The following is a 40,766-nucleotide window of genomic DNA, read 5'->3' on the forward strand; positions in this document are numbered from 1 at the left end:
GCAGATGGTGTCGGCAACGAGGTTTCCAGTAGGCACTTCACAGTGCGGGTCCCTGGTGTGTTCAGATGGTTGATTAGGAACTTTCATTTTCACACCAGGGGCCCTATATGCTGTGGTGACCCGCTGAACCCGTCGTGGCCAACTTCACCTCGCTACGCACTCTGAAACCGGAAGAGCCATTAAACTCAGGAGAGCGCTCTATTCAGACTCGGTTGGCGCGCAGGCTGCGGCGATGATGCCAAGCGCAGCCAGTAGACCAATGCCACCGGCAGCGTACTGAGCCTCACGCGGGAAATCGCGAGTGAGCGACTCAATCTGCTTCTTCACTGGCTCAAGGCCTGGGATGTTGAGCTTTGCGCCGAAGCTTCCGAGGAAAGCCAACGGAATGGCGAGTGCTGCTGGGATGGTGAGGCCGAGGACCGTCGGCAAGCAGCGCTCACTCACAGAGGAACCACCTGCCGGGGCGGCTGGCTTGTCGCCGGACTTGACGGTTTCTGAGGTGCCGTCGGTGTAGGTGATGACGAGGTTACCGTCGGCATCCGTGGTCACGGACTTAATGCCGCGGCCGTCCTTGCCATCTTTACCGTTTGCGCCATCGCGGCCGGGTGCGCCATCGAAGCCATCGCGGCCCGGCGTGCCCTGGTCGCCCTTCGCGTCGGCGAGGGTACCGAGAATCTCAGAGGTGCCGTCGGTGTAGGTGACGACCACCTCGCCCTTGTCGTTGGTCGTCACGGACTTGATGCCGCGGCCATCTTTACCGTCGGCGCCGTCCTTACCGTCCTGGCCGGCGTCGCCCTTGTCGCCCTTAGGGCCCTTGTCGCCGTCCTTACCGTCCTTGCCATCGGCGCCGACGACCTTGCCAGCATCCTCGGTGGTGCCGTCGGTGTAGGTGATGATGAGGTGGCCCTCGTCGTCAATGGTGACGGACTTGATGCCGCGGGCGTCGTCAGTCGGCGCTGGGTCCTCGGTCTTGTCACAGTCCTTAAGATCGTCAGCAGAGCGGGAAACCTGGGCAAGGTTGAAGCCCACCTTGACCGGATCGTGGTCGGAGGAGCGGTACGGGTTATCGGACTCAAAGACGTCCCCGCCGGTGTAGTTGCGGCGAGAGTACTCCATGGCAATCGGCTCATCGGAGTTGATGTTCCAGGTCTGTGCCGCCTTGGCGCCGACGTGCTCGTTGGCCAGGATGTGGTCGAGGGAGCCGAGGCGGCCGGAGAACTGGTAGGAGGCCACGTCCTGCCAGTCCTCTTGTGCGTTGAGCTCCTCAACCGGGATGGTGTAGCCGGCGTTGCGGAAGACGGAGATGGCATCTTCCTTGGAGTAAGCGTTCAAGTCACCCATGACGAAAGTGGCCTTCTCCTGCCACTGTGGCTGCTTGGACAAACCATCCAGGACTGCCTGGGCGTGGGCATTGCGCACGTTGGGGTTGTTGCCCTGGCCGTCGCCGGTGTCCTCGTCGCCCTTAGCCACCGAACCCTTGGACTTGAAATGGTTGGTGACCACCACGAAGGAATCCGGGCCCTCAGCAGTGCATTTGTCGGAGACGGGCTGGAACTCGGCGGCGAGCGGGGTGCGGGCGGTGCCCTTGAAACGCTCGTCCTCTAGCAAGGTGGCCTCACCTACTGGCTGGACGCGGTCCTTCTTGTAGATAATCGCGGTGCGGATGACATCCGTGTCCGCCGCGGAGTTCGCTGGGGCCTTGACGTAATCCCACTTCTCAGAACCCGCGCGGGAGTTGAGTTCATCTACGAGGTACTTCACGGCATCGTCATAGGTGCCCCCCACGGTGTTCGCGGCGTTTTCGATCTCCGACAAGCCAATGACATCGGCATCGAGGCCCTCCAGCGCGGTGAGGATCTTGCCCTTCTGGTCATTGAACGCGGACTCGGACCACGCCCCGCGGAAGGTGGGGCTGTCGGAGCCGACGCCGTTGCCAAAGCGGTTCTTGTACGCCTTCGCGCCGTTGTCCTCACCCAAGTTGATGAAGAAGTTCAGCACGTTAAACGCCGCCACGGTGTAATCGCCAGCCACCTGCGGGGCCTCCGGGCGGGCCGGGTCCCACGTAATCGGTAGGTCTGCGGTTACGGAGTCACCCGTAATCATCGTGGTGGGCTGGAAGCGCCACTGCTCGTGGCCGTAGCCCAGGATGACGCCAGAGTCGGCAAACTCCACCTGGTTGGTGGTGCGGATGGTCTTCACATCCGAGCCGTTCTGCATGATGTACGGCAGCTTCGTCGACGCGCCATCGCGGGTGAAGTCACGGGTGGAGCCGTCATCCAAGATGACGTACTTCGCCGCGTTAGACGCTTCCATGTCCTTTTGTTCCTGAGTACCCGGGGAGACGATATCGGTAGGTTGGCGCAGCGCCTCCGTACCCGGGGCCAGGCCCAACTCGCCGTAGCGGTTGAGGCCGTAGTTATCAGTCACTGTGTGCACGCCGGGCTTGAGCAGCATGGATTCGAGCTTCTCTCGGGCCTCGTCGCCTTCCGGCAGGGCGTCGAGGGACAGCGGGGTGACGGGATCGAGTGCGGTGTTGAGGACGGAGCCCTGAGCCAGGGCGATTTGGGTCTGCCCAAAGTACTCATCAACGGTGCCGGTGACCTCCACAGAATCCCCGATGGCCGGGTAGAAGCCGGTGCCGCCGGAGTAGACGAAGACCGCCTCGGAGGCCTCGGTCGGCGCGGTCTTTCCCGTGCCCGGGGTCTGGATGGTGAAGCCGTTGAGGGACTTCTCACCCTTCCACACCGCGGTGACGACGCCCTGCGTGGTGACGTTCTGGCCCTTGAGTGGGGACTCCGCGCCGGTGCCTTGAATCCCCGGGATGGTGACGGTCGCGCCTGGCTCGGTCGGGGTGGGGTCCGGTTGCGGGGCTGCACCGCCGGCCGACTTCGGCGTTGGCGCAGCCGCAGAGAAGTCCGCGGAGTTGTCGTCGGTATCGGTCCCCTCGGTGTCGCGCTGGGCGGAGGTGGAGTTGTTCAAGGCTTTGGTGGGGGAGCCCTCGCTGAGCGACGCCGCCCCGTACCCCACGAGGTCCACCTCGGCCCCGGAGGCGTCGTAAAGCTTCACCGAGCCCTTGGAGCCGGACATGGACAGCTTGCCCTCGTGATCCGGGGTGGGCAGCGGATCGCCTGCGCCGCCGCCACCTTCCTGGATGAGGAAGTAACCCCCGGCCGGGATGGAACCGGACAGGTCGTGCTTGCCGCCCGAGTTGCCGGAGGAGGAAAAATATTCGACGGACCAGCCGGAGAGGTCAATGGCGCTATCCGTCGGGTTGTAGAGCTCGATGAAGTCATGGGTAAAAGCGGCACCCTTGTTGCCGCCGCCACCATAGACCTCCGAGATGACGGCAGTGGAGCCATCCACCGCGGCGCCGGCCTGGGGGACAACGACGCAGGTAGACACTAATGCAGCGATGGCGAGAGAGCCGATGCGTGTGAGGCGCATGAGAGGTTCCTTTAATCAGCGAGAAAATGACAACGCATCTGGTTCTACCTGCCTTCGCCGCCACGGGATACCGGAGGACAACGCGCGAGCTGGGGGTTAAGCCGGGATTCCCCAAGAATTCTTCAGCCGTTTGGTTTGAATTCACCACCCCCAAAGATTCCGAATCTTTCCCGCTGGCGGGATAGACTGGCGGGGCACCTATACTCACGCACAGTAAGGCAGAATTTTCATGGCTCGTGTAGTTGTCAATGTCATGCCCAAGGCCGAGATTTTGGACCCGCAAGGTCAGGCCGTCGTCCGCGCGCTGGGCCGCCTGGGGGTTGCTGGTGTCAGCGACGTGCGCCAGGGCAAGCGCTTTGAAATTGAAGTCGATGATTCGGTCAGCGCCGAGGAACTCGAGAAGGTTGCGTCCACCCTTCTGGCGAACACCGTGATCGAGGACTACGAGGTTATCCAGTAATGAAGATCGGCGTTATTACCTTCCCCGGCACGCTTGACGACGTCGACGCGGCCCGCGCCGCCCGCACCGCCGGCGCCGACGTCGTGTCCCTGTGGCATGCGGATGAGGACCTGCGAGGAGTGGACGCCGTCGTTGTTCCCGGCGGCTTTTCCTACGGTGACTACCTGCGCTCCGGCGCCATCTCTGCGCTGGCCCCAGTCATGCGCGCGGTGGTGGAAGCAGCGAATAAGGGCATGCCGGTGCTCGGCATCTGCAACGGCTTCCAGATTTTGACGGAGGCCGGCCTGCTGCCCGGCGCCTTGACCCGCAACCAGGGGCTGCACTTCCACTGCGTGGATACCTACCTCGAGGTGGCGAACGCGCAGACCTCCTGGACCAGCGAGTTTGAGCAGGGCCAGCGAATCCTGATTCCGGCTAAGCACGGCGAGGGCCGCTTCCAGGCGGATGCGGAGACCGTGGAGCGCCTCGAAGGCGAAGGCCGCGTGGTCTTCCGCTACACGGATAACTTCAATGGCTCCATCAACGACATCGCCGGTATCACCAACGAGGCCGGCAACGTGGTGGGGCTCATGCCGCACCCGGAGCACGCCATCGATCTTCTCACCGGCCCGTCCACCGACGGTCTGGGTTTGTTTGTGTCCGCCCTCAAGGTCGTCGCTTAACCCGCGCCGACGGTTATAAGGAGAAACAATGACCGTACACAACGACACCGTCGAGCAGGCGGCCGCGCAGCCCGAGCTGGAGCAGCCCTACCGCGAGTTGGGCCTGAAGGATGACGAGTACGCGCACATCCGCGAGATCCTGGGCCGCCGCCCCACCGACGCCGAGCTGACCATGTACTCGGTGATGTGGTCGGAGCACTGTTCTTATAAGTCCTCCAAGACGCACCTGCGCTACTTCGGCGAGACCATGACCGAGGAGATGGGCTCCAAGATCCTCGCCGGCATCGGTGAGAACGCCGGCGTGGTGGACATCGGAGACGGCAACGCGGTGACCTTCCGCGTGGAGTCCCACAACCACCCGTCCTACGTGGAGCCGCACCAGGGTGCGGCCACCGGCGTGGGCGGCATCGTCCGCGACATCATGGCCATGGGGGCTCGCCCGATTGCCGTGATGGACCAGCTGCGCTTCGGCCCGGCTGATGCTCCCGACACCAAGCGCGTTTTGCCCGGTGTTGTCGGCGGTATTTCGCACTACGGCAACTGCTTGGGCCTGCCCAACATTGGCGGCGAAACTGTTTTTGATGAGTCCTATGCCGGTAACCCGCTGGTCAACGCGCTGTGCGTGGGCACGCTGAAGGTGGAGGACCTCAAGCTCGCTTTTGCCTCCGGTACTGGCAACAAGGTCATGCTCTTCGGTTCGCGCACCGGCCTCGATGGCATCGGTGGCGTGTCCGTGCTGGCTTCTGACACCTTCGAGGACGGCGCCGAGCGCAAGCTGCCGGCCGTGCAGGTGGGTGACCCGTTCGCGGAGAAGGTTCTCATCGAGTGCTGCCTGGAGTTGTACAAGTCCGGCATCGTCGTGGGCATCCAGGACTTGGGCGGTGCGGGCCTGGCCTGCGCCACCTCCGAGCTGGCCGCCGCCGGCGATGGTGGCATGGAGATCAACCTGGACAACGTCCCGCTGCGCGCAATGGATATGACCGCTGCAGAGATCCTCGCCTCCGAGTCCCAGGAGCGCATGTGTGCCGTGGTGACCCCGGAGAACGTGGAGAAGTTCAAGGAGATCTGCGCGCATTGGGATGTCACCTGCGCTGAGATCGGTGAGGTTACCACCGGCAAGCACCTCATTATCCGCCACCAGGGCGAGGTCGTCGTGGACGCCCCGGCCGGCACCATCGCGGACGAGGCCCCGGTCTACGACCGCCCCTATGCCCGCCCGGAGTGGCAGGATGCGCTGCAGGAGTTCCAGGGCGTCGAGAAGCAGGACCTCACCGTGGCGCTGAAGAAGCTCGTGGCCTCCCCGGCGCTGTGCTCGCGTGATTTCATCACCAACCAGTACGACCGCTACGTGCGCGGCAACACCGTGCAGTCCCACCACGCGAACGCTGGTGTGCTGCGCATCGACGAGGAGACCGGCCGCGGTATCGCGGTATCGGCCGATGCCTCTGGTCGCTACACCAAGCTGGACCCGAACATGGGCACCCGCCTGGCGCTGGCGGAGGCCTACCGCAACGTCGCCGTCACCGGTGCCCGCCCGGTGGCCATTACCAACTGCCTCAACTACGGCTCCCCGGAAAACCCGGACGTGATGTGGCAGTTCCGCGAGTCCGTGCATGGGCTTGCCGACGGCGCCGTGGAACTCGGCATCCCCGTCTCCGGTGGCAACGTCTCCTTCTACAACCAGACCGGCGAGGAGCCGATCTTGCCGACGCCCGTCGTGGGTGTCCTCGGCGTTATCGATGACGTCCACAAGTCCATCGGCAACGAGCTCGGCCTCGTGGAGGAGCCGGAGGTACTCGTGCTGCTGGGTGAGACCAAGGATGAATTTGGCGGCTCCATCTGGCAGCAGGTCAGCGCTCGTGAGCAAGGAAATGAGTCGGAGAATGGTTTGAATGGTCTGCCGCCGCAGGTGGACCTGGCCAACGAGCAGCGCCTCGCGGACTTCTTCGTGGGCAACGAAGGCTTGACCGCTGCACACGACATCTCCGAGGGTGGCCTTGCCGTCACCGCATTCGAGATGGCCAAGCGCAGCGGCGTGGGCTTGAGTCTGGACCTGTCCAAGGTCCATGAGGATGCCTTCGTGGCTGCCTTCTCCGAGTCCGCCTCCCGCGTGCTCGTGGCGACGACCGCGGACCGCGTCGACATGCTGCTGCAGCGCGCTGAGGAGTGCGGTGTACCGGCCGTCGTCGTCGGCCAGACCACCGACAACGGTGAACTGGAACTCGGCGGCGAGTCCATCGCCGTTTCTGAGCTGCGTGAGGCCTGGGCTGCAATCCTGCCGGACCTCTTCGGCCACGCGGTCGGGGCAAACTCCGTGGTGGAGTAGGCCCCACTCACGCTGCTTGTCCCGCAGTTTCTAGAAGAAAAGCCCAGCTTCGGCTGGGCTTTTCTTTCCCCGAAGAGCCGCTTCGTAAGACCCACGAAATTCGCAACTGTTTGTTGCTTCAAAGGCATGAAAAGAACTTAAAGTGTCTTTTCATCCCAGTCGCTTTGAATTCCGATACTGGCTTTTTCAACAAGAGGATTCGTGAGGAAGTGCTGGTTTAATGATGCCACTACTTTGTCAGGCCAGGTAGTCCCAGGGGACACGGTTCGTAGCATATGCGCCATGACAATTAAAGCGCCGAATAGCTTTTCACTTTGAATCTCTGGCAGGAGGTAAAGGCTCCCATTGCTACGGATAACTTCAGTTGGAGCCGGAGCAAAAGAACGATTCCATAGCCTTCCATGGTGCGCACACGTATTCCGAATGATAGTTAGCTGCTCGAGCCAACTTGCCAGCGGATGTTTTTTCGTAAGTTTTTGCTTCTGATTCCTATTCAAACTAGCGAAGTCGATCTTTATATCCAGCGCTTCCGAAATCGATCGCTGATCGTTGGATCCTAAGCCTGCATAGAGCTTTGAAATATCCGAAAAATCGAGCACTTCAGCCACAACCCACATGGGATACTGTCCACCGTATTCATCAATGTAGTGCTTCACGGCGTCGTTCTTCTTTGCCCTCGCGAGTCGTCCATACGCTGTACTCAGCCACGACACGTGGTCGAAGTTTGGCCGAAAGTCGTCTGAGCGGAGGTAGAAAGTAGGATCATTGGGGTGTCGAGTACATAGCAGCTCGACGAGCTTGGTTCGCATCGCTACTTCGATTCGCTCCATTCCGTCATGGATCAGGGTGCGGAGTTTCCTATCGGCTTCATATAAGGAGATGACGTGCACAAAATCGGTACCATCGACGAAGTGACTTGAACGACTAGTTCCGTCTTCATTGAATTGTCTGGCTGGATACCAATAGGCAGAAAGTCGGTAGTAGCTAACGTGTGAAAACCATTGTTCAGCTAAAGCTTTGTCGATCTTCATGCCACGGCTTTGCAACCGAATAATATGCTCGTCAATGGTCGCTGCTGGCTTGAGCGATGAAGACATGGGAAGCCAATCTAGAGAGGGGACGAGTTGTTGTGGGGATCGGTTCGGCGGAACGGCGTAAATAGAGATCCAGCCCACTCCGAGTTTCCGAAGAGAAACCGGGCGGGCTGAACTATTAACCAGCATTTTACCGCAGGACCTTGAAATGCGTCAATCCCACTTTTCAGGTAGACGTGCACGTTGAAGGTCTAGTTGTTCATCCGAGGCTCTGTGAAATTAGGGTGCATCGGGGACATCGCCCGAAGTGAGGCGGCAACCTGTTATTACTTAAGCACCGATGGTGCGGGCGATGGTCTGGTCCCAGCTCAGCTTCATCTGGTGAGAGAAGAGGCCGAAGGTGTGCGAGCCTTGGGGGCTGAAGTAACGGTTCACGCGCACCCCGGCGTTGCGGGCGTTGCGGGTGAATTCCTCCGAGCAGTGGTTGGCCACCATCTCTATCGCGCGGGGCCCGAGCCACTGGCTGGGCTTGTTCGTGCCATCGATGGGGCCCGGGGTGCCGGAGGCCGAGCCCACGAAGACCTCGACGTCGCGAAGGCGGCCGGGATTAGCGTTGGGGTCGTGGTCGAACCACTGCGGGGAGCCCGGCAGGCCCCACGCGTTGAAGGAGGAGCCGCCGCCGTAGGCCATCATCGCGGTGGAAGTGGGGAAGCCAATCGCGCCGGAGCGCACCGGGCAGCCGGAGTAGGAGGCCGCGGCCTTGTAGCGCTGTGGGGCGTGGCCGGCGATGTCGAGTGCAGCACCGCCGGTGGAGGAAACACCACCAATGGCATCGCGGCCGGTGCCGTGGAATTCGGCGTCGATCAGCGGGGGCAACTCAGTGGTCATGTAGGTGTTCCACTTGTTGACGCCCAAGATGGGATCCTCGTTATCCCAATCGGTGTAGAGAGAATAGGCGCCGCCGAGTGGCATCACCACGTTGACGTTCTTGCCCACGGCCCATTGGCGAATATCGGTGTGCGTCATCCAGTTCATGCCCGCCTGGCCGCCCTCCACGCCGGGCAGCAGGTAGAAGGAGGGGCGCGGCTTATCGCCCTCGGGGAGCAGGACGTTATTGGAAATCACCGCACGGTTGGCCGGGGACCACACGTCCACCACCCAGTGGTTGCCGCCCATGTGGCGCTGTGAGGTGATGAAAGGCTCGTCGCCCAGCCAGGGCTGCGGGTTGGTCACGCGCGAGGAAACCTCGCCGATCGTGCTGGACTGAGCGGAAGCGGAGCCGACGCCTGCCGACGCCGCCCCCAGCGCCACCATGACGGCCGCGAGCAACGTCGCGGTGCGGCGAGGAACTGAGACATAGGAAAACACAAATAGTGAAGTTTACTTTGTCGGCGCCTTCGAACTGCACATAGCGGCAGAAAACCTGGCGGTAACTTTCGCTTAGCCCTTGTCCGCTGCAGCGCCCCGCCGTATAGTTACGGGTACGTAAGTTTTGAGGGTGAATGCGTTATTCGCATGACCCTCATTTCAGACAAGGCAAGGGCCCTCACTATGAACGCACCCAGTGCTCACATATCCTCCCCGCAAGAGTTTCCAGTTGAAGACAGCTCTATGCGCGAACACAGCACGATGGAGCAGCTCATCCAGCGCACCTATTGGATGGCGGACCGTGGTCCGCGTCCACTGACGCGCGGCTGGGGCCATTTCTTTGCCGCGATTGCTTCCCTCATCGCATCGACCGTCCTCATTACCTTTGGGTGGATGACGTTGCCGTGGTGGCAGGGTCTCGCGGTGACGGTCTACGGCGTGGGAGTGGTGGGGCTCTTTACGGTCTCAGCCCTGTACCACCGCTGGCCGTGGGTATCGATGCGCGCGGTGCAATGGTGGCGGCGTGCTGACCACGCGACGATTTCTGTGTTTATCGCGGCGACGTACACGCCGCTGTGCGCCATCGTGCTGGAGCCGACGCAGGCGCTATGGATGCTAACTGCGGCGTGGGTGGGCGCCATCATGGGCGTGGTCTTGAATTTGGTGTGGATCAATCATCCGCGGTGGTTGGATGTGGTGGTCTACCTCGTCCTGGGCTGGCTCATTCTGCCGCTGCTGCCAAACCTGTGGCAGTCCGCGGGGCCGGCTGTAGTGTGGCTGCTGTTCGCAGGTGGGGTGGTGTACTCGCTGGGTGCGTTGATGTACGGCTTCAAGTGGCCGGGGCGTAATGCGCGCTGGTATGGCTACCACGAACACTTCCACACCGCGACGATCGCCGCGGCGGTGGTGCACATGGTAGCCATCTGGATGGTTGTGGCGGGCTAGCCCTATACAGGGCTAGCGTTGTGGGGCTATTTACTCGGCATCGGTGAGATCTTCGGCGAGGGGGAATTCGAGAGCGACGTCCTGGCACAGAACGCGCGCTGTCGTCGAGCCATTCCACTCGGGATCAAAGCCCACGGCGCGCAGGGCCTCGACGAGTTGCTCGCCGACCTTGATGGTTGCTTCTTCGTTTTCCTCCATCGCGGAGAAACCGAAGTACAGCTCGCCGTCGTAAATAACTCGGCTGATGTCCTGTCGGTGGCAGTAGGCATAGCCGCTGCGGCCTTCCTTCTCAGCGAGCTTGGAGCCTACCCAGACGCCGTCTGAGAGATCCCAGGCCTCGTTGAACGTGAAGGAGATATCGCGCTGAGCAAGCTCCTCGCGCAGGGCTTCGAGGCGCTTAACATCCTCCGACTTTTCTGTGACCAGCCGGCCGTATTCTGCGGCGACTTCGTCGATGATGGTGTCAAAATCCTCTGGATAAGGTTCCTCGTAGCTGGCCTCCCATTCGGAGGGGTCATCGAGGACTTCAATGTAGTCGTTGTGGATGTCCTGGCGAGATTCGCCGTGGCAGAGGCGCAATGCGATGTCATTGCGAAGCGGACTTGGCTCAAGGAGATCATCGGCGGGTGGGAAGGAACTGGAGAACATCGGATGCTGTGTGGTCATAGCTCAGAGAGTAACCAGCCCCTATCGCTACTTTCAGAAAACTAGGGAGGGCACCCCGCCAGATGGCGAAAGTGCCCTCACTATGCGTGGAGTGACTAGACGTGGAGCGGATCCACTCCGGCCTCGGTCAGCATCGGGATGTTGTGTACCTCAGGCGGAACGCCGAAGGCATCGACGAGCACGACGGACCACGGTGCCAGCGAATCCACGAGGTCGTTGATGGCGGCGCGGGCGGCCTTGATGCGGCCTGCCGGGATCAGGTTGTGTTCCTGGTACCAGCCCGCGTGCTGGACCAAGGTGTCGAAGACGAAGAGGTGGCGCAGCTGCTCAAAGACCTGGCGTGCCAGCGAACCTTCCTCAAGACGCTCCTCTGCCTCAATCATGGCCTGGACCAACAAGGTATCCACGCGGGCCCAGCCGGCGGCGATGAGGTGATCCTGGCACTGATCCACGATGGCGGCAGCCTGCACCTTATCGGCCTTGCGGGCCGGCTGGATGCGGCGCACGAGGGAGAAGAGGATGGACTGGGCACGGTCGTCGATCAGCTTGGCCTGGTAGGTGGCGTCGAAAAGCGAAGCCTCGGAGGGGTTCACGCGGTCCACGAGGCTTTGCAGGCGGGTGGTGAATCCATAGCGGCGACGAACCACATCGGTGGCGGTGGAGGCTGCGTATTTCACGGTGTCCCACGGGCTCATGTCATTCATCGCGCGGCCATAGGCGGTGAGCAGGTTCTTGCCCACCATCTGGATGAGCACGGTGTTATCGCCCTCGAAGGTGGCGAAGACATCGGAGTCAGCGCGGTAGGTAGTCAGGCGGTTCTCCGACATGTAGCCAGCGCCGCCGCAAGCCTCGCGGCATTCCTGGATGGTGCGGGTGGCGTGCTGGGTCTGCGCAGCTTTGATGGCCGCGGCCAGGGATTCCATCTCGCGGGAGGCGAACTTCTGCTCCTCGGTCGGCTCCGTCACTGACCACGTGCCGTCCTCGTGCTGATCGTTTTGCTCCTGGTAGCGCTCCAGAATCTGGTTGTAGAGCAGGTGCAGCGCATAGGTGCGGGCCAACGGAATGAGCAGACGGCGGCGGTGCTGGCGGTGCTCGATGAGGCGCTTCTCAGCGCCGGTCGCGCCCTCAAACTGGCGGCGGCGGTTGGCGTAGCGAATGGCGATGTCCAGGGAGGCCTCGGTGGCCGCGCCCGCCGCACCGGAGACACCGATGCGGCCGCGGATGAGGGTGCCCAGCATGGTAAAGAAGCGGGCATTCTTGGACTCGATGGGGGAGGTGTACCTGCCATTTTCGTCCACATCGGCGAAGCGGTTGAGGAGGTTTTCGCGCGGCACGCGGACGTTGTCGAAGCGCAGGGTGCCATTATCGACGCCTACCAAACCACCCTTGTGGCCATGATCACCCAGGGTAACGCCTGGCAGCTCGTTGCCTTCTTCATCGCGGATCGGGACGATGATGGCGTGCACGCCGTGGGAGCGGCCATCGCTGTCAGGGGTGATCAGCTGGGTGAAGACGACGGCCGCACGGCCGTCCTTGGCGGCGTTGCCGATGTAGTTCTTCACCGCGGAATCGGAGGGGGTGTTGATGACGAACTCGTTGGTCTCTGGGTCGAAGGTGGCGGTGGTTTCCAGGGACTGCACGTCAGAGCCGTGGCCGCGCTCGGTCATAGCGAAGCAGCCTGGCAGCTCCAGGCTGGCGGCTTTCTTGACCCACTCGAGGTGGCGTTCAGTGCCGAGCTGATCCAGGGCGCCGCCCCACAGGCCCCACTGCACGCCGGACTTAATAGCCAGTGAACCATCAACCCAGGCTAGGCCCTCCAGGGTGAAGGTGGACAGGTTCGGCTTACCGGAACCGCCGTTGGCGCGGCGCAGGCCGTGGTTGAAACCGCCGAAATCGCGGACCTTGGAGAGGTTGTCAAAGGTGTGCTGGCGCTGCTCTGCCATCGGCAGGTCCGGCTTCGGGAAGAGCGAAGGGTCGTTGAGGAAGGTGCGCAGCTCCTGGCGGAAGGCGGCGTGGGGGCCGTCGAGAAGCGCAGCCAGTTCTGTGGCCACTGAGGGCTTCGGGGTGGTGGGCAGGCGGTGCGGGCTGCGGGCCTCGGCCTTGGGGGCGTCGGTCGTGGCCTGGTTGTTGAGTTCTGGTGAGACGGATTTCGTGTCCGAGGAAGACTTGGTGAGTGGCATGGTGGGGGTCCTTTCTGGGGAGGGAAGTTTCTTAACGCTCGACGATGGCTGCAACACCCTGGCCGCCGGCCGCACAGATGGAGACGAGGGCGCGCCCACCACCGTTTTCTTCGAGAATCTTGGCGGTAGTGGCGAGGATGCGGGTGCCGGTGGCGGCGAAGGGGTGCCCAGCGGCAAGGGAGGAGCCCTTGACGTTGAGCTTGGCGCGGTCGATGGGGCCCAGCGCAGACTGCAGGCCGAGGCGCTCGCGGCAGTAGGTCTCGTCCTCCCATGCAGACAGGGTGGCGAGTACCTGGGACGCGAAGGCCTCGTGGACTTCGTAAAAGTCGAAGTCCTGGAGGGTCAGGTTGTTGCGCTCCAGCAGGCGCGGGACCGCGTAGGTCGGCGCCATGAGAAGCCCATCGGGGCCGTGGACAAAATCGACCGCCGCGGTCTCGGAATCGACGAGGAAGGCGCGGGGCTCGATATTGTGCTCGGCTGCCCACTCCTCGGAGCTCAGCAGGGCGACGGAGGCGCCGTCGGTCAGCGGTGTGGAATTGCCCGCGGTCATGGTGGCCTGCGTGCCGTGCTGTTCGGCATCGCGCTTGCCGAAGACCGGCTTGAGCTTGGCTAGGGCCTCCAGGGAGGAATCCGGGCGCAGGTTGGTATCGCGGTTGACGCCGAGGAATCCGGTGGTGAGGTCATCGAAGAAGCCCTCTTCCCAGGCCTGATGGAGGTTCTGGTGGGAGGCGAGTGCCAGCTCGTCCTGGGCTTCGCGGCTCACGTTCATTTCGCGGGCGGTGATGGCGGCGTGATCTCCCATGGACAATCCGGTGCGCGGCTCGCCGTTCTGCGGCTGCTCCGGGGCTAACTGCGAGGGTCGGATGGAACCGATGAGCTGGGCGCGCTGAGCGGCGGTCTTGGCGCGGGTGAGGTTGAGCAGCGTGCGGCGCAGGGTGTCATTGACGGCCAGCGGGGCATCCGAGGTGGTGTCCGTGCCTCCCGCGATGCCGGCGGAAATTCGGCCCTGGGCAATGGCATCGCCGACGTGGATAGCCGCCGCCAGGGAGGTGCAGCAGGCCTGCTGCACGTCAATAGCTGGGGTGGTCGAGTCGAGCGCGGAACCGAGGACCGACTCGCGAGTGAGGTTGAAATCGCGGGAGTGCTTGAGCACGGCACCCGCGGCGACGAGGCCGAGGCGTTCGTCGTGCAGCCCGTAGCGCGCCACGAGGCCGTCGAGCGCACTGGTGAGCATGTCTTGGTTGGACGCGTGAGCGTACTGCTTATTGGAGCGAGCAAAGGGAATGCGGTTGCCACCGAGGATGGCTACGCGGTGCGGGGGGTTGGTCATCAAAAACTCCTTCGCGAGTGGTCTGGTGCGAATCGCCCCAGTGGGAGAGGGTAGCAATCCCACCGCGCGTTTCGCATCACAACTAAGGTGATATTGTTAGTTCTATCACTCAATTAACGGGCCTTGCAACTAGCAAAATAATGCTCGCAAGGTTGTGAAGATCTCAGAAAGGAATGCGTCACCTTATGCCGCACGTCACCATTGCCGAGAAGCTCATCAACTCTCCGCTTGCCGCCAAAGCGGGTGTACCCCAGGGCCACCCCCTGCGTCGTCATAAAGTAGGCGAACCGGCGCTCGATGGCCCCATCGTCATTGGCGGCCAGGGACGCATCGCCGACTTTCTTCGCTCCCAGCTAGCCGTGGATTACCAGATCATCAACGCCTCTGCGGAGGCCCCGCGCGCCGCCCTCGTCTTCGATGCCACCGGCCTAGAGACCCCCGAGCAGTTGCGCGAGCTGTATGACTTCTTCAACCCACAGATGCGCAACCTCCTGCCGTGCGCGCGCCTCGTGGTTGTCGGCACCACCCCGGAGGCTGCAGATACTATCGACGCCCGGATTACCGCGCGCGCACTCGAAGGCTTTACGCGCTCCTTGGCCAAGGAGATGCGCAAGGGCGGCACCGTGAACCTGGTGTGGGTAGATCCTGCGGCCACCGCGGAGGTGGAGTCCACCCTCCGCTTCTTCCTCTCCGGGAAGTCGGCCTTCGTGGATGGCCAGGTGGTCCGCGTGGGCGCGGTGAGTGAGGGCTCCCCCGCACGCGGAGGTGAGTCAGCGAAGTGGGAGAAGCCGCTCGACGGGCGCCTCGCGGTGGTCACCGGTGCTGCTCGCGGTATTGGCGCTACCATCGCCGAGGTGCTGGCCCGCGACGGTGCCAGCGTCATCTGCATCGACGTCCCGCAAGCTAGCGAACACCTGGCGAAGACCGCGAACAAGGTCAAAGGCACCGCGCTGCCTCTCGATGTCACTGACCCTCAGGCCGCGGACAAGATTGCCCAGCACGCCCAGGAGCGTCATGGTCGAGCTATTGACGTCATCGTCCACAACGCTGGAATCACCCGCGACAAGCTGCTGGCCAACATGAACGAGGGGCAGTGGGACGCTGTCCTTGCTGTTAACCTGCTGGCACCGGTACGCATTACCGAAAACCTCCTCGAATCCGGAGCCCTCGCGCCGGGGGCGGCCGTGGTTGGTGTGTCCTCCATGGCCGGCATTTCCGGCAACCGCGGCCAGACCAACTACGCCACGACGAAGGCAGGCATCATCGGGCTCGTTGATTCCTTGCGCTCCGTCTTGGCGGAGAATGGCTCCACCATCAACGCTGTTGCCCCCGGATTCATCGAAACCGCCATGACTGCGGCGATGCCCACTGGGCCGCGCGAAATCGGCCGGCGCCTGAACTCACTGCAGCAAGGTGGTTTGCCTGTCGACGTCGCGGAGACCGTCGCCTTCTTCGCTGCCTCGGCCTCCGCCGCGGTGAGCGGCAACACGGTCCGCGTGTGCGGCCAGAACCTCATGGGAGCATAAATGAACGTCACCACACTCAACGAGATTCCTGACCTTCCCGCCCTTTACCGCTCACTCATGGTAGGCGCGGTGCCCATCCCCGGGCTGGGGGCCGGCAAGCGCAAGGTCGACGACCCGCAGACCGCCTACCGCGTCGAGGGAGTGCGCGTCGATACCGCGCACCTGGCTCGCTACTGCCAAGCCACGGGCCTGCGCCTGGGCAATGAGTTGCCCGCCACCTACCTGTATGCGCTGGCCTTCCCACTCGCAATCAAGGTGATGGCGGCACAGGACTTTCCTTTTCCCGCAGTCGGCGTGGTGCACCTGTCGAACCGCATCGAGCAGACCCGCCCGCTACGCGTCGACGAAAGCTGCGACATCTCCGTGCACGCGGAAAACCTCCGCCCGCACCGCAAGGGGCTGGTCATCGATATGGTGACCACGTACAGCGTGGGTGGTGAGGAGATCTGGCGCCAGACTTCGGTTTTCCTAGGCCAGGGCGCGAAATTCACCAAGGACACCCCGCGGCAGGTGCGAACGCGCCCTGAAGCCGAGCGCTTCCTCGACTTCCCTGATGATGAGGCGGGAACGCCCACGGCAACGCTGCGCTTTAGTCCCGAGAGCACCCGCGTTTATGCCGCGGCATCCGGCGATAAGAACCCCATCCACGTCTCCACCGTGGGCGCCAAGCTCTTCGGTTTTCCCGCGCCCATCGCGCACGGCATGTATACGCACGCCCGGATGTTGTCGGTGCTCGACGGCACCCTTTCAAGTGCTGTACGCATCAGCGCGGACTTCTACAAGCCGGTTATTCTTCCAGCGACGACGGGCGTGTTTGTGGCTCCGAGTGTCGCCACAAACACTGAGATCGGAGCGCGCACCGTCACGTTGCGCAAAGCCAAGGATCCGAGCACCCTCCACGTGGCGTGTCGGGTTGAGCCGCTGAACTAGCTGCGGCCCCGCCCTAGTGATGGGGTGGAGGGCTGGCCTAGGTTAGTCCACGTGCTGGTGCTGTGGCGCCACCACCAGAGGCTTCGGGGAGTACTTGCCGCGCAGGCCGCGGAGAATACCGGCGTGCTCCCACAGGCGCTTGTCTTCTTCGGTGCGGGGGACAAACTGGCGGGCGGCGAGCGGCTGCCAGTCAGCGTCCATGCCCATGTAGGCCACAGTGGCGTGGATGGCGGTTTCTAGTTTCTCGCGGCCACCGCGCGGGTTACCCGCGCGGACGTGGATCGACATTTGCATCGAGCGGGTATCCGTGCGCATCATGCGGGCATCGACCTCGATGAGGTCTCCGATATGGATAGGCCGGTAGAAGCGAATGCCGCCGGCATAGACCGCCACTGTGTGCTCTCCTGACCACTCCATGGTGCAGGCAGCGCCGGCCTCATCAATCCATTCCATGGCCGTACCACCGTGGACATTGCCGCCCCAGTTGACGTCAGTGGGCTTAGCCAAGAAGCGGGTGACCATTCGAGGGGCATCGGAAGGGCCATCATAAGTCTGCTTTTCCATCTCCGCTTCGATGGCTTGGCGCAGCTCGATGCGGGATTCCGCGGCTTCCCACACACGCTGGTGCTCTACGGTGTCCGGAACCAGCGGCGGCACGGCGACCGACTTACCTGTTTCCGTGTCCTTGGCCACGAAGATGACGAGGCAGTCGCACGCGCGAGTAAAAATGCCATCGCGCGGGTCGGCGGAAAGCACCTCGTTGACGATGTGCATGGAGGAGCGCCCCGTCATCGCGATGCGCGAGCGCACCTCCACGAGGTGGCCTGAGGGGATGGGGCGCGTGAAGTGAATATGGCCCACGTAGGCAGTCACGCAGTAGGTACCGGACCATTGAACCGCGCACGCATAGGCGGCCTTATCGATCCATTCCAGGACGCGGCCGCCGCCGATGCCCTGGGCGCCGGCGATGGTGAGATCGGTGGGGGCGGCCATAAACCGCAGGGTGAGGGAAGGGGACTTCTCGTGGGGAACGGACTTCTTTTCTTCCGACGAGCTTGATGGCATGGTTGGTGACATGGATAACAAAGTATCAGGGAGCGTGGTGACCAGATGAAGAAGGCCGTTGATGCCGCCACGGCCCGCGCCGCCGTCGAAGCAGTGGCGGAGTGGATCCACGATCCTCAAGGGGCGGAAAAACCAGGTCGCGCTGCGCTTGCGGCCGCTACACGCACCACGGCCCGCCTGGTGGAGGCAGACGCGCCGGGCCACTCCGTGGAGCTGCGGGTCCCCCCATTCGTGGCAGTGCAGTGTATCGCCGGGCCTCGCCATACCCGGGGCACCCCTCCGAACGTGGTGGAGATGGATCCCCTGACGTGGCTGCAGCTGGCTACGGGTGCCATGGGGTGGGAGCAGGCGCTTGGCGACGGCCGTGTGGACGCCTCCGGCTCCCGTGCCCACGAGATTGCTGCCTACTTGCCCGTGATTCCGTTAGTTTTCACTGGCCGGAACGGCTAGGATTAGCGCCGTGGTAGCTGAACACGTCCAGAGCATAACTAAGCCCCTGTCGACGGATCCCAGCCTGGATCCCGAGCCCCGCGAAGAATGCGGAGTTTTCGGTGTCTGGGCACCAGGCGAAGAGGTTTCCAAGCTAACCTACTTCGGCCTCTTTGCCCTCCAACACCGCGGCCAGGAGGCCGCGGGCATCGCGGTGGGGGATGATGACCGCATCGTGGTCTTCAAAGACATGGGCCTAGTGTCCAATGTCTTCGATGAATCCATCCTGACCTCTCTGCACGGAAACGTGGCTGTTGGCCACACGCGGTACTCCACTGCGGGCGGCAAGGAATGGTCGAATGTGCAGCCGATGTTTGGGACGTCGCCCAGCGGCGTCGACATTGCACTCGGCCACAATGGAAACTTGGTGAATTACGTGGAGCTGCGCGCCGAGGCCGTGGAACGCGGGCTCATCAAGCCGCACGAAGAATCCGTCTCGGACTCCATGTGCCTGTCCATCTTGTTGGCGGATGGCGTCAGCGAAAATAATTCAGTCTTCGACTCGGCACTTCAGCTGTTGCCCAGGGTCAAGGGGGCATACTGCCTGACCTTTACCGACGGTCACACGCTGTATGCCGCCCGCGATCCGCACGGCGTGCGTCCGCTCGCCCTCGGCCGCCTTAGCACCGGCTGGGTGGTGGCGAGCGAGACCTGCGCCCTCGATATCGTGGGTGCGCAGTTCATCCGGGAGATCGAACCCGGCGAGCTCGTCGCTATTGATGAGACCGGTATTCGCTCCGAGCGCTTCGCGGAGACCAAGCGCCACGGCTGCGTCTTCGAATACGTCTACCTGGCGCGGCCGGATACAAACATCAAAGGCCGCTCCGTCAATGCCACGCGTGTGGAAATTGGGCGTCGCCTAGCGCGCCAGTACCCAGCGCCCGACGCGGACATGGTGATCCCCGTTCCCGAGTCCGGCAACCCGGCCGCCGTGGGCTATGCCCGCGAATCTGGGCTGACCTTTGCACATGGCTTGGTCAAGAATTCCTACGTGGGCCGCACCTTTATCCAGCCCACGCAGTCTCAACGCCAGATGGGCATCCGCCTCAAGCTCAACCCGTTGCGGGAGGTCATTGACGGCAAGTCCATCGTGGTGGTGGATGATTCGATCGTCCGCGGCAACACGCAGCGCGCCCTGATCCGGATGTTGCGGGAAGCCGGCGCTGCCGAGGTCCACGTGCGCATCGCCTCCCCGCCGGTAAAGTGGCCGTGCTTCTACGGCATCGACTTCGCCTCCCCGGGTGAACTGATTGCTAATGCCAACCCCTCCGATGACCCGGAGGAAGTGGCGCAGACCATCTGCACGGCAATCGGTGCAGATTCGCTGGGCTTCGTCTCCACCGATGAGATGGTGGCGGCCACCGAGCAGCCCCGCAGCGAATTGTGCTGTGCCTGCTTCGATGGCGAGTACCCGCTTGGACTGCCCGCCGGAAACCCCAATGCTGAGGCCGTGCGTACCCTGCAGGGCTCGACGACAACTAACGATTAAGGACTAAGTCACTCATGAGCGAGAACACGTATGCTGCCGCCGGCGTCAACATTGAGGAAGGCGACCGCGCAGTTGAGCTAATCACCCCGCACGCCAAGCGTGCCTCCCGCCCGGAGGTCATGGGCGGGCTGGGCGGTTTCGCCGGCCTGTTTAAGCTGGGCGAGTACAAGGAGCCGGTCCTCGCGGCCGGGTCAGACGGCGTGGGCACCAAGCTGGCCGTGGCTCAAGCCATGGATAAGCACGACACCATCGGCATTGACCTGGTTGCCATGTGTGTTGATGACCTCGTCGTGTGCGGCGCCGAGCCGCTCTTCCTCCAGGACTACATCGCCGTGGGCGAGGTTGTTCCGGAAAAGGTCGCGGACATTGTCAAGGGCATTGCTGAGGGCTGCGTGCAGGCAGGTGCAGCGCTGCTGGGCGGCGAGACCGCTGAGCACCCAGGCGTCATGGGCAAGGATGAGTACGATGTTTCCGCCACCGCCGTCGGTGTGGTGGAGGCCGATGAGCTCCTCGGCCCCGACAAGGTACGTGACGGCGACGTCCTTATCGCTATGAAGTCCTCTGGCCTGCACTCCAACGGCTACTCCTTGGCGCGCTACGTGCTGCTGGAGCAGGCCGGTCTGCCGCTCGATGGCTACATGGAAGACTTGGGCCGCACCCTCGGTGAGGAGCTTTTGGAGCCTACCCGCATCTACGCCAAGGACTGCCTGGCGCTGGTATCTGAGTGCGCGGTGTCGACCTTCTGCCACGTCACCGGCGGTGGCCTCGCGGGCAACCTCGAGCGCGTGATCCCAGAGGGCCTGACCGCTGAGGTTAATCGCTCGACGTGGACTCCGGGCCAGATCTTCAAGACCATCTCCTCCGTGGGCAAGGTTGCCCTCGAGGAAATGGAGAAGACGTTCAACATGGGCGTTGGCATGATCGCCGTCGTTGCGCCGGAGGATCGCGAGCGCGCGTTGGCCATGATGACCGCCCGCCACGTTGAGGCATGGGAGCTGGGCACCGTCCGTGTCGCCGAAGAAGGCGAGCCGCGCGTCCTCATGACCGGCGAGCACCCAGGGTTCTAGGTTCTGAAGAAAAGGAACAGGGCCGGAGGCGCCCCTCACTAAGAGGGGAGGCATCTCCGGCCCTTCGCTTACGTGCTGTGCATGTACAGAATGGGGAAGTGATTCGCGCGCTTAGCGCTCCTCGGAATCATCCTCATCCCACTCGTCCGAGTCCCAGCGATCCGCATAGTCCTCGTAATCCGCGTACTCCGAGTATTGATCCTCGTCCTCATCGCTGGAGCGCTTGGAGTTCTGTGAGGCGAGTTCACGCTGGAGCGAATCCAGATCCATCTCGGGCGAATTGTACTTCAGCTGGCGTGCAACTTTGGTCTGCTTTGCCTTGGCGCGTCCGCGTCCCATGTGCATGACCCCCTTGAGGTGTGTAGGGCGGTCCAGGGATTCTTGGCCGCCCCATCGTCTTAGTCAGATATGTGTATGTTCCTGTAAGACACCATAGCCTGTGTGACGAAAAAATTCCGAACTACCCCCTAGCGGTGTGCTGAAAAGTGCTCCACCCTGCGGCAAATAGTCCATTGTGTAATGTGCCACTATTTTCCGCGCAGGCGATCCACAGCGGCACGGCCGGCCTTCGGGCCTTCATCGGCAGGGATGGAATCCGGCTCGATCGATGCTGCTACCGGACCAATGGCCAGCTCTCCATGGTCGAGGGCGCTGCGCTTTACTAGACCAAGCGCGATGGGGCCATACTCACAGTCCTCCACCACGGTGCCGAGCCTGCCCACGCGACGCCCGCCCGACGTGATGTCCGCTCCGCTCTTCGGTTGCTCCGGGGCGGAGCCGTCGAGGTAGAGCAGCACCAATAAACGGGGAGAGCGCCCAAGGTTTTCTACGCGCGCGACGGTCTCCTGCCCGCGGTAGCAGCCCTTGTCCAAGTGAACGAACGCGGGCTGCTCCTCGCTGCGCCGGATCCAATGCGGAACCTCGTGGGCGATAGTCTTTGCATCGAGATCTGCGGCTAGTTCGGGCTCGCGTGCCCGCACGCGCTCGGCGGTAAAAGCCATGAGCCCCGCTAAGCTTCCGCCCTGGGCCTCCAACTCTTGCACCGCTGCGTCTAGTTTGTCCCGCGGCACGAGGAAGTCCTGGCGCGGGTAGCCCGGCCAGTGCACGGGCCTCTCCACCAGGGCCGTAGAAGGTTTGTCCAGCGCTTGACCGAGGACGCTGATGACCGCCACGTCTACTTCCTCTACGGTGACCTGGGACCAGAACACCATGGCGGTGAGGAAATCTCGCAAAGACTCGAACTGCGCCGCCGGCACATCGAGGTAGAAGGTTTTCCCGTCGAAAGATAGATCCATGTGGTGCAGGACGTGGCCCTGAATATTGAGGTCAAGGGCACCTGCGGAAAAGCCGGCGTCCACGTCATCGAGCTTTTGACTCAGGAGGTTATTCAGGAAGGCTCGGGCATCGGGCCCAGAAACCGCGATGACGCGGCGATGGGAGCGGTCGATGACGGCTGAACCTGTTTCCACCGCGCGCTGCTCGACGAGGGGGTTGCCGTAGTGCCAGGGGACCCCGGAGACATCGACGAGCGTGGTGCCCTGGAACTCAGCGGCTCCGGGCCGGGAAAGAAGTGGCGAAGAGTAACTCACGCCCTCCGATGGTAGGGCATAATCGGGGCTATGAGCCTTCAGCGCAGAAAAGAGCCGGTCATCTACGTCGTGGAGCCGTTTGGGGGATCGGTGCGGCGCCACATGCCGAACCTACCGTTGGTCTACTGGGATGATGCCGCGGTCACGCGCGGAGACGGGATTTTTGAATCCCTTCTAGTGCGTGATGGCAAGGCGGCGAACCTTCACCGCCACGCGGAGCGCTTCCGACACTCCGCCCAGGCTCTGAATTTGCCGGAGCCGCCGATGCACAAGTGGGAGGAAGCCACCGCGCTGGCTATCGCCGATTTTTATGGCCCCGCCGGCGCGGGGGACACGGGTGAATCGCCGCTCGAAGCCAAGTGCACGTGGACCTATACCCGCGGCCGGGCCTCCACCGGGGTGCCCACGGCCTGGGTCGCGGTTCAGGAAATCCCGGAGGATGTGGTGGCGCAGCGTGCGAAGGGCGTCAAGGTCATGAGTACGCCGCGATTGTGGCAGGTGGCGGAGGAGCTGCCGGCCAAGACGTTGAACTATGCGGCAACCATGGCCACACTGCGGCTGGCCCGCGAGCGCGGATTTGATGATGTGATCTTTACCGACCCCGACACGGGGCAGGTCTTGGAGGGGGCTACCTCAACCGTGGTGGCGGTTAAGGGAACCAAGCTGCGCACCCCCGCGGGTAAGGGGATACTCCCCGGAACCACGCAGGCCGCGCTGTTTGAATACGCCTCAGAACAGGGATATCGCTGCAAGGCGAAGGAGCTCAACCTGAGCTACCTCGAGGAGGCTGACTCGGTGTGGCTGGTCTCCTCGGTGCGCACAGCGGTGCGGGTGACGCGCCTCGATGACACGAAGCTCAAGGCGCCGGCGAACGCAGAAGAAATACGCGCGCTGATCGACGTCGCCCTGGCCCGCTAGATTCCCTTATGCGGCTAGCTCGCCTGCTAGCTAGCCTGCCACACGGGTGAGCTCGGCGGACATGAAGGGGCGCATCTCGCCGTCGACAAGCCGCTCATCGACCCAGCCCAAGTTGTTGTTCGGCATCAGGCCGTACATGCGCTTGCCGGGGCCGAGGTTGGCGGGGCCTGTCTCCGTCACCATGGTGGAGGCGGACTCCAGCTGCCAAGCGCGCTCGTTGAACAGGGAGCCGTAGAAGATCTCGTTGACACCATTGGAGGAGGTGTAGGTCATCTCAATCTCGTCCTTGAGAGAGATGCGCCAGAATCCGGATTCGCGCACGTCCGGGCCCGCCGGGTTGCCCTCGGAATCGATCTTCCAGGTGCGGGAGGTGTAGGTCAGGTAGTTCTCACCGTCGTGGGCGATGATGAGCTGCTGGCCAAAGGCGTACTGCTCGCCGTCGGCGCTGTGGGCCTGGCCTTCGCCCTGCCACACGCCGACGAGGGGGAGAAGCCCCAAGAGTCCATCGTGCAGCGACGGACCCTGACGCAGGTTTGCCGTCTCATCGGGCAAAGGATTCTCTGCTACATCAACGGTGGGGATGTTGCGGGAGGCAGCATCCTTCCATGCTTCCGCGGCTTGGTTGACGGCTGCGTTGCCATCAATCTTGCCGTTCTCCGGCTGGGTGTTTTCCGGGTGATTCTCATTATTCGTCTGTTCGCTCATGCTGCCCCAGCGTAGTCGTGGGGGCGCCGCGGAAACCACTAGGCTCCAGTAGTCTAGGGGGTCATGCGCGCATTGCTGATCTCAAACCCGAACTCCACGAGCCAGAATTCGGCCCTTTTCCGTGAGGTTCTGCCCGTCATTCGGGACGTGGAGGGGCTGCAGCTGCTTGCTCGCTTTACGCATTATCCGGGGCACGCGGAGGATATAGTGCGGGGCATGACCAGGGAAGACTTCGATGTCATCTTGGTTTTCGGGGGAGATGGCACGGTGAACGAAATTGTGAACGGGCTGTTGGGCCCCGCAGATTCCGCGGAACGTCCCAGCCCCCAGGACATTCCGGCTCTCGCGGTGATTCCCACGGGCTCCGCCAACGTCTTCGTCCGCGCCCTCGGCTTCCCCAATACTCCAGTCGAGGCAGCACACGTGCTGGCTCGGATGCTGGAACGCAATACGCGCCGCACCGTGTCCTTGGGGGTGTGGAATGACCGGTGGTTCGCGGTCAACGCTGGTTTCGGATTGGATGCCGACGTGCTCGCTCGCGTGGACCGTGCTCGGGAAATGGGCTTTGCAGCTACCCCGTTGCGCTATTTGGCCGTGGCCTTTCAGGCCTATCAGCGCGCCCGCATTCGCCCACCGCGCATTAGCGTGCGTGCGCGCTCCGGCTCGGGAGACACCTTCTCGGCTGATGACGTGCCCGTCATGTTCACCTCGAATACCAACCCGTGGACCTTCCTCGGACCGCTGCCGGTGGTGACGAATCCGCGCAACTCTTTCGACCAAGGCCTTGGCCTCTTCGGGGTGTCAGACCTCGGTGGCATTGATGGTCTTGTGGGCGTGCTCCACCTCTTTGGCGTGGATCACCGCCACTGGCTGAATAAGGTCACGGATGCCCGAACGCTGCACTTTGAGGATGCCGTCGAGGTGGATTTGGTGTGCCCGAAGCCGCACCGCTTCCAGGCAGACGGAGAGTCGGAGGGAACCTTCACGGAGGTGCATCTGGAATCGGAGGCGGACGCGTTGGAAGTCTTCGCTCCTACCGATCCGGCCCCGCCCATACACCGCAACGTCCGCAGGATCCTGCGCGACCTCGTTCGCATCAACTAGTTTTGGCGCCAACTCGGCGGCGTCGTCGGTGCGCTGCCTACTTCGTTGGCGGTGTCCTGTGCCTTTTGCGCTGCATCCTCGACGGCCTTTTCCTCCGATCCATCGATTTCGAGAGGGGAGAGCTGCGCCGTCTTCAAAGTGATGTTGCGGCGCTGCACCTCGAACGTAATGGAACCGCCGTGCAGCTTCACGGAGGTGGCCTGGGCAGGCAACGGTAGTTGACGGGTATCCAAGACCAACCCGAATGCTTTCTTGAGGCGCTCATCATCGGTCCCGTAGACGCTCATGCGAAATTCCGGCCCAACGAGGCGCAACGTTACCGTCGCCGTGGACTTGGTGGTGTCTCCCGGCAGCGTGCCGGTGAGCTCCGCTTCGGCAGACGGGCCGCCGGTGGGGGACATGTCATCTGGGTTGGCGATGGATAGGTCCGTAATGCCCAGCAGGCGGCCGAGGGCTACTCCGTCGATGCTAATGCTGCGCGTGTAAGTGGAGACCGGTGCACCTTCTAGGTCCCCGCTGAAGAGCTGTTCGGGACGAATGGTGATATCGCGCAGCGTCGTGGAGGCGTTGACCATCCCGAGCTTGGGCACCTCCACGTCGGAGGAGTTGACCTCGAGGTAAGGAACCTCTTTGGTCAGAGCGCCGAGGGTAAAAGGAACGCCGCCGATATACACATTGGGGCTATTTTCCAGCTGGGAACTGGCTTTCGCCTTCTGTGCCACGGTGTGCTCGGCATGCATCGCCACCGCGGAATCCGCCAGCCATGCGGTCAGAACCACTCCCGCGACGGCGGCGAGTCGGACGACGGGGCGGCTGAGGTAGATGACGGTCACCCTTCTATTACTACCGCACGTAAGCTGGGAAACATGAATATTGGGACCCTTACCCTGCCGCAGAATCCGGATTTGGCACAGCGCGTGGAGGAGCTGGCCACACGCGCCGAAACGCACGATGGTTATGCGCCGTTCTCCGAGCAGTTTGTGGTCGGCCTGCGAGATGGTCGCCTTGGGCACCGCCACCTGCTCGCACTTGAAGACGGTGAGATAACAGGTGTGGCTGCCGTCGAAGGGCAGACGGTAGAGCTCGTCGTCGACGTCGAACACCGCGGGCGCGGGGTGGGGCAGGCGCTTGTCGACGCCCTCCCAACCTCCCCCCAGATCTGGGCTCATGGCAACCTCCCGGCCGCCCAGGCGCTGGCGAAGCGCAATGGGATGGACGTCGTCAGGCGCCTGCTCGTCATGGCGATTGAGGGACGGGACCTACGCGCGGCGGAGGAAGCGTCCGCAAAGGTCGAAGGCCTAGAGATCTGCACGTACACGGAGTCGGTCGAGCGTTTCGGGCGCGAGTACGTCGAGGCGGAGTGGTTACGAGCCAACAACGAGGCTTTTTCCTGGCACCCAGAGCAAGGTGGGTGGGACCTGGAGCGTTTACACCGCGGGATGGAAGCCGAATGGTTCGATCCGGCCGACGTGCTCTTCCTGTGGGATTCGCACGGTGGTGAGCACAGTGCCCCAACCATGGCCGGCTTTCACTGGCTGAAATGGCATGAGGAGGACATCCCAGCCTTCGGTGAGGTCTATGTTGTGGGGCTGAGCGAGGACTATCGCGGGCGCGGGCTCGGCGGCCCGTTGCTCACCGCTGGCTTGCAGCGCATGGTCGCTAAAGGAGCGGACAAGGTCATCTTGTACGTCGAGGCGGACAATGAGCCGGCAGTAAAGGCCTATGAGAAGCTCGGCTTTGGTACTGCGGAGGAGCACTGCGTCTGGGCGAAAAGTGACTAGTCTCACCGCCTTTTGGTACAAGTTAACCGATTGTTCACCTCTTGATCCCTGTGGGGTTAACCCTCCGCATATAGCTTTACTTCCCGTGAGTTAATCGCGCTTGCCTTTGGAGAGGGTTGGGGGCGATTTCCTCGAAAAATCATTCTCTTGTATCCGTACCGGAAAGGTTCCCCGTGATTCGCAACTTCAAGCGCACTGCCGCTATCTTCGGCATCGTCGCCGCCACCTCCACCGCTCTCGTTGCCTGCTCCGAGTCCAACGAGTCTGATTCCGCCGATGGCGGCTCCGACTCCGTAGAGGTCTCCGGTGACCTCTCTGGTGAGGGCGCTTCCTCCCAGAAGTCCGCAATGTCTGTCTTCGAGAAGGCCTTCCTGAACGAGCATCCGGATGCTAACTTCTCCTACACCTCCTCCGGTTCCGGCGCTGGTGTGAAGGCTTTCAACGGTGGCACCGTTGACTTCGCTGGTTCCGACTCCGCCCTGAAGGAGGACAAGGGTGAGGTTGAGGCTGCTAAGGAGCGTTGCGATGGCAACGATGCATGGCACCTGCCGACCACCATCGGCCCGGTTGCTATCGCCTACAACCTGGGTGACACCGAGGTCAACCTCTCCACCGACACCCTGGCTAAGATTTTCAAGGGCGAGATCACCAAGTGGAATGATGACGCCATCAAGGCTGAGAACGAGGGCACCGACCTGCCGGACAAGAACATCACCGTTATCTTCCGCTCTGATGAGTCCGGTACCTCCGACAACTTCCAGAAGTTCCTGACCGCCGCTACCGGCAACTGGGACAGCGAGGGCAAGCAGTTCCCAGATGCTGTTGGTGAGGGCGCTAACGGTTCCTCCGGTGTGGCTGACCAGGTCGCTTCCATCGAGGGTGCTATCACCTACGTTGAGGCTGGCTACGCTCACCAGAAGGAAGCCGATGGCGTCAAGATTGCCAAGATTGACTTCGGCAACGGCCCGGTTGAGCTCAACGCTGAGTCCGTCGGCGTTGCTCTGGACCACCTTGCTTTCAAGGAGACCGCCTCCGAGCACGACATGGTCGTTGACTCCGACAAGCTCTTCGCTTCCAACGACGAGGGTGCATACCCGCTCATCCTGACCACCTACAACATCGTCTGCTCCGCTGGCTACGATGAGGAGACCTCCGCTCTGGTGAAGGCTTTCTTCAACACCGTCCTGGATAACCAGAACGACGAGCTGGAGAACGCCGGCTTCATCCCGGTTGCTGGTGACCACCTCGAGCGCCTGAAGGCAGCTGTCGACGCTATCCAGTAAGCGCCGCTGACTGCGGGCCTTAGTTCCGTAGTTGCCGTTTACATACACACTTCCGCCCCCAATCCGCCGTTAACGAGCGCTTTGGGGGCGGTAGCGTGTCCCGCATTTTTCATTGATCCCGTTGAAAAGGATTCCCTAGTCTCATGGCAGACAATAATCTCACCACAGCGTCATCCACGAGGGAGGATGCCGTTTCGGCGATCCGTCCCAGCGCGCATGCATCCACCGCTGATGCTGCCCCTACTCCGGCCGTTAAAACGGGTGTCAAGCGCCCGGGCGATCGTGTCTTTGAATTCCTGTCCACTGCGTCCGCCACGCTAATCACGGTGATGATCGCTGCCATCGCAGTCTTCCTTGTGTGGCAAGCGGTCCCTTCCCTTGCCGTCAACGAGGGCGGCATCGTAGGTTTCTTCACCTACGGTGAGCGTTGGGAAACCACCGATACCGACGCAATGAAGTTCGGTATTCCGACCATGTTCGGCCACACCGTGCTGATTTCCATCGTGGCACTCATCATCGCGATGCCGGTGGCACTCGGTATTGCTATCTTCTTGTCCAACTACGCGCCGGCCAAGCTAGTGAAGCCGCTGGCCTTCCTCGTTGACATGCTCGCTGCCGTGCCGTCCATCGTGTACGGCCTGTGGGGCTGGCAGGTTCTCGGCCCCGCATTGTCCGGCTTCTACACGTGGCTGCACTCCTGGGCAGGTGGCTTCTTCCTGTTCAAGGTCTACGACAACTCCCCGCACTTTGCGACGGGCCGCAACGTCCTCACCGGTGGCATCGTTCTGGCAGTGATGATCCTGCCGATCATCGCCGCCACCGCCCGCGAGGTCTTCGTGCAGACCCCTCCGGGCCAGATCGAGTCTGCCTTGGCACTCGGCGCCACCCGCTGGGAAGTTATTCGTATGACGGTCCTTCCCTTCGGTATGTCCGGCTATATTGCCGGCTCGATGCTGGGCCTGGGTCGCGCGCTGGGTGAGACCATGGCGCTGTACATGGTTGTCTCCCCGTTGGTCGACTTCCGCTTCTCGCTGTTCGATGGCGGTACCACCTTCGCCACCGCCATTGCCTTGGCGGCCGCAGAGTTCGGTAATGAGATGCGTGCCGGCGCCTACATCGCTGCAGGCCTCATGCTGTTCCTTCTGACCTTCGTGGTCAACGCAATTGCCCGTTCCATCGTGAAGAGCAAGTAAGGAGGGAACAGAGATGACTACGACTACAACCTCTAACTCTGTCCCGGCTTCTTCCGGCCCGACCTTCCTGGATATTTCCTCGAGCCGCAAGACCACCAACAACATCGCCACCGTTCTCGTGTGGGCGACGATGATCATCGCCATGATCCCGCTGCTGTGGGTCCTCTTCGAGCTCATCGTTCGCGGTTCCGGTGCTGTCCTGAGCCCCGAGTGGTGGACCGAATCCCAGCGCGGCATCCTGGATACTGAAGCCGGCGGTGGTGCACTGCACGCCATCATCGGTACGTTCGTTCAGACCATCATCGCGACCGTTATTTCGGTTCCGATTGGTATCTTTACCGCGATTTACCTTGTGGAGTACTCCCGCGGTGGCCCCCTGAGCCGCCTCACCACCTTCATGGTGGACATTCTGTCCGGTGTGCCCTCCATCGTGGCCGCACTGTTCATCTTCGCCATGTGGATTACGCTGTTCGGCTTCAAGCGCTCCGGTATGGCTGTGGCGCTGTCCTTGGTACTCCTGATGATTCCGATTGTGGTCCGCAATACGGAGGAGATGCTCCGTGTGGTCCCCATGGACCTGCGTGAGGCTTCCTATGCCCTCGGTGTACCGAAGTGGAAGACCATCGCCCGCATCGTTCTGCCGACCGCTCTCTCCGGCATCGTCACCGGCATCATGCTCGCCGTGGCCCGCATCATGGGTGAGTCCGCGCCGGTGCTGGTGTTGGTGGGCTCTACGTCCTCCATCAACTGGGATGCCCTCAAGGGCGCGCAGTCCTCGCTGCCACTGATGATGCTGGATATGTACAAGTCCGGTGCTGATCCGGCTGTCTTGGACAAGCTGTGGGGCGCCGCCCTCACGTTGGTTGTCCTCATCGCGATTCTCAATATCGGCGCGCGCATCGTTTCGGCGAAGTTCTCCGTCAAGAAGTAACCGTATTCACTTTCCACCTACCCCCAATAGGAGCACTACTCATGTCCAAGCTTGAGCTCAACGACGTGAACATCTACTACGGTGACTTCCACGCCGTACAGAATGTCAACATGCAAATTCCGGCGAAGGCCGTCACCGCCTTCATCGGCCCCTCCGGCTGCGGTAAGTCCACCGTTCTGCGCACCCTCAACCGTATGCACGAGGTCATCCCCGGCGCCTACGTCAAGGGTGAGATCCTCTTGGATGGACAGAACATCTACGGCTCCAAGGTTGACCCGGTGTCTGTCCGCAACACCATCGGCATGGTATTCCAGAAGGCCAACCCGTTCCCGACCATGTCCATCGAGGACAACGTTGTCGCCGGCCTGAAGCTGTCCGGTGAGAAGAACAAGAAGAAGCTCAAGGAAGTCGCCGAGAAGTCCCTGCGCGGCGCTAACCTCTGGGACGAGGTGAAGGACCGTCTGGATAAGCCGGGCGGCGGCTTGTCGGGTGGTCAGCAGCAGCGCCTGTGCATCGCCCGTGCGATTGCCGTGGAGCCGGAGGTTCTCCTCATGGATGAGCCGTGCTCGGCGCTGGACCCGATTTCCACCCTGGCTGTTGAGGACCTCATCCACGAGCTGAAGGAAAACTTCACCATCGTTATCGTGACCCACAACATGCAGCAGGCAGCCCGCGTGTCCGATAAGACTGGTTTCTTCTCTCTAGAGGCCACCGGCAAGCCGGGCCACCTCGTCGAGTTCGATGACACCACCAAGATCTTCGAAAACCCGTCCAAGAAGGACACCGAGGATTACATCTCTGGCCGCTTCGGCTAAATGCCACTAGTGCCCAAAGCCGGCGCCCTCTCTCACCTGTTTAAGGTCTAGGAGAGGCGCCGGCTTTCTTGTGCTTCGGATCGAGCCGGGTGGATCACCCACGCCCACACGCCTGCCTAGTTGCGGAATTGGCGCTCGAGCTCCGCCATGCGGGCTTCCATCTCGGCGTCGCGCTGCTCCTGGTCGCGCTTGCGCATATAGCGATCCGGGTCCAAGCCCGTGGCCAGGTAGATGATGCGCCCGGCAGCGGCGGCACAATGATCTGCGAATCGCTCGTAGTAGCGTGACAGCTGCGAAGTCTCCACGGCTTGGCGCACCGTTCCCTTCCACTCCCGCTGGGTCAGCATGCGCAGCAGGTGATGGTTGATGTCATCCACGGCATCGTCATCTTCGGTCAGGCGCAGCGCGAGCTCCGGATCGCGGGTGATGAGGATGTCTTTGAGCCCTGCAGACATGTCGAGGACGAGGCGGGTGTACTCCTCGAAATAGCCCATGATTTCTGCCGGTACAACCGGCTCTGGGTGGCGGCGACGCGCGCTCGTTGCAATGTGCTGGGATAGGCGGCCCATGCGGTAGAAATCTTCCACAATATAGATGGAGGAGATCACTTGGCGTAGGTCCTTGGCCATAGGGTTCTCCAAGGCCAGAAGGGACACCGCACGGTCTTCACAGCGCGTGCGGACCTCATCCAGTTCATCGCGCAGCGACACGGCCTCCTCAGCTGGTTGCAGGGAAGCCTCGATTAATGCCTGGGAGGCAAGAGTCATCAACCTATGGACGGTCGTGCTCATGATGATCAGATCATGGGCAAAGTTATCCAACTGTTCACGGTAAGCTGCGCGCATGCCACGTACTTTAGCCCAACTATTGGTCTAGTGCCTGTCGGGCAACACGATCAAGGCAGGTTCTGCTCCTAGCCTCCGGAGTGCATGATCTCCGCGCCTTCCGGAACCGTGGCATCTTCCGGATCATCGAGCCACCCTTCGGGCAGGACCACCTTGGCGGGTGAACCCTGGCGGCCGCGGGCGCCATCGGCGTCGTCGGCAAGCGCGGGCGAGTCCGCCCACGGCGCCAATAGCTCGCGCAGATCCTCCAAGGAATTGACGCGAGAAAGCCCCGCGCGTACCTGGCCGCCCACCGGAAAGCCTCGGAGGTACCACCCAATATGCTTGCGAATATCGCGGCTGGCCTGGCGCTCGCCTTCGTGCTGTGTCAGCAGTTCGGCGTGGCGAATCATAATCTGCGTGACTTCCCCCAAAGTGGGCTCCGGCGGCACCGGCTCACCCCGCAGGTGGGCGGAGAGCTCCGCGAAGAGCCAGGGGCGGCCCAAACAGCCGCGGCCTACGACGACGCCGTCGCATCCCGTTTGCTCCATCATGTCGTGCGCATCGGTTGCCTTGAAGATATCGCCGTTACCCAAGACGGGAATGCCAGTATCCGCTAGGTGTTCCTTGAGGCGGGCAATCTCTCCCCAGTCGGCGTGGCCGGAGTAGCGTTGGGCCGCCGTGCGACCGTGGAGAGCGACGGCCGCGGCACCCTCAGCAACGGCGATCCGGCCGGCGTCGAGGTGCGTTTTGTGCTCGTCATCGATGCCGACGCGCATCTTGACGGTGACTGGAATGTCCGTGCCCTCCGTGGCTTTGACGGCCGCAGCGACAATGTTGCCAAACAAACGGCGCTTATAGGGCAGGGCAGAACCACCGCCGCGGCGCGTGACCTTGGGAACCGGGCAGCCGAAGTTCATGTCGATGTGGTCTGCGAGGTTCTCGTCCACGATCATCTTGGCCGCCTTGTACGTGTACTCCGGATCGACGGTGTACAGCTGCAGTGAGCGCGGCTGTTCTTCGGGGGCAAACGTGGTCATGTGCAAGGTCTTTGGGTTGCGCTCAACGAGGGCGCGTGCGGTGACCATTTCACACACGTAGAGGCCGGAGACGGTTCCGGTCTTCGCTATCTCTTGCTCGCGGCACAGCACGCGAAAGGCCACGTTGGTCACGCCCGCCATAGGGGCGAGGACAACGGGGGAGTTGAGCTGGATGTTTCCGATAGCAAGAGTCACGCCGCCAATTGTGCGCGGAACAAGCCTAGGGTGGCAAATTCTGATGAAAAAAGTGAGGGGTGCACACGGTTTGGGGCAGAGTGCGGTAAATTCGCCACCGATTCGCTAGTGTGGTGCATGTAACTAATAGGAAAGGACCGTAACCTAGGTCTTTTCTGCACATAAAAGGAGGACTCATGTCTGAGAGAATTGCATACGCGCCGTTTGAGAAGCTCGTTATGAGCGCTGACGAGGCAGCTAAGTTCGTCAATCACGGTGACCGTGTGGGAATCTCCGGCTTCACTGGTGCTGGCTACCCCAAGGCCCTGCCTACCGCCATCGCGGAAAAGGCAAAGGCGGCTCACGAGGCGGGTGAAGAGTTCAAGATTGACGTCTTCTCCGGCGCTTCGACTGCCCCGGACTGCGACGGCGTGCTGGCTGAGGCTAACGCCATCCGCTTCCGCTCCCCGTACAATTCCGACCCAGTTCTGCGTGGACGCTTCAACGACGGCTCCGCGCTGTACCAGGACATCCACCTTTCGCACTCCGGTCAGCAGGTAGAGGAGGGCTTCTACGGTGACTTCCAGGTAGCCATTATTGAGGCCGTGCGTATCGACGAGAACGGAAACATCGTTCCGTCCTCGGCCGTGGGCAACAACCTCGAATACATTGAGGCCGCCGACAAGATCATCATCGAGGTGAATGAGTGGCAGTCCCTCAACCTTGAGGGCATGCACGATATCTACCGGATTGAGAAGCTGCCGAACCGTCAGCCCATTCCGATCACCAAGCCGGCCGACCGTGTTGGCACCACCTACATTGAGATCCCAGAAGAGAAGGTCGTGGCAGTGGTCAAGACCGACGCTCCGGACCGCAACGCACCGTTCAAGGCTCCGGATGAGGTCTCCGAGAAGATTGCTGCGAACTTCATCGAGTTCCTCGAGGGCGAGGTCGCTGCTGGCCGCCTTGAGTACGACAAGTTCATCATGCAGTCCGGTGTGGGCAACGTCCCGAACGCTGTGATGGCCGGCCTGCTGGACTCCAAGTTTGAAAACATTCAGGCGTACACCGAGGTTATCCAGGACGGCATGCTCGATTTGATCGACGCCGGCAAGATGACCGTCGCCTCCGCTACCTCCTTCGCTCTGTCCCCGGAGTACGCGGACAAGATGAACGCTGAGGCTGAGCGCTACGCCAAGCACATCATCCTGCGCCCACAGCAGGTGTCCAACCACCCGGAGGTTATTCGCCGCGTTGGCTTGATCTCCTCCAACGGCATGATTGAGGGCGACATTTACGGCAACATCAACTCCACCAACGTCTCCGGTTCCCGCATCATGAACGGTACCGGTGGCTCCGGTGACTTCACCCGTAATGCTTACATCTCCACCTTCGTCTCCCCGTCGGTGGCCAAGGATGGCGCAATCTCCGCCATCGTGCCGTTCGTGTCCCACACCGACCACACCGAGCACGACACCATGGTCATCATCACCGAGTACGGTGTGGCGGACCTGCGTGGTCTCGCTCCGAAGGAGCGCGTGGAGAAGGTTATCGCCGTGGCGCACCCGGACTACCGCCCGCTGCTTGAGGAATACTACGAGCGTGCCAAGGCTAATAAGTTCCAGCACACCCCGCACGATCTGAAGACCGCCTTTGACTTCCAGGTGAACTTCATGGAGAAGGGTGACATGCGCGGTTAATCGCTCATGCCGCTCGGTCGTGGCCCTTACCGCTGGAGGTGAGGGCCATTTCCTTTTCCTTAGTGTCACCTACTAAGATGGATGGGCGTTGGGCCTTTAGCTCAGTTGGTAGAGCTACGGACTTTTAATCCGCAGGTCGCGGGTTCGAGCCCCGCAGGGCCCACAGAAAGAGCCGCCTTCGGGCGGCTCTTTTGCGTTGTAGGGTGGCCCACTCAGCAGGCTTTGCTCCTCTAGCTCTTCACGAGCTTCCGGATGGCCCGCATGGCCTCCTCTAGCTTCTCTGTGGCTACTTGCCCGTCCTCGGCGGCGGCTCCTGCCACGCAGTGCTCTATGTGGTCTTCTAGCAGCGCTAGGGAGACGTTCTCGAGCGCTGAGGTGACCGCGGAGATCTGCGTGATGATGTCGATGCAATATTGGTCTTCCGCAATCATGCGGTGGATGCCTCTGGTTTGGCCCTCGATGCGCTTGAGACGCGCTAAGTATTTTGCCTTTTGCTCGCTATCGGAGTTGTAGCCGTGAACGCCGGGCTCGTGGCAGGAGCAAGTATCGCGCTGGTCAGCCATGGTTTTCCGCCTTTCTGCCGGGGCGATTTGGTTAAGTAGGGATGTCTCCAGTATATTTTTACAAAGTTGCCTCAAGGCAACGGGCCCCCATCGTCTAGCGGCCTAGGACACCGCCCTTTCACGGCGGCGGCACGGGTTCGAATCCCGTTGGGGGTACCAACACTAACGTGTTGGTACATAAGTCAATATGTATGGCCCTGTGGCGCAGTTGGTTAGCGCGCCGCCCTGTCACGGCGGAGGTCGCGGGTTCAAGTCCCGTCAGGGTCGCCATACCAAGCCTCGGAGCGGTGTTTGTAGAAACACGCTTCGAGGCTTGAATTGTTTTGCTTGTCATAGCCCACTCAAGGCGGGGTCGGGACCGATAGGTCTAGGTGCTGTGTGGCAGTCACGTGGACGATACTTCTTTACTCCTAAAAACCGTAGATGACATGCTGATTTGGTGTGTTTCTCAAGCTTTGTGTAGAGTACTTATTCGTGCCCAGCGCACAAGAGATAATTGAAAATGGCCCTGTGGCGCAGTTGGTTAGCGCGCCGCCCTGTCACGGCGGAGGTCGCGGGTTCAAGTCCCGTCAGGGTCGCCGAAGTCCTTGTGGCTTCTGGCCAGATAGCTCAGTCGGTAGAGCACACGCCTGAAAAGTGTGGGGTCGCCAGTTCGATCCTGGCTCTGGCCACAAGAAAGCCCCCTCCAGTACTGGAGGGGGCTCTTTTGTTTCCTTGTTCCCCCGGAGTTGCTCTAGTGGTCTGCTGCTTTTTGGTTTAATGGGGCACCATGACTACTTCAGTTGCGCACCAAACCGATCGATCCCGCTTCGTCATCACCGTCGATGGCGAGGAAGCAGGCTTCGCTGAATACAGTGACTCCGCCACCACGCGCGAATTTACGCACACGGAAATTTTTGAGTCTTTTCAAGGCCAAGGCCTGTCCAAGCCTCTGATCAAGGCGGCGTTGGATGATGACTCGACGATAGCCCGCCAAGTCATCCCAACGTGCAGCGCCGTGGCGCGGTTTATTGAGAAGAACCCTGAATACCAGCGTCTGACTAACCGTGAGGGCAACCTCTAAATACGGAGTCGGCCGCCCTTAGATGTAGAAGTCTGGGTCCACCAGCTTGATGCGCTCATCCTTCTTGCGAGGACGGTTCTTAGCGGGAATACCCGTAGCGGTGTGATGAGGGGGTACATCCTTCGTCACCACCGCATTGGCGCCCACTGCGGAGCCCTCACCGATAGTGATGGGGCCCAGCACCTTGGCGCCGGCGCCGATGGTCACGTTGTCCCCGATCGTTGGGTGGCGCTTTGTCTGCGTGAGAACCTGGCCGCCGAGCGTGACACCGTGGTAAAGCATAACGCCATCGCCGATCTCGGCAGTCTCACCAATGACGATTCCCATTCCGTGGTCAATGAAGAAGCGCCGACCAATTGTGGCGCCGGGGTGGATCTCAATTCCGGTGAAGAAGCGGTTCACCTGGGCCAAGATGCGTGCCGGCCCGCGCCAGCCACGCTTCCACATGCGGTGGGCAATGCGGTGCGCCCAAATAGCGTGGAGGCCGGAGTAGACCACGGCGTTCTCGACGTCGCCGCGCGCGGCCGGATCATGCTCGCGCGCGTTGGCGAGGTCTTCACGAATCATCTTCAAGATGTGCATGCAAACCATCCTATCTAGAAAGAAAAAGCGCCCCCTAGCACAGAGGGCGCTTTTATTCGGGGTGCTCACCGCAGTGCGCTTTGCGACGCCCCGCGGAAAGCCACGCTGGGAACTCTAAGCCTCGCGGATGTCCTCGAAGAGGATGGTGGAGACATAACGCTCACCAAAGTCCGGGGCGACAACCACGATGGTCTTGCCCTTGAACTCTTCGCGTGCAGCCAGCTTGAGAGCAGCGGAGACGTTGGCACCGGAGGAAATGCCGACGAGCAGGCCCTCCTCGGTGGCCAGCTTGCGGGCAGTGGAGACAGATTCCTCGGTGGTGGCGGTGAGAACCTCGTTGAGGATCTCGCGGTCCAGAACCTCCGGGACGAAGTTAGCGCCGATGCCCTGGATCTTGTGCGGGCCTGCCTTGCCCTCGGACAGGACGGGGGAGTCGGAGGGCTCTACAGCTACCAAGTAGGTATCCGGGTTCTGGGAGCGCAGGTAGCGACCAACGCCGGTGACGGTGCCGCCGGTGCCGACGCCGGCTACGAAAGCATCAACCTTGCCCTCGGCGTCCTCCCAGATCTCGGGGCCGGTGGTTGCCTCGTGGATCTTCGGGTTTGCTTCATTAGCGAACTGGGAAGCCAGGATCGCGTTGGGGGTTTCGGCAATAATTTCGTTGGCCTTCTCTACGGCACCCTTCATTCCGGCAGCGCCCGGGGTCAACACGATCTCAGCGCCATAAGCGCGCAGCAGCACCTTGCGCTCGTTAGACATGGTCTCCGGCATGGTCAGGATGACCTTGTAACCCTGGGCTGCGCCGACAAGCGCCAAGCCAATACCGGTGTTGCCGGAGGTGGCTTCAACGATGGTGCCGCCCGGCTTCAGCTCGCCGGCTTCTACGGCGGTGTCGACAATCGCCTTGGCGATGCGGTCCTTGACGGAATTTGCGGGGTTGAAGGACTCAACCTTCACGAGCACCTCGGCGCCGAGGCCCTCGGTCAAACGGTTGAGGCGGACCAGCGGGGTTCCGCCGATGGTTTCTAGAATGTTGTCGTATACAGCCACGATGTGGACTCCTTGTAAATAACTTCCGATGTACAGCAGACACCTTACACCCCGCTACTAGACAAAGTAGTATATAAATTCTGAACAGAGCATTCGGGCATGGTATGTGGGATTTGGGGTGACGGAGTAGGGCGCGGTGCGATTTAGAATTACCCCCGTCGGACGGTTATACTTCGCAAATAGTGTTCACCTACCCCCGTTTCAGGCGGGGAATGTGGGTGCACCTGCTGGTTACCCCCGAGTAAGAGAGAGCCTCATGGAGCCGCACCGACTCAAGGATGATGACGAAGCCGTACGCGCAGCGCTATCGTCGCTGAAGACCGCAACGGGAATTCCCGTTACGATGTACGGAACCTTGCTGCCGGATAATCGTTTGCAGATTACCCACTGGGTAGGTCTGCGCACCCCGGCCTTGCAGAACTTGGTGATTGACGCGAATGTGGGCGTCGGCGGGCGCGTTGTCAGCACTCGCCGCGCTGTAGGTGTATCCGATTACACCCGCGCCACGACGATCAGCCACGAGAACGACCGTTACATCCAGGATGAGGGACTGCACTCCATCGTGGCGGTGCCGGTGACTGTGCAGCGTGAGATCCGCGGCGTTCTTTATGTTGGTGTTCATTCGCCGGTCCGCTTGGGTGACAAGGTCATCGAGGAGGTCACCATGACCGCCCGCTGCCTCGAGCAGGATTTAGCGGTTAATTCCGCACTGCGCCGCGCCGATGGGGGCAAGGGCGGCGCCGCTCGCGGGCACGTGATGAACGGCGCCGAATGGGAGCAGGTGCGCTCGACGCACTCCAAGCTGCGGATGCTGGCTAACCGCGTCAACGATGAGGACCTCCGCAAGGAATTGGAAGCCCTCTGCGACCAGATGGTCTCCCCGGTGCGCGTGAAGCAGACCACCAAGTTGTCTGCGCGCGAGCTCGATGTTTTGTCTTGCGTGGCGTTGGGGCACACCAACGTTGAGGCGGCAGAGGAAATGGGCATCGGAGCCGAAACGGTGAAGTCTTATCTGCGTTCTGTCATGCGCAAACTGGGGGCCCACACCCGCTATGAAGCGGTCAATGCGGCCCGTCGTATCGGCGCGCTGCCCTGATTGTAGGTAAGTTGGGTGGGCGTGAAAGACCAATTTATTGTCTCCGGTGGGGCGCGCCTGCAGGGCACCGTCAAGGTGGACGGTGCCAAAAACAGTGTGCTGAAGCTGATGGCTGCGGCACTGTTGGCGGAGGGCACGACCACGCTGACCAACTGTCCTGAAATTCTTGATGTTCCCCTGATGCGCAAGGTCCTCGAAGGTCTCGGGTGCTCAGTGGAGATCGATGGCCACACAGTGCGCATCACCACTCCGGCCGAGCTGCACTCCAACGCGGACTTCGACGCCGTGCGGCAGTTCCGCGCGTCCGTGTGCGTGCTAGGTCCGCTGACGGCGCGGTGCGGTCACGCCAAGGTGGCTTTGCCGGGTGGAGATGCCATTGGCTCCCGCCCCTTGGACATGCACCAGTCCGGACTCGAAAAAATGGGTGCGAGCACGCGTATTGAGCACGGTGCCGTCGTAGCGGAGGTTGACCACCTGCACGGCGCAAGCATCAAGCTCGATTTCCCCTCTGTGGGCGCCACAGAGAATATTCTTACCGCTGCCGTGCTTGCCGACGGCGAAACTCAGCTCCACAACGCCGCCCGCGAACCGGAAATCGTCGATCTGTGCCTGATGCTTAAGGAAATGGGTGCTGACATCACTGGTGAAGGTACGTCCACCATCACGATTCGCGGTGTGGACAAGCTTCAGCCGACGGAACACGAGGTCATCGGTGACCGCATCGTGGCCGGGACGTGGGCCTATGCCGCAGTCATGACGCGCGGAGATATTACGGTGGGCGGCATCGCTCCCAAGCACCTGCACCTGCCTTTGGAAAAGCTCAAGTCGGCCGGTGCCGATATTGAGGACTATGTCAACGGCTTCCGCGTGCGTATGGATGGGCGCCCCACCGCCGTGGACTACCAAACGCTGCCTTACCCAGGCTTTCCAACGGATCTTCAGCCCATCGCTATTGGACTGTCCGCGGTTGCGGAAGGTACTTCCATCATTACGGAGAACGTGTTCGAGTCCCGTTTCCGATTCGTCGATGAGATGTTGCGCCTCGGCGCCGACGCTCAGGTGGATGGCCACCATGTTGTCATCCGCGGCCAGGAGCGGTTGTCTTCAACGCATGTCTGGAGCTCCGACATTCGCGCGGGCGCCGGTTTGGTGCTCTCTGCGCTCTGTGCAGATGAGACGACTACCGTCCACGATGTTTTCCACATCGATCGCGGATATCCCAACTTTGTAGAGAACCTGCAAACGCTGGGGGCGACCATCGAGCGCACTCAGGAGGAAGAGCTCTACTAGGCAGCAGTGCTTGGCGACGTCCCCATGTAACACACCGTTTCGGTGAACTACCTGGGGATTTGTTGTTTGTTGGGGGTGTGCGTA

At 61.8% G+C, this 40,766-nt stretch carries 36 protein-coding genes and 5 tRNA genes; 25 read left to right on the forward strand and 16 right to left on the reverse strand.

Translation table 11 applies throughout. The features are described 5' to 3' along the window. Window positions 1-198: 198 nt before the first annotated feature. Window positions 199-3,444, reverse strand: coding sequence for an ExeM/NucH family extracellular endonuclease (locus HMPREF2526_RS07055; protein WP_246819878.1), 3,246 nt, complete (start codon window positions 3,442-3,444; stop codon window positions 199-201). Window positions 3,445-3,673: 229 nt separating this feature from the next. Between HMPREF2526_RS07055 and purS the strand changes: the two genes are divergently transcribed. Genes purS through purL form a run of 3 tightly spaced genes read left to right on the forward strand, consistent with a single transcriptional unit; the run spans window position 3,674 to window position 6,892 of the window. Further along, window positions 3,674-3,904, forward strand: a complete 231-nt coding sequence (purS, locus tag HMPREF2526_RS07060; RefSeq protein ID WP_039676532.1) for a phosphoribosylformylglycinamidine synthase subunit PurS — start codon at window positions 3,674-3,676, stop codon at window positions 3,902-3,904. Further along, on the forward strand, window positions 3,904-4,566 hold the full coding sequence (gene purQ / locus HMPREF2526_RS07065; RefSeq protein WP_049154757.1) for a phosphoribosylformylglycinamidine synthase subunit PurQ: 663 nt from the start codon (window positions 3,904-3,906) through the stop codon (window positions 4,564-4,566). Before purS ends, purQ begins: the two co-directional genes overlap by 1 nt. A gap of 28 nt (window positions 4,567-4,594) precedes the next feature. Continuing rightward, a complete protein-coding gene (gene purL / locus HMPREF2526_RS07070) occupies window positions 4,595-6,892 on the forward strand; it encodes a phosphoribosylformylglycinamidine synthase subunit PurL (RefSeq protein ID WP_070516656.1) in 2,298 nt (765 codons plus the stop codon). A 137-nt stretch (window positions 6,893-7,029) separates the two neighbouring features. Here purL and HMPREF2526_RS07075 read toward each other — a convergent pair whose 3' ends face one another. After that, a complete protein-coding gene (locus HMPREF2526_RS07075) occupies window positions 7,030-7,989 on the reverse strand; it encodes an Abi family protein (RefSeq protein WP_070511040.1) in 960 nt (319 codons plus the stop codon). A 267-nt stretch (window positions 7,990-8,256) separates the two neighbouring features. Then, window positions 8,257-9,294 (reverse strand): alpha/beta hydrolase, encoded by a 1,038-nt coding sequence (locus HMPREF2526_RS07080; protein WP_046649318.1) that lies wholly within the window; start codon window positions 9,292-9,294, stop codon window positions 8,257-8,259. A 243-nt stretch (window positions 9,295-9,537) separates the two neighbouring features. On the opposite strand from HMPREF2526_RS07080, the gene HMPREF2526_RS07085 reads away from it, so the two are divergent. Beyond that, on the forward strand, window positions 9,538-10,239 hold the full coding sequence (locus tag HMPREF2526_RS07085) for a PAQR family membrane homeostasis protein TrhA (RefSeq protein WP_046649317.1): 702 nt from the start codon (window positions 9,538-9,540) through the stop codon (window positions 10,237-10,239). Between the two features lie 30 nt (window positions 10,240-10,269). On the opposite strand, the gene HMPREF2526_RS07090 is transcribed toward HMPREF2526_RS07085, so the two are convergent. From HMPREF2526_RS07090 to HMPREF2526_RS07100, 3 genes are all read right to left on the reverse strand, one after another. Further along, window positions 10,270-10,905 carry a DUF6891 domain-containing protein gene (locus HMPREF2526_RS07090; RefSeq protein WP_049157184.1) on the reverse strand — a complete coding sequence of 212 codons (636 nt, stop codon included), beginning with the start codon at window positions 10,903-10,905 and terminating at the stop codon, window positions 10,270-10,272. A 95-nt stretch (window positions 10,906-11,000) separates the two neighbouring features. Continuing rightward, window positions 11,001-13,085 carry an acyl-CoA dehydrogenase family protein gene (locus HMPREF2526_RS07095; RefSeq protein ID WP_070511038.1) on the reverse strand — a complete coding sequence of 695 codons (2,085 nt, stop codon included), beginning with the start codon at window positions 13,083-13,085 and terminating at the stop codon, window positions 11,001-11,003. A 31-nt stretch (window positions 13,086-13,116) separates the two neighbouring features. After that, on the reverse strand, window positions 13,117-14,415 hold the full coding sequence (locus tag HMPREF2526_RS07100; protein ID WP_070511036.1) for an acetyl-CoA C-acetyltransferase: 1,299 nt from the start codon (window positions 14,413-14,415) through the stop codon (window positions 13,117-13,119). A 185-nt stretch (window positions 14,416-14,600) separates the two neighbouring features. On the opposite strand from HMPREF2526_RS07100, the gene HMPREF2526_RS07105 reads away from it, so the two are divergent. Continuing rightward, window positions 14,601-15,941 (forward strand): 3-oxoacyl-ACP reductase, encoded by a 1,341-nt coding sequence (locus tag HMPREF2526_RS07105; RefSeq protein WP_049157178.1) that lies wholly within the window; start codon window positions 14,601-14,603, stop codon window positions 15,939-15,941. After that, entirely contained in the window at window positions 15,942-16,871 is a 930-nt protein-coding gene (locus HMPREF2526_RS07110; protein ID WP_070511034.1) for a MaoC/PaaZ C-terminal domain-containing protein, read from the forward strand. A 42-nt stretch (window positions 16,872-16,913) separates the two neighbouring features. Here HMPREF2526_RS07110 and HMPREF2526_RS07115 read toward each other — a convergent pair whose 3' ends face one another. Next, the gene (locus HMPREF2526_RS07115; protein ID WP_049157174.1) at window positions 16,914-17,948 is read right to left on the reverse strand and encodes an acyl-CoA thioesterase; all 1,035 of its coding nucleotides are present in this window, start codon (window positions 17,946-17,948) and stop codon (window positions 16,914-16,916) included. A gap of 33 nt (window positions 17,949-17,981) precedes the next feature. On the opposite strand from HMPREF2526_RS07115, the gene HMPREF2526_RS07120 reads away from it, so the two are divergent. From HMPREF2526_RS07120 to purM, 3 genes are read left to right on the forward strand one after another with little or no spacing between them, the layout of a single operon-like run. Next, a complete protein-coding gene (locus HMPREF2526_RS07120) occupies window positions 17,982-18,386 on the forward strand; it encodes a sterol carrier family protein (protein ID WP_070511032.1) in 405 nt (134 codons plus the stop codon). 10 nt (window positions 18,387-18,396) lie between these two features. Next, the gene (purF, locus tag HMPREF2526_RS07125; protein WP_070511030.1) at window positions 18,397-19,914 is read left to right on the forward strand and encodes an amidophosphoribosyltransferase; all 1,518 of its coding nucleotides are present in this window, start codon (window positions 18,397-18,399) and stop codon (window positions 19,912-19,914) included. 14 nt (window positions 19,915-19,928) lie between these two features. Then, window positions 19,929-20,981, forward strand: coding sequence for a phosphoribosylformylglycinamidine cyclo-ligase (gene purM, locus HMPREF2526_RS07130; RefSeq protein WP_046649308.1), 1,053 nt, complete (start codon window positions 19,929-19,931; stop codon window positions 20,979-20,981). A gap of 111 nt (window positions 20,982-21,092) precedes the next feature. Here the strand turns inward: purM and HMPREF2526_RS07135 are convergent, their stop codons facing one another. Then, window positions 21,093-21,320 carry a DUF3073 domain-containing protein gene (locus tag HMPREF2526_RS07135; protein WP_070511197.1) on the reverse strand — a complete coding sequence of 76 codons (228 nt, stop codon included), beginning with the start codon at window positions 21,318-21,320 and terminating at the stop codon, window positions 21,093-21,095. 188 nt (window positions 21,321-21,508) lie between these two features. Beyond that, complete coding sequence (locus HMPREF2526_RS07140) at window positions 21,509-22,570, reverse strand: CAF17-like 4Fe-4S cluster assembly/insertion protein YgfZ (RefSeq protein WP_070511028.1); 1,062 nt, start codon at window positions 22,568-22,570, stop codon at window positions 21,509-21,511. A 30-nt stretch (window positions 22,571-22,600) separates the two neighbouring features. Here HMPREF2526_RS07140 and HMPREF2526_RS07145 point away from each other — a divergent pair, with 30 nt between their 5' ends. Continuing rightward, window positions 22,601-23,488 (forward strand): aminodeoxychorismate lyase, encoded by an 888-nt coding sequence (locus HMPREF2526_RS07145; RefSeq protein ID WP_070511025.1) that lies wholly within the window; start codon window positions 22,601-22,603, stop codon window positions 23,486-23,488. 30 nt (window positions 23,489-23,518) lie between these two features. On the opposite strand, the gene HMPREF2526_RS07150 is transcribed toward HMPREF2526_RS07145, so the two are convergent. Then, a complete protein-coding gene (locus HMPREF2526_RS07150; RefSeq protein WP_046649306.1) occupies window positions 23,519-24,193 on the reverse strand; it encodes a heme-binding beta-barrel domain-containing protein in 675 nt (224 codons plus the stop codon). A gap of 63 nt (window positions 24,194-24,256) precedes the next feature. On the opposite strand from HMPREF2526_RS07150, the gene HMPREF2526_RS07155 reads away from it, so the two are divergent. Beyond that, the gene (locus HMPREF2526_RS07155) at window positions 24,257-25,297 is read left to right on the forward strand and encodes a diacylglycerol/lipid kinase family protein (RefSeq protein ID WP_046649305.1); all 1,041 of its coding nucleotides are present in this window, start codon (window positions 24,257-24,259) and stop codon (window positions 25,295-25,297) included. Here the strand turns inward: HMPREF2526_RS07155 and HMPREF2526_RS07160 are convergent. Beyond that, window positions 25,294-26,130 (reverse strand): LmeA family phospholipid-binding protein, encoded by an 837-nt coding sequence (locus HMPREF2526_RS07160; RefSeq protein ID WP_046649304.1) that lies wholly within the window; start codon window positions 26,128-26,130, stop codon window positions 25,294-25,296. The genes HMPREF2526_RS07155 and HMPREF2526_RS07160 overlap by 4 nt on opposite strands. 33 nt (window positions 26,131-26,163) lie before the next feature. On the opposite strand from HMPREF2526_RS07160, the gene mshD reads away from it, so the two are divergent. From mshD to pstB, 5 genes are all read left to right on the forward strand, one after another. Next, window positions 26,164-27,078, forward strand: a complete 915-nt coding sequence (gene mshD / locus HMPREF2526_RS07165) for a mycothiol synthase (RefSeq protein ID WP_070511021.1) — start codon at window positions 26,164-26,166, stop codon at window positions 27,076-27,078. A 173-nt stretch (window positions 27,079-27,251) separates the two neighbouring features. Next, a complete protein-coding gene (gene pstS, locus HMPREF2526_RS07170) occupies window positions 27,252-28,361 on the forward strand; it encodes a phosphate ABC transporter substrate-binding protein PstS (protein ID WP_070511019.1) in 1,110 nt (369 codons plus the stop codon). Window positions 28,362-28,504: 143 nt separating this feature from the next. Further along, the gene (gene pstC / locus HMPREF2526_RS07175; RefSeq protein WP_070511017.1) at window positions 28,505-29,554 is read left to right on the forward strand and encodes a phosphate ABC transporter permease subunit PstC; all 1,050 of its coding nucleotides are present in this window, start codon (window positions 28,505-28,507) and stop codon (window positions 29,552-29,554) included. A gap of 13 nt (window positions 29,555-29,567) precedes the next feature. Further along, entirely contained in the window at window positions 29,568-30,485 is a 918-nt protein-coding gene (pstA, locus tag HMPREF2526_RS07180; RefSeq protein WP_070511015.1) for a phosphate ABC transporter permease PstA, read from the forward strand. A gap of 41 nt (window positions 30,486-30,526) precedes the next feature. Continuing rightward, window positions 30,527-31,300 carry a phosphate ABC transporter ATP-binding protein PstB gene (pstB, locus tag HMPREF2526_RS07185; protein WP_046649300.1) on the forward strand — a complete coding sequence of 258 codons (774 nt, stop codon included), beginning with the start codon at window positions 30,527-30,529 and terminating at the stop codon, window positions 31,298-31,300. A gap of 116 nt (window positions 31,301-31,416) precedes the next feature. Here the strand turns inward: pstB and phoU are convergent, their stop codons facing one another. Together phoU and dusB are read right to left on the reverse strand one after the other, a co-directional pair. After that, entirely contained in the window at window positions 31,417-32,145 is a 729-nt protein-coding gene (gene phoU, locus HMPREF2526_RS07190; protein ID WP_049157153.1) for a phosphate signaling complex protein PhoU, read from the reverse strand. 68 nt (window positions 32,146-32,213) lie between these two features. Next, window positions 32,214-33,359 carry a tRNA dihydrouridine synthase DusB gene (dusB, locus tag HMPREF2526_RS07195; RefSeq protein ID WP_046649299.1) on the reverse strand — a complete coding sequence of 382 codons (1,146 nt, stop codon included), beginning with the start codon at window positions 33,357-33,359 and terminating at the stop codon, window positions 32,214-32,216. A gap of 176 nt (window positions 33,360-33,535) precedes the next feature. Between dusB and HMPREF2526_RS07200 the strand changes: the two genes are divergently transcribed. After that, a complete protein-coding gene (locus HMPREF2526_RS07200) occupies window positions 33,536-35,038 on the forward strand; it encodes an acetyl-CoA hydrolase/transferase family protein (protein WP_046649298.1) in 1,503 nt (500 codons plus the stop codon). A gap of 90 nt (window positions 35,039-35,128) precedes the next feature. Next, window positions 35,129-35,201 (forward strand) — tRNA-Lys (locus HMPREF2526_RS07205). Window positions 35,202-35,268: 67 nt separating this feature from the next. On the opposite strand, the gene HMPREF2526_RS07210 is transcribed toward HMPREF2526_RS07205, so the two are convergent. Continuing rightward, window positions 35,269-35,601 carry a metal-sensitive transcriptional regulator gene (locus HMPREF2526_RS07210; RefSeq protein WP_046649297.1) on the reverse strand — a complete coding sequence of 111 codons (333 nt, stop codon included), beginning with the start codon at window positions 35,599-35,601 and terminating at the stop codon, window positions 35,269-35,271. A gap of 83 nt (window positions 35,602-35,684) precedes the next feature. Here HMPREF2526_RS07210 and HMPREF2526_RS07215 point away from each other — a divergent pair. From HMPREF2526_RS07215 to HMPREF2526_RS07235, 5 genes are all read left to right on the forward strand, one after another. After that, window positions 35,685-35,760: transfer RNA gene (locus HMPREF2526_RS07215), tRNA-Glu, on the forward strand. Window positions 35,761-35,794: 34 nt separating this feature from the next. Then, window positions 35,795-35,871: transfer RNA gene (locus HMPREF2526_RS07220), tRNA-Asp, on the forward strand. Between the two features lie 234 nt (window positions 35,872-36,105). Further along, a tRNA-Asp gene (locus tag HMPREF2526_RS07225) sits at window positions 36,106-36,179 on the forward strand. Between the two features lie 20 nt (window positions 36,180-36,199). After that, a tRNA-Phe gene (locus HMPREF2526_RS07230) sits at window positions 36,200-36,272 on the forward strand. Between the two features lie 98 nt (window positions 36,273-36,370). Continuing rightward, entirely contained in the window at window positions 36,371-36,664 is a 294-nt protein-coding gene (locus HMPREF2526_RS07235) for a GNAT family N-acetyltransferase (RefSeq protein ID WP_049157635.1), read from the forward strand. Between the two features lie 18 nt (window positions 36,665-36,682). Here HMPREF2526_RS07235 and epsC read toward each other — a convergent pair whose 3' ends face one another. Continuing rightward, entirely contained in the window at window positions 36,683-37,246 is a 564-nt protein-coding gene (gene epsC / locus HMPREF2526_RS07240; protein ID WP_118779504.1) for a serine O-acetyltransferase EpsC, read from the reverse strand. A gap of 114 nt (window positions 37,247-37,360) precedes the next feature. Further along, complete coding sequence (gene cysK, locus HMPREF2526_RS07245) at window positions 37,361-38,299, reverse strand: cysteine synthase A (RefSeq protein WP_175973585.1); 939 nt, start codon at window positions 38,297-38,299, stop codon at window positions 37,361-37,363. A 253-nt stretch (window positions 38,300-38,552) separates the two neighbouring features. On the opposite strand from cysK, the gene ramA reads away from it, so the two are divergent. Together ramA and murA are read left to right on the forward strand one after the other, a co-directional pair. Next, window positions 38,553-39,392, forward strand: coding sequence for an acetate metabolism transcriptional regulator RamA (ramA, locus tag HMPREF2526_RS07250; protein ID WP_046649294.1), 840 nt, complete (start codon window positions 38,553-38,555; stop codon window positions 39,390-39,392). Between the two features lie 21 nt (window positions 39,393-39,413). After that, window positions 39,414-40,682: a UDP-N-acetylglucosamine 1-carboxyvinyltransferase gene (gene murA / locus HMPREF2526_RS07255; protein WP_046649321.1), complete on the forward strand. Its 1,269-nt coding sequence runs from the start codon at window positions 39,414-39,416 to the stop codon at window positions 40,680-40,682. Window positions 40,683-40,766 lie beyond the last annotated feature (84 nt).

Source organism: Corynebacterium sp. HMSC070E08 (assembly GCF_001808895.1).
GTDB lineage: Bacteria > Actinomycetota > Actinomycetes > Mycobacteriales > Mycobacteriaceae > Corynebacterium > Corynebacterium hiratae.

Bases quoted from the DNA above. Each gene is read 5' to 3' on its own strand.
- HMPREF2526_RS07055 (WP_246819878.1), bottom strand. From the start codon at position 3,444: ATGCGCCTCACACGCATCGGCTCTCTCGCCATCGCTGCATTAGTGTCT.
- purS (WP_039676532.1), top strand. From the start codon at position 3,674: ATGGCTCGTGTAGTTGTCAATGTCATGCCCAAGGCCGAGATTTTGGAC.
- purQ (WP_049154757.1), top strand. From the start codon at position 3,904: ATGAAGATCGGCGTTATTACCTTCCCCGGCACGCTTGACGACGTCGAC.
- purL (WP_070516656.1), top strand. From the start codon at position 4,595: ATGACCGTACACAACGACACCGTCGAGCAGGCGGCCGCGCAGCCCGAG.
- HMPREF2526_RS07075 (WP_070511040.1), bottom strand. From the start codon at position 7,989: ATGTCTTCATCGCTCAAGCCAGCAGCGACCATTGACGAGCATATTATT.
- HMPREF2526_RS07085 (WP_046649317.1), top strand. From the start codon at position 9,538: ATGCGCGAACACAGCACGATGGAGCAGCTCATCCAGCGCACCTATTGG.
- HMPREF2526_RS07090 (WP_049157184.1), bottom strand. From the start codon at position 10,905: ATGACCACACAGCATCCGATGTTCTCCAGTTCCTTCCCACCCGCCGAT.
- HMPREF2526_RS07095 (WP_070511038.1), bottom strand. From the start codon at position 13,085: ATGCCACTCACCAAGTCTTCCTCGGACACGAAATCCGTCTCACCAGAA.
- HMPREF2526_RS07100 (WP_070511036.1), bottom strand. From the start codon at position 14,415: ATGACCAACCCCCCGCACCGCGTAGCCATCCTCGGTGGCAACCGCATT.
- HMPREF2526_RS07105 (WP_049157178.1), top strand. From the start codon at position 14,601: ATGCCGCACGTCACCATTGCCGAGAAGCTCATCAACTCTCCGCTTGCC.
- HMPREF2526_RS07110 (WP_070511034.1), top strand. From the start codon at position 15,942: ATGAACGTCACCACACTCAACGAGATTCCTGACCTTCCCGCCCTTTAC.
- HMPREF2526_RS07115 (WP_049157174.1), bottom strand. From the start codon at position 17,948: ATGTCACCAACCATGCCATCAAGCTCGTCGGAAGAAAAGAAGTCCGTT.
- HMPREF2526_RS07120 (WP_070511032.1), top strand. From the start codon at position 17,982: ATGAAGAAGGCCGTTGATGCCGCCACGGCCCGCGCCGCCGTCGAAGCA.
- purM (WP_046649308.1), top strand. From the start codon at position 19,929: ATGAGCGAGAACACGTATGCTGCCGCCGGCGTCAACATTGAGGAAGGC.
- HMPREF2526_RS07135 (WP_070511197.1), bottom strand. From the start codon at position 21,320: ATGGGACGCGGACGCGCCAAGGCAAAGCAGACCAAAGTTGCACGCCAG.
- HMPREF2526_RS07145 (WP_070511025.1), top strand. From the start codon at position 22,601: ATGAGCCTTCAGCGCAGAAAAGAGCCGGTCATCTACGTCGTGGAGCCG.
- HMPREF2526_RS07150 (WP_046649306.1), bottom strand. From the start codon at position 24,193: ATGAGCGAACAGACGAATAATGAGAATCACCCGGAAAACACCCAGCCG.
- HMPREF2526_RS07155 (WP_046649305.1), top strand. From the start codon at position 24,257: ATGCGCGCATTGCTGATCTCAAACCCGAACTCCACGAGCCAGAATTCG.
- mshD (WP_070511021.1), top strand. From the start codon at position 26,164: ATGAATATTGGGACCCTTACCCTGCCGCAGAATCCGGATTTGGCACAG.
- pstC (WP_070511017.1), top strand. From the start codon at position 28,505: ATGGCAGACAATAATCTCACCACAGCGTCATCCACGAGGGAGGATGCC.
- pstA (WP_070511015.1), top strand. From the start codon at position 29,568: ATGACTACGACTACAACCTCTAACTCTGTCCCGGCTTCTTCCGGCCCG.
- pstB (WP_046649300.1), top strand. From the start codon at position 30,527: ATGTCCAAGCTTGAGCTCAACGACGTGAACATCTACTACGGTGACTTC.
- phoU (WP_049157153.1), bottom strand. From the start codon at position 32,145: ATGCGCGCAGCTTACCGTGAACAGTTGGATAACTTTGCCCATGATCTG.
- HMPREF2526_RS07200 (WP_046649298.1), top strand. From the start codon at position 33,536: ATGTCTGAGAGAATTGCATACGCGCCGTTTGAGAAGCTCGTTATGAGC.
- HMPREF2526_RS07210 (WP_046649297.1), bottom strand. From the start codon at position 35,601: ATGGCTGACCAGCGCGATACTTGCTCCTGCCACGAGCCCGGCGTTCAC.
- HMPREF2526_RS07235 (WP_049157635.1), top strand. From the start codon at position 36,371: ATGACTACTTCAGTTGCGCACCAAACCGATCGATCCCGCTTCGTCATC.
- epsC (WP_118779504.1), bottom strand. From the start codon at position 37,246: ATGCACATCTTGAAGATGATTCGTGAAGACCTCGCCAACGCGCGCGAG.
- ramA (WP_046649294.1), top strand. From the start codon at position 38,553: ATGGAGCCGCACCGACTCAAGGATGATGACGAAGCCGTACGCGCAGCG.